The following is a 56929-nucleotide window of genomic DNA, read 5'->3' on the forward strand; positions in this document are numbered from 1 at the left end:
GGTGGTGCTCGCCGCCGTCGTCGAGGTGCCGGACGGCCTCGTAGGTCCCGTCCGGCCAGCGCGCGATCTCCGCGCGCATGTGCCGGGCCGAGGCGGCGAGCTGGATCCGCACGGCCTCCAGCACCGGCTCGACGCCGAACGCGTCGAGCATCGCGAGCAGCTCGCGCTCCCCGATCGAGGCCGCGCCGATCTGGCAGTGCAGGTCGCCCTCGACCGCGTCGCGCAGCCGCAGGTTCAAAAGGATCAGGTCCCAGACGTCGTCCTGCCGCTCGCCGCCCCGGTACAGCCGGACGGGCGGGATCCGCAGCGCGTCCTCGTAGCAGTCCCGGGCGCCGGGGTTGTAGCCGATCTCCCCGCCGCCGCCGACGTCGGCGTGGTGCCCCTTGGTCGCGGTCCAGAAGCGCAGGACGCCCCGGTGGAAGACGGGTTTGAGGACGGTGACGTCGGGCGGGTGGTTGTTGCCGTGGTAGGGGTCGTTGAGGACGAAGACGTCGCCCTCGCCGACGTCCCCGGCGAACTTGGCGAGCACGCCCTCGTAGGCGCTCGGGAGCGAACCGGCGAGCACGGGGATGAAGTCCTTGGTGGCGATCCAGGCGCCGTCCGCGTCGAAGATCCCGGTCACGAAGTCGCGGCTCTGGAACGCCGCCGACCGGCAGGACCGGAGCATCGCGTCGGCCATCCGCTCGGCGATCGCGTGCAGCCGGTTGCCGACCACCGAGGCCAGGATCGTCCCCGTCATCGGACCGCCTCCAGACGGGTCTCCCGCAGCGCGGCCAGCACCTCGGCCCGTTCGCGGTCGGCGGCGAACACGAGCGTGGTGCCGTTCGCGGTGACCTCGAACGCGAACCCGGGCGGGACCACGATGGTCGTGCCCGCTCCCGCCAGCAGCGCGGGACCCTCCTGGCGCTCGTCCACGGGCACCGACCGCACGCTCCGGACGGGCACCTCCCGGAACGCGCCGTCGAACCACGCGCGCCGCACGCCGTCCGGCTCCACCGGCCCGGACGGGGCGGGCGCGCTCCGGGGCGCGGCGGTGGGCGTGCGGGCTTCGAGCCGCAGGTTCACGACCTCCACCGGCACCTCCGGTTGCGCGAAGCCGTAGAGCCGGTCGTGCAGCCGGTGGAACCGCTCGACGAGCCCGGCGACCGCCGCCGCGCCGCCGCTCGGCACGGCCGGGAACGGCACCGTGATCTCGTGGACCTGGCCGATGTAGCGGACATCGGCGAGCCGGGTGAACTCCACGCTCGGGCCCGCGTCGGCGGCGCCCTCCAGCACGGCGAAGGCGGCGTCGACCTCGGCGGCGTCGACGCCCGTGGCGCGCGGGTCGCGGCCCCGGCCCAGCAGCGTGCGGACGTGGTAGCTGACGAGGTCGGCGCGGAGCATGCCCCGCGCGCACAGCACCGACGCGCCCGCCGGGACCACGACCAGCGCGATCCCGAGGTCGCGGGCCAGCTCCACCGCGTGCACCGGCCCCGCGCCGCCGGCCGCGACCAGGGCGAGCCGCCCCGGGTCGAGGCCGTGTCTGGCGGTCGCGAGCCGCAGGCTGTCGGCCATCTCGGCGTTGACCGCCCGGTGCACGCCCGCCGCCGTCTCGACCGTCCCGAGCCCGAGGTCGCGCCCGAGGGCCTCGACCGCGCTGGCCGCCAGGTCCGCCGACGGCACGAGGCCCTCGCCGAATCCGCCCGCCAGGTAGCCGAGGAGGAGGTCGGCGTCGGTGACCGTGGCGAGCCGTCCGCCGCGTCCGTAGCTCGCCGGGCCGGGGTCGGCCCCCGCGCTCTCGGGGCCGACGCGCAGCAGCCCCCCGGCGGTCGCCCGGGCGATCGACCCGCCGCCCGCGCCGATCGTGCCGATGTCGAGCATCGGCACCGAGACCGGATGACCCGCCGGTTCGGCGCGCGTCGTGATGCCGGTGACGCCGCCGGACGACAGGCTCACCTCGAAGCTCGTCCCGCCCATGTCGACCGCCATCGCCTCGGGCACGCCGAGTTCGGCGACGACGTCCGCGACGGCGGCGGGCGCGCCCGCCGGTCCCGACAGGAGCGTGTTCACCGCGCGCTCGGCGGCCCGCTCCAGGGGGACGACCCCGCCGTTGGACTGGACGATCAGCACCGGGCCCGGGTAGCCGAGGGCGGCCAGCCGGCCGGCGAGGCGGTCGAGGTGGTCGCGCAGCACCGGCCCGACATAGGCGTTGAGCACGGTCGTCGAGGTGCGTTCGAACAGCCGGACCTCGGGCGCCACCCGCGACGACACCGACAGGAACACGCCGGGCAGCTCCGCGGCGAGGATCTCCGCCGCGCGCCGCTCGTGCGCGTCGTTGAGGTAGGAGAACGCGAAGCAGACGGCGACCGAGGCGACCCCGGCCTCCCTGAAGCGGCGCGCGGCGCGGAGCACGCCGTCCTCGTCCAGCGGCGTCGTCACCTCGCCGGTGCGGTCGAGCCGCTCCCGCGCGGTCTCGATCAGACGGCGGGGCACGAGGGGCGGCGGTGGGGCGGAGCGCGAGTCGAACTGGTCGGCGCGGGCGCCCTGCCGCGCGAGCAGGACGTCGCGCAGCCCGTGCGTGGTCAGCAGGCCGGTCCGCGCGCCGGTGCCGGTGACCAGCGCGTTGGTCGTGATCGTGGTGCCGTGCACGATGACGCCGGTGCGGCCGAGCAGTGCGCGCAGCGGCAGCCCCGCCTTCGCCGCGAGCCCGCCGAGCCCGGTGACCAGGCCGTCCGCGGGCTCGGACGGGGTGGAGCCGGTCTTGTGGTCCAGCTCCATCCCGTCCGGGCCGAGCAGCGCCAGGTCGGTGAACGTGCCTCCGACGTCGACGGCGACGCGGTAGGGGCGGTCGGTCACGACAGCCAGACGTCCAGCAGCGCGGGCAGCCGCGCGTCGGCGTCCAGCGCGAAGCCGTGCACCTTCTTGCCCACCGCGACCACGGCGGTGTCCTCCACCAGCGGGGTGAACAGGCCCTCGGCGAGGACGCGGCGCTGGGCGTCGGCGACCAGCCTGCCCCGGGCCGCCTGGTCGGTGGTGGTCGCCTGCTTCTCCAGCAGCGGCTGCAGCGCCGCGTCCTGGACGTTGAAGAAGTTCGGGGGCGCGCTGGTGAACGTGCTGGCCAGGCCGACCCCGGCGTCCGGTCCCCCGGCGACGCCCGACAGGAACAGGTCCCACTTGTTCCGCGCCTTGAGCGCCTCCACCGACTGCGCGGCGGTCACCAGCTCGGGCTTCAGCTCGACGCCGATCTTCTTGTACCGGGCGGTGACGAGCTCGACGAGCGGCTGGTCCCAGGGGTTGCCGCGGTTGAGCCAGCCGAGCTTGAGCGTGAGGCGCCTGCCGTCCTTGGCCCGGATGCCGTCGCCGCCGGGCGCCCAGCCCGCCTTGTCGAGCAGCGCCGCCGCTGCCGCCTCGTCGGGCTTCAGCAGCGCGCTCTGGTCGGAGTGCCCGATCACCGCGCCGGTGACGACGCTGGTCGGCACGCCCCACTCGGAGGTGAGCAGCGTGTCGCGGATCTGCTTGGCGTCCACCGCCTTCACCAGCGCCTGCCGGACGGCCGGGTCCTTCAGCGGCGCCCGGTCGGCGCCGGTCACCACCAGGCCCTCGGCGAGCCGGGGCAGCCGCTGCGCGACGATCCCGAACCCGGCGGCGCGCACCGGCGCGATGTCGGAGGGGTTGAGCGCGCCCGCGAGCTGGACCTGGCCGGTCTTCAGCGCGCCGGTCCGCACGCTCGGCTCGGCGATGATCCGGTAGACGACCTTGTCGAGGTAGGCGTCGCCGTCGTGCCTCCGGGTCTTCGGCCCCCACTTGTAGCCGGCCCGCCTGGTGAGCACCACCTGGCTGTTGCGGACGTAGGAGCGGAGCACGAACGGGCCCGTCCCGATCACCTTGTCGAAGCGGTCCGCGATCGGCAGCGCCAGCGTCTTCGGCGCGAGGATGCCGAACCCGGGGTTGGTCACCCACAGCGGCCACGTCGGGTACGGCTTGGCGAACCGCTGCACGACCGTCCGCTCGTCGGGGGTGCTCGTCCCCTTGTAGCCGCCCTGGTCGAGCAGCGACAGCGGCGTCGACCCCACGGACGCGGCCCGGTTGGTGATGACGTCGTCGAAGTTGTCCTTGACGACCTTCGCGGTCAGCGGCGTGCCGTCGGAGAACGTCACCCCCTGCCGCAGCGTGAAGGTGAACTCGGTCGCGTCGGCGTTGGCCCGGAACGACTCGGCCAGCCAGGGCACCGGCTGCTTGGTCGCCGGGTCGAGCGCGAGCAGCGAGTCGACGATCGGCCGCGCGACCTCGCGGACCAGCGGCGTGACCGCGCGCGGGTAGATGCTGACGGGGTCGCCGCCGAGCGCGACGGTGAGGGTGCCGCCCGACTTGGGCGGGCCCGCCGCCCCCGAGCCCCCGGCCGACGTCCCGCCGCCGCAGGCGGCCAGCAGCAGCGCGGCGGCCGCCGCCGTGACGGATATCTTTACTTTTCCGACCGATATTGTTCGGAACACGGTTCGGGCTCGCTCTCCTTGTGGTGGTGGCTGTGTCTCGTGGTGGCCGGCGCCGGTTTCAGCGGCGGCCGGGGATCGCGTCGAGCAGCTCCCGCGTGTAGGCGTGCCGGGCCCCCGCGAAGATCTGCTCGGTGGGGCCGGACTCGACCAGCCGGCCCCGGCTCAGCACGCCCACCTCGTCCGCGATGTGCCGGACCACCGCCAGGTCGTGCGAGATGAACAGGTAGCTCACGCCCAGTTCGGCCTGGAGCGCGGCGAGCAGGTCGAGGATCTGCGCCTGCACGGAGACGTCGAGGGCGGACACGGGCTCGTCGCACACGAGCAGCTCGGGGTTGAGCACGAGCGCCCGCGCGATCGCGACCCGCTGCCGCTGCCCGCCCGACAGCTCGGCCGGCCGGCGGCGCAGCACCGAGGAGGGCAGCGCGACCAGGTCGACCAGCTCCGCCGCGCGGCGGCGGCGCTGCGCCCGCGAGCCCAGCCCGAAGGACGCGAGCGGGTCGGTGACGATCCGCTCGATCGGCCGCCGGGGGTCCAGCGAGGCGAACGGGTTCTGGTGGACGATCTGCATCCGGCGCCGCAGCAGGCGCTGCGCGCCGCCGCGCGAGCCGGTGATGTCCTCCCCGCCGAGGAACACGCGCCCGGCGGTGGGGTCGGCCAGCCGGAGGATCAGCCGCGCGGTGGTCGACTTCCCCGACCCCGACTCCCCGACCAGCCCGTACGTCCTGCCCCGGGGGATCGCGAAGCTCACGTCGTCCACGGCCCGTACGGTGCCGGACGAGCGGGGCGCCCGGAACTCCTTGACGAGCCCCTCCACGCGCAGGACCGGCCCGTCCGCCACGACGTCGGGGACGGCGTCCGGGAGGGCGTCGGGCTTCACCGCGAACGGGTCGCCGGGCGCGCCGCCCGGGACGGCGGTGAGCCGCACGCGGCGCGGACGCGGCGTCCGCGCGAGCCCGGGCGCCGCCTCGATCAGCGACCGCGTGTAGGGGTCGCGGGGGTCCGACAGCACCTCCCCGGGCGTGCCGCGCTCCACGATCGCGCCCGACCGCATCACCAGGACGCGGTCGGCGCGCTCGGCCGCGACGCCCAGGTCGTGGGTGATCAGCAGCAGGCCGGTGCCCGACTCGCGGACCAGCCCGCCGATGTGGTCCAGGACGCGGCGCTGCACGGTGACGTCGAGCGCGCTCGTCGGCTCGTCGGCCACGATGAGCCGGGGCCGCGCCGCGATCGCGATCGCGATGAGGACCCGCTGGCGCATCCCGCCCGACAGCTCCGAGGGGTAGCGGCGCGCCTGGGCCTCCGGGTCGGGGAGGCCCGCGTCGGCGAGCAGGCCGAGGGCGCGCGTCCGGGCGGCGCCGCGGTCGGCGTCCCCCGCCAGCCGCACCGCCTCGGCGACCTGCGCGCCGACCCGCTGGACGGGGTTGAGCGACGTGCCGGGGTCCTGCGGGATGAGTGCGATCTCCCGTCCGCGCAGCTCGCGCCACCCGCGCTCGGGCAGCGCGGTCAGGTCCCGCCCGTCGAAGGCGATGCGCCCGCCGGTGACCCCGGCCGCGCGCGGGAGCAGGCCGAGCAGGGCGTAGGCGGTGGTGGACTTGCCCGAGCCGGACTCGCCGACGATCGCGACCGTCTCGCCCTCCCCCACCGTGAAGCTCGCCGACTCCACCGCGCGGACGACCGAGCGCCGCGTGCGGTAGCGGACCACCAGGTCCTCGACCTCCAGGAGACGCGGGTTCGTCACCGGCCCGTCCCTTCGTCCTCGAACGCGCGCGACACCCGGTTGGCGGCCAGCACGGTCAGCGCGACGACCGTGCCCGGCAGGATCGACAGCCACCACGCGCCGCCGAGGAAGTCGCGCCCGGAGGAGACCAGCGACCCCCATTCGGGTGTGGGCGGCTGGGCGCCGAAGCCGAGGAAGCTCAGCGTGGTCACGCCGAGGACCGCCTCGCCGAACAGCAGCAGGGTCAGCGCCCACACCGGGCCCATCGAGTTCGGCAGCACGTGGCGCAGCAGGACGCGGGTCCGCCGCGCGCCGCCGGTCCGCGCCGCCTCCACGAACCCGCTCGCCGACACGCGCAGCACCTCGGCGCGCGTCACCCGCGCCGTGCTGGCGATCGCGGCCACGCCGATGGCGAGGCCGACGTCGGCGGTGTCGCCCTTGCCGAGCACCGCGACCAGCATCAGCGCGAGCAGCAGCCCGGGGATCGACAGCAGCACGTCCACCAGCCGCATGATGACCAGGTCGGCGATGCCGCGCAGGAACCCGGCGAGCAGCCCGAGCAGCGCGCCCGCGCCCAGCCCGACCGCCGTCGCCAGCGCCGCCGCCGGCAGCGTCCGGCCCGTCCCGTGGACGGTCTCGTCGAACAGGTCGCGGCCGAGGCGGTCGGTGCCGAACGGGTGGCCGAGCGAGGGGGCCTGGAGGCGCGCGCCGGTGTCGACCTCCAGCGGGTCGCCCGGCGCGAACAGCGACGGCTCGACCGCCGCGACGACGACCAGGCCCACCCAGATGACGGACAGGACCAGCCAGGGATTGCGCAGGAGCCCGCGCAGCAGGTGCCGCGCGTGTCCCGGGCGGTCCGCCGGCTCCGGTTCCGGGACGTGCTCGCCGGTCGTGAGGGCGAGGTCGGTGGCGGGCATCCGGCTCACCCCCGTCCCGCGAACGTGAACAGCGCGAGGCGCCCGGACGGGCCGCGCCCCGGCGCGCGGCGCGCCGCCGCCAGCCGCGGATCGAGCACCTGGTAGAGCAGGTCGACGGCGAGGTTGACGGTGACGAACACCAGCGCGCCCAGCAGCACCACGCCCTGCACGACGGGCAGGTCCTCCGCCGACACCGCGCCCTGCGTGATCTGCCCGAGCCCGTTCCGCGAGAAAACCACCTCGACCACGATCGCGCCGGTGAGCAGCCCGCCCACCAGCAGCCCGGCGATGGTCAGCGTGGGCAGCGCGGCGTTGCGCAGCACGTGCCGGACGTTCACCCGCAGCGGCCCGGCGCCCTTGGCGCGGGCGACGTCCACGTAGTCCTTGCCCAGCTCGTCGGCCATGCTCCGGGCGAGGACCTGCCCGATCAGCGCGGCGGGCTGGACGGCGATGGTGGCGGCGGGGAGCACGAGGCCGCGCCAGCCGCCCTCCCCGATGGCGGGGAACACGTTCCAGGTGAAGGAGAGCCACTGCAACAGCAGCAGGCCCACGACGAACGGCGGGATCGCGACGCCCAGCGGCGGCAGCCCGAGCAGCGTCCGCCGCAGCCGCCGCGAGCCGGTCGCGTTGGCGAGGACCGCGAGGCCGGTCCCGAGGAGGGCCCCGAGCGCGAGCCCCGCGCCGGCCACCGCGAGCGTCGGCGGCAGCGCGTCCCCGATCAGCGAGCGCACCGGCTCGCCGGACTGGACCGACCGTCCGAGGTCGCCGTGCAGCGCGCCACCGAGCCCGGTCAGGTACCGCTCCGTCAGCGGGCGGTCGAGACCCATCTCATGCCGGAGCTGGTCGACCTGCTCCTCCGTGACCCCGCTGGTGGTGCCCGCGGCGATCGCGGCCGGGTCGCTCGGCAGCGCGTACAGGACGGTGAACGAGAGCGTGTACGCGGCCCAGAGCACGAAGACGCCCTGGAGCACCCGTCCGGCCAGAAAACGCGCCATCGATATGAAAAACCTCCCCCCGCCGGACAATCCGGCGAATTCCCCCGAACCCGCGATTCGATCCATGCAAAGGCTGCCGTGAACGGCACGGCGGAAACCCCTTTCGCGCCCCCCTATGCCACCCCTGAATCGGCGGGCTCGGCCCGGGCGGCGAACGCGTGGACGCCGGGACCGACCTCGGCGCGCGTCCCGTCCGGGAGGACGACCTCGGCCGTCGTGCCGGGCGGAACCGTCACCTCCAGCGAGAACCGGCCGCCCTCGATCCGCCACGCGGACCCGATCCGCCCATAGGGGCTGTCCTGCTTCACCTCGGCCCAGGTCAGGCCGCCGCCCGGACGCGGCGCGACCGTGAACCGCCGGTAGGCGGGCACGTCCTCGTCGAGCCGGACGCCGCCGACGTCGCCGTGCAGGAACTCGACCACGCTCGCGCGCGTGGGCATGTTCAGCGCCAGGTTCGTGCGGCCGTCGGGCGTGATGCCGTCCCAGACCTCCCAGAACGTGGTGCCGCCGTTGTCGATCACCGACATCCAGGACCGCGAGCCCCGCCGCAGCAGCAGCTCGTAGGCGAGGTCGAGGTGGCCGTTCGCGGCGAGGACCGGCAGCAGCAGGTGCGTGGTGGGCAGCCCGGTGCCGGGCCGGGTCCCGGCGGCGTGGATCAGCTCCACCAGCCGCGCGGTCGTCCGCGCCCGCAGGTCCGCCGGGACGAGCCCGTACGCCAGCGCGCGCAGGTGCGTGGCCTGGGTGTCGCAGGTCAGCGCCCCGTCCGGGGTGATGAACTCGGCCTGCCAGGCGGCGCGGACGCTCTCCGCGAGCAGCCCGTAGCGCTCGGCGTCGTCCGGGCGGCCGAGGATTCCGGCGATCCGCGACAGCAGCCGGGCCGACCGATGGAAGTAGGCCGTCGCGAACGCCGCGTGGTCGCGGGCCCGCATCTCCTCCACCACGGCGGCGGTGAACGACTCCAGGTCGGTGATCCGGGCGATCCGCTGCCGGGTCAGCGTCACCGGCGGTTTCGGCGGCCCCGGTTCGAGGTGCTCGCCGAAGTGGTAGCCGGTGTCCCAGAGGAACTCCTCGTGCGGCGCGGGTTCGGGGCGCGCGGCGCGCCGCACGGGGTGCCGCTCGTCCCGCGCGACCCGGGCCACGCGGTCGACCCACGCGGTCATCGAGGCGTACTGCCGCGCGAGCAGCCCGTCGTCGCCGTAGGCCCGCCAGGTCTCCCAGGGCACCGACACGGCCGCGTCGCCGAAGCCCGCCTGCCCGTGCGGGATCGCGAACCGCGCCGTCAGGCTGCCGGGGCCGAGGGGGTCGGGGGCGTAGTTGCGCACGGTGCCGTCCGGCCACTGGTCGGCGGCGAGGTCGGCCAGCCACTTCGCGCTCAGCCCGGACACGTCGTGCACGAGGCGGGCGCCCCGGATGTTCCACCCGAAGTCGGTCCACCCCGCCAGTTCCCTGGTGATCTCGGCCATCGGGATGTCGCACGCCTGGTTGCGGTAGGTCCAGCAGGCGATGTCGTGGAGCCGCTCGACCCGCGCGTCGCTGCACCGGAACCAGCCGGTGCGGGGCAGGTCGGAGCTGACCGCGACCGCGGCGACGCCGCCCGGCGCGATCCGTCCCGGGTGGCCGTCGACGCGCAGGTAGCGGAAGCCGTGCCGGGTGTGCCGGGGCTCGAACGCCGGGCCCCCGGGCCCGGCGGAGACCACCAGGTCGCTCTGGACGCCGCGCGGCGGCTCGTACCAGCGCAGGGTGGCCTGGCCGCTCGACGTGTCGACGTCCCCGCCGTCCGGGGTGAGGGCCTCGGCGTGGGTCAGCCCGAGCAGCGTGCCGCGCGGGCCGAGGTCGGACAGCCGCACCCAGCCGCCCACGTTCTGGCCGAAGTCGACGATGTGCACGCCCCGCGCCGGACGGGTGACCGACACCGGGGCCAGCTCCTGGAGCCGCCGCACGGGCGGCGCGGGCGAGGAGATGAGCCGGGCCGCCGGGCGCTCGCGGAGCACGACCGGCGACCAGGGATCCCCCACGAGGCCGTTCTGGGGGGCGTGGGGGATCGTCCCGCCATGGGAGACCGGGCCGGGGGTGTGCCATCCGGCGGGTTCGTCGCGCAGGTCGGCGGCGACGCCGTCGAAGAAGTCGGCCGCCTTGACGGCCCCGACCGCCGACCGCCACCCCGGATTCGTCCCGGTCACCGTCGTCGTCCCGTCCTCGTGGTCGAGGTGGAGCTGGACGACGAGCGCGGTCCGGTCGCCGAACCCGTCGGGCAGGCGGTGGTAGGACGTCCGGCCCCGGAACCAGCCGTCGCTGAGGACCGCGCCGAGCACGTTGCCGCCCGTCCGGACCAGCCCGGTGACGTCGTAGGTCTGGACGTGGAGGTGGCTGCGGTAGGCGGTGAACCCCGGTGCCAGCTCGGCGTCCCCGACCCGCTCGCCGTTGAGGAACAGCTCGTACAGGCCGTGCGCCGTGGCGTACGCCCGCGCCCGGACGACCCCGCCGGGGGCGGTGAACCCGCCGCGCAGGTGGTAGGCGGGACGGAAGCCCGGCGGCGGCACCTCGCCCTCCGCGGGCCCGATCCAGTGCGCCGTCCAGTCGTCCGGGTCGAGCAGGCCCATCTCCCAGTGGACGGGCTCCGACCAGGCGCTGACACCGGCGCCGGTGCGGACCCGCACGGCGCAGCGCACGGCCGCCCGCGACACGAGCGGCGGGCCGCCGTAGGGGACGAACAGGCTCCTGTCGGACGCGACCCATCCGGTGTCCCACGGCTGGTCGCCCATATGGCCGGCGATCCGGTAGGCCCGCTGCCGCGCGGCTCCTTCCGGCAGCCGCCAGCTCAGCCGGGGGGACGGCTCGGTCAGCCCCAACAGCGCGGGCCGATGTTCGACCCGCAGATCGGTCGGCGCGGACACACCCCACCCCAGTTCGCCCATTCCGGATCCCATGTGCCCACAGCAAAACACGCGACAGGGTGGTAACAGCAATGTTCCTACTTCCCGCCCCACGCCGTTCCGCATACGTTTGGCGACGTTGGAAAGGCACGCACGAATGGAAATGCGGCGGTAGCAATCGTGAAGTTCTTCGGAGTGGCCCCGATCCGCTATCTGGATTCGGCGGGGGCCGACGAGCCGTCGGCGACGCGGGCGAGCTTCGAGCTCACGGTGGCGACCGCGCTGCGGATGGAGGAGCTCGGCTTCGACGGCTTCGGGGTCGGCGAGCGCCACCACTGGCCGTTCCTGTCCAGCGCGCCGCCGGTCGTGCTCGCGCACGTCGCGGCGCTCACCAGCAGGATCCGGCTGTTCACCGGCGTCACCGTGCTGTCGATGCTCGACCCCGTCCGCGTCGCCGAGGACTACGCGACGCTCGACCAGCTCTCCGGCGGCAGGGTGGAGCTGATCGTGGGCAAGGGCGCCGGGCCGGGCGGCGAGCTGTTCGGCCTGCGGCCCGAGGAGCAGCGCCCGGCGCTCGCGGACAACTTCCGGCTGCTGCACGAGCTGTGGACGAGCGACAGCGTCACCTGGCCGGCGGGGCGGCGGCCGCGCCTCGACGACGTCCACCTCCTGCCCCGGCCGCTGAACGGGCGCCCCCGGATCTGGCACGGCAGCTCCTCCTCGGCGGAGTCGCTGGCGCTGGCCGCCGAGTACGGCGACCCCGTGGTGTTCTCCAACGCGGGCCTGTCCAGCGAGAGCGCGCGGCCGCTGGTCGAGTACTACCGCGCCGAGTGGGCGCGGCGCGGCCGTCCCGCCGACCGGCTCTTCACCGGCGCGGGGACGCCCGGGTTCCTCGTCGCCAAGACCTCCCAGGCGGCGCTCGCCGCCTACCGCCCCGCCTTCGAGCGCCTCGCCGCGATGCAGCGGAGCATCGGCGGGCGGCCGCCCTACGCGAGCGTGGAGGACTTCGTCGCGCGCTCGCCGGCGCTCGTCGGCAGCCCGGAGCAGGTCATCGACAAGGTGCACCGGCAGCACGAGATCTTCGGCCACTCGCTCGCCGTGTTCAGCGTCGACCCCGACGGGCTGCCGCTGGACGACCACTGGACGTCCCTCGAACTGTTCGCCACCGAGGTGGCGCCGACGCTGCGCGCCTCGCTCCCCGACCCGCCGCCCTGACCCGCGCGGGACAGGTTGCCGGTGCGGACGATCACGTGTAAGGCTGAGACGTCCGCACCGGGAGGGGAGTTCGATGGCAGCACGATCTCGGCTACCCGACGACGTCGAGCCCGACGCGTGCGCGGCCTTCCGCGACGCCCTCGACCGGGTCGGGAGCAAGTGGGGAATCGCGATCATCGCGGCGGCCGGCGACGGCCCGATCCGGTTCGCCGAACTGCACCGGTCGATCCCGGGCATCAGCCGCCGCATGCTGACGCTCACCCTGCGCACCCTCGAACGGGACGGGCTGATCACCCGCACCGTCCACCCGACCGTCCCGCCGCAGGTCGAGTACACCGCGACGGCGCTCGCCGAGGAGCTGTTCGCCTCCACCCGCGCGCTGTCGGCGTGGGCGGAGAACAACCACGCGAAGATCGCGGCGGCGCGCGCCGCCTACGACGACAACGAGGCCGCGCGGCACGACGACCGGCGCCCCGTCAGCGGCCCCAATCTCTACTGAACCGACCAGAAACAACGACAAAAGGGGCGGATCGTGACGGACGCGCGCGCACGGGGAACGGCGGCCTGGCACGGGCGCATCGAGCACGTGCGCGGCTCCGACCTCGGCTCCGACACCGTCCAGACCTCCGGGATGCGCCGGTACGAGGCGATCTCGGGCAAGAGCGTCGGCTCGGAGCGGCTCTGGATGGGCCGCACCCACGTCGGCCCGGCGACCAGCTCGGGCGACCACCACCACGGCGAGGCCGAGACCGCGATCTACATCGTCTCCGGCCACCCGGTGTTCGTCTTCGCCGACGGCGAGGACGAGGTCCGGGTGGAGACCGCGCCGGGCGACTACATCTTCGTCCCGCCCTACGTCCCGCACCGCGAGGAGAACCCCTCCCCCGACGAGGAGGCGGTCGTGGTCATCGCGCGCAGCACGCAGGAGGGCATCGTGGTCAACCTGCCGAGCCTGTGGGCGGACGTCGGGCGCCCCGCCGAGAGCTGAGTCACTAAGGGGGGCCTACAGGGGAGGAGATCCCGCGCCCCGCTGTTTTGATGGACCAGGTCCGCGCCGTGGCGCGTCCTGGAGGCGATGATGAGTGACTCCCAGGATTCGATCCTGGAACTGGTCCGCAAGTACCACCGCGAGAAGGAGGAGGCGCGGCGGTTCGTCCCCGGCGAGACGCTGGTGATGCCGTCCGGCGCCGACCTGAGCGAGGACGACCGCGTCGCGCTGGTCGAGGCCGCGCTCAACCTGCGCATCGCGTCCGGGCCGAGCGCGGTCGCGCTGGAGCGCGAGCTCGGGCGGACGCTGCGGCGCCGCAAGGTGCACCTGACGAACTCGGGGTCGTCGGCGAACCTGCTGGCGCTGACCGCGCTCACCCAGCCGGAGATCGGCGACGACCGGCTCAGGCCGGGCGATGAGATCGTGACGGTCGCGGCGGGCTTCCCGACGACGGTCAACCCGATCCTGCAGAACCAGATGACGCCGGTCTTCGTGGACGTGGAGCTCGGCACCTACAACACCACCGCCGACCGCGTCGCCGAGGCGATCGGCCCGCGCACCCGCGGCATCATGATCGCGCACGCGCTGGGCAACCCGTTCCCGGTGGCCGAGGTCGCCGAGCTGGCCGCCGAGCGCGGGCTGTTCTTCGTCGAGGACAACTGCGACGGTGTCGGCGCAAGCTACCAGGGGCGGCTGACCGGGACGTTCGGCCACTTCAGCACCGTGAGCTTCTACCCCGCCCACCACCTGACGATGGGCGAGGGCGGCTGCGTCACCACCGACCGGCCGCGGCTCGCGCGGATCGTCGAGTCGCTGCGCGACTGGGGACGCGACTGCTGGTGCGAGCCCGGCGACTGCGACACCTGCGGCAAGCGCTACACCCAGCGGTTCGGCGAGCTGCCCTACGGCTACGACCACAAGTACACGTTCTCGCACGTGGGCTACAACCTGAAGACCACCGACCTCCAGGCGGCGCTCGGGCTCTCGCAGCTCCAGCGGCTGCCGGAGTTCGGCGCGGCCCGCCGCCGCAACTGGGCGCGGCTGCGCGAGGGCCTGGACGGGCTGCCCGGCCTGCTCCTGCCCGTCCCGACGCCGGGCAGCGACCCGAGCTGGTTCGGGTTCGTGATCACGGTCACCGCCGACGCGCCGTTCGACCGGGACGAGATCGTGAACCACCTGGAGGACCGCCGGATCGGCACCCGGATGCTGTTCGCGGGCAACCTCACCCGCCAGCCCGCCTACCAGGGCAGGCCGTACCGGGTCTCGGGGAAGCTCGACAACAGCGACGCCATCACCGAGCGCACGTTCTGGATCGGCGTCTTCCCGGGCCTGACCGAGGAGATGGTCGACTACATGATCACCACGATCCGGGACTTCGTCACGAGCCGCCGGTAGCCCGGGTTCGGCGGCACTCCCGCGTCCGGAGGAACTCCTCCCTGGCACGGGCGACCTCGCCGGTGATGAGGCCGCAGCAGTCACCGTCGATGTCCTCCTCGTGGACGTTCCCGGTCAGGGGCTCGGGGTGCCGCTCCCCGGCGAAACCGCGCAGGTCCGCGCTCCTGATCTCGGTGCGGCCGTCGACGGCGACCGTCGCGTCCGCGGTGATGAGGTCGAGGTGGACGTCGCACCAGTAGTCGACCACGTCGAGGCGCTGCCCGTGCATGCCGAGCCCGAGGTGCACGCCCGGGTGGCGCTCGTTGATGTGGGAGTTCAGCGGGATGAACGCGGTGGTGCCGACGTTGGTGCCGAAGCCCAGCTCCCCGATCCGGTCGGCGTTCTCGACCCGCAGGCAGCGCTCCAGCAGCCGCGCCACGAGCGGGTCGGCGCACGCGGCGCCGGTGACCCGGCCGTGCTCGATCTCGACCGTGACCGGGTGGTCGGCCAGCCGGACGTCGTGGCCGGTGTAGGAGGTCACGTTGAACGCGCCGTCGGCGACGAGGACGCCGTTGACGTCCGCCGGGTAGGTGCTGACCTCCCCCGGCGGCAGGACGAGGAACGCCCCCGCCCGCCACACGCCCCGGTTGCTGATCCACCGGTACCGCTCGGAGTCGACGGCGATCTCCAGGTCGGTGCCCCCGCCGGAGGTGACCCGCAGGCGGGAGGCGGGCATCATCCGGTTCAGCAGCGCGCCGTTCAGCGCCGACAGCAGCTCCGGCGTCACGCCCATCGAGTGGCGGAAGAACTCCGCCGAGGCGTTGATGACCCGGTAGGTCGCCCAGCGGTCCTCGGGGTAGGGGGCGAGGGCCCGGCGCAGCTGGAGCACGTGCGACATCGAGTCGCGCTCCATCGTCAGCAGCACGATCCGCGGATGCGGGGACGCGGGGTCGGGGAGCGCCGCGCGCAGCCGGGGCTCCACGGTGTCGTCGCGGCCCGCGCTCATCCCGAGCAGCGCCGGCCTGACGCCGCGGACGGCCAGCTCGGCGGCGACCCACGCGGCGGGGTCCCGCGCGTCCGCCGTGTACAGGAGGACGACCCGGTCGTCGGGCCGGATCCGGATGTAGTGGTCGAGCAGGGTGGACACGCCGTCCCACACGGCGGCGTCGGGCGTCCCGGCCGTCATCGTCATCACCTCCGGCAGGCGGGGGCCCCGGGTGCCGCCCGGCCGGCGGCACCCGGGGTGGGCGCAACGCCCGCGGTCGGCCGACCCCCGTCGGCCGCTCCGGTCAGCCGATGCCCCAGTCGCGCTCGTGCGGGGCGTCGATGTCGTCGCGGACGACGTCCACGCGGATGCCCTCGGTCGTGGCCAGGTTCTCCGTGCTCATCTCCGCCAGCGCGGCGCGCAGCGCCTCCTCACGGGCGCTCTCGCGCCCCGCTTCCTCGGGTCTCTTCACGGTCATGCCGCACCTCATCTCTCCGGACACTTCCACTGATCACAGGACGCTCTTTCCGGCGGGCCACCGGCGCACCCGGCAGGGCAGCCACCAGGCCGCGCCGTCGAGGAAGTGGACGAGCCGCATCGTCCTCAGGTCGCGCAGGACCGGGGGCGGGAGCGCCGCGGACGGGCAGCCCTCCAGCAGGCTCTCGACCGCCGCGCGATGCGCCGGGCCGTCGATGGTGATCTTGCGCAGGACGCCCGAACGCCGGTCGCGCACCTGGAGGAATCCGGGTCCGCGGCGGTAGACGCACTTGAAGAAGTGGTAGCCGTCCCGCCAGTCGCGGCGGGCCTCCTCGTCGCCGACGACCTCGCCGGGCGGGTAGAGGTGGCTCAGGTCCCGCCACCGGCCGTCGCCCAGGCGCACCCGCCAGTCGACGGCGATCCCGTATGCGGTCAGCTCCCTTACCAGTACGAGGCTGGGGACGGCGTCGGTCGCGCCCGAAAGGTCCACGGTGTCCTTCAGCGCGACGCGGCGCACGCCGTCCTCGAAGAGGGCTCGGCTCGCCTCGGCGGCGGGGCCGGAGACGGCGGCGGTCCCGGCGCACACCCCCGGCCGGTCGAGTTCCTCGTAGTCGCGCCACAGCGTCATCGTGACCGGGACCATCACGGCGCTCCGACCAGGTCGGCCGGGTCGGCGGCGCGCCGGCGCACCCGCCGCCGGCCCTGGCCCGCCGCGTCGGCGGCGGTCAGGACGACCTGGCCGCCGTCGGCGAAAATCAGCCCGAGGCCGCGCCAGCGCGCGAGCAGGTCCGCGACGCCGTCCACGGTGACGGCCGGGTCCACCGCGGCGAGCTTCCCGGCCAGCGCCGCCGGGCGGTGCGGCCGGTCGAGCAGGCGCAGGGCGGCCATCTCCACGGGATCCTCGACCCGCAGCGCCGTCCAGCCGAAGGCCGGGCGCCGGTTCACCAGGTCGATGTGGTCGCCGAGGTCGCACATGGTCAGCCGGCTCTCGGGATAGGCCGCCTGCCATTCGGCGGCCGCGTCGGCGACGCGTCCGGCGACCGCCGCCCCGATTCCGCGCGGCGGCGCCTCGAAGAGGTAGGCGAGGTCGAACAGCTCCGCTTCGGGCAGGTCGTAGATCATCGAGTACTGGGGATGGGGCCGCAGTTCCGCGAAGCCCAACTCGGGCCGGTCGAAGTACGGGCTGAACCGCTCGATCGCGAGCCTGCCGACGATGCCCGGCGGCGGCAGGTGGTGCAGCGCGGGGAACTGCTCGACGACCGACGTGTAGTCGCCGGCGTCCTCGCCCGGGAAGCCGTAGAGGTAGTTCCACTCCACCCAGACGCCGGCCGATTCGGCGTCGCGCATCATCCGGACGTTCTGGCAGCCGGTCACGCCCTTGTCCATGATGCCGAGGACGCGGCCGCTGAGGCTCTCGATGCCCGCCTGGACCCGCACGACGCCCGCGTCCGCCAGCGCCCGCACCTGCTGCCGCCGCAGGTTGGACTTGACCTCGTAGAACATGCGGAAGTCGTAGCCCTCGGCGGCGAGCGCGGGCAGCATCGACGTCAGATAGCCCATGTCGAGGATGTTGTCGACCATGTACACGTCGAGCACCTGGTGCCGCCGGGCCAGGGCGAGCATCTCGTCCAGGAACCGTTCCGGGGGCTTGCTGCGGAATTCCATGAACGACCCGTTCAGACCGCAGAAGCCGCAATGGTGCTTCTCGCCCCACCAGCAGCCGCGCGAGCTTTCCAGGACGAGCCGCGGATCGGCCCACAACCGCGCGACGGACGTGGCGTACCGCCGGAAGTAGTCGCCGTAGTCCGGGGCGACGATCTCACTCGGCGCCAGCGGCCGCGCGCTCATGGCGTTGGCGATCGAGGCTCCGCTCCCGTCCCGCCAGACGAGGCCGGGAATCGCCGCGAAGTCGCGGGCCCCCGCCACGGCGGTGAGGAATCGCGGAAAGGCGACCTCGCCCTCGCCGCGCAGGACGAAGTCCACGAACGGGAAGTTGCGGTGCAGCGCGGCGCCCTGCGGCCCGTCGCAGCTCGCCCCGCCGAGGATCGTCACGGTCTCCGGCCGGAGCCGCTTGACCTGCCTGGCCGCCGCGAGCGCGGCGACGTTCTGCTGGAAGGTGGAGGTGAAGCCGACCACGTCGGGCGCGGACGCGGCGACGCGTCCGGCGAGCTCGGCGACGAACGCGGGCGCCAGCTCGTGCAGCCGGTGGCACAGGGCCAGGTCGGCCTTCTCCCCGCTCGTCCGCTCGTCGAACTCGCGCCGCCGCCAGTCCGGATCGTCGTAGAGCGCCGAGGAGAAGACCCAGTCGCCGTTCCCCTCGGTGAAGGACCGCTGGGCGAAGAAGTCGTAGTCGTCCATCGCCATGTCGAGGCGGTCGTGGACCCAGTCGACGAAGTCGATGTTGGCGTACAGCACCTCGACCTCGGCCTCGGGGATCCGTTCCGCCACGGCGCGTTTGAGGATGCCCAGGGCCAGCGAGGGAACGTCGGTGGAGCCCCACGGCATGTTGACGAGAACTACCCGCATCGCGCTCCCCTCGGGGGTGCGGCCACGATCCCGGCGTCACGCCCATGGTCCGCCGGGCCGCCGGGACCGGCAAGGCCGCGTCCGTAGGTGGACACGCCCGATACGGAGAGTCGCGGGACCCCTCTGGCGTTACGGGCTGAGGGCCAGGTAGGCGTGGGCACGGAACGTGCCCGCCGACCGGTCGTCGGGCGAGACCCGGATGCGATCCCACCGGATGGCGCGCTCATCGGGATCGCGGGGAAGATGCCGGACGAGCAGCCGCCCGATCCCGGTGAACAGCCCGTCCATGGCCGCCTCGGCGAGGAGGTGGTTGACGTTGACGAGGTAGTCCTCGACCGGCAGGTCCGCCACCGGGACCTCCAGCCGCGCGACCCCGCCGCCTTCGCCGACCGGGATCTCCTCCTCGGTCGGGCCGGTGACGCCGAGGGGCCCGTGGAAGGGCCTGAGCAGTCGCCGCAGACCCTCCCGGTCCGCCATCGGGGCGGGGGCGTACCAGCCGATGGAACCGTCGTCGGAAAGGTGGTCGCAGGGGTGGCGTCCGGCGAGGTTGCGGGGGTCGCCCGCGAGGAAGATCGTCCTGCTGTAGCTGCCGTACCAGGCGGCGCGCCGGTCCGGCGGCAGCCCGGCGGCGAAGGCGACCGCCGAACCGAGGAACTCGCGCGGGGTGAACCCGCGCAGGACGGCGACGGCGGCGGTGCGCGGCAGGTGGCCGCGCACCGCGCGCGACGCGAGGCGGACGCGTTCCAGCCGGGCGTCCCATTCCGCGCCGAGCGCGTCCCGCGGCGGCCCGCTCATCGCGTCCCGGCGGCGGTGAGCCGCGCGATCTCGGCGGCGACGTCCCCCGGCGGGCGGGCGCCGACCTGGATCCGGTGGATCGTCACCGACCCGAACGCGGGGAGCGCCCGCTCGTACCCGTCGCGGAGCCGGGTGAGCCGGTCGGGGCGCTCGTGCTGCTCGGCGCGGCGGTCGCGGGCGCCGATCCGGTCGGCGGCGGTCGCGACGTCGACGTCGAGCAGCACGGCGATGTCCGGCAGGCCGATCCCGAACCGGTCCCGGAACTCGGCGATCTGCTCGGCCGCCGGGCGGTCCGGCAGCGCGACCAGCTCACCGGCGAGCGTGTCCAGCCGCGGCGCGGGCCGCCCGGAGCGCCGTCCGAGCGCCTCGCACCAGGCGGTCGCGGCCTCGACCGACGCGGCGGGCAGCGCGGCCAGCCCCTCCCGGACGGCGTCCGCGCGGCCGGGCCCGGCGAGGCGGACGATCGCGCTCCGGTACAGCGGCAGGTAGGCGAGCGCGTCGATGACGGGGTGGCGCTCGCTGATGACGACGTCCGCCCCCAGCTCGCGGACGAAGAACCGCTCGCTGACCCCGTAGGTGCACATCTGGAGGTAGAGGACGGCCAGCTTCAGCTCCGGGCTGTGGAGCCGGTCGGCCTCCTTGGACAGGACGTCGAGGTGCCGCGACAGCTCGTGCAGCGGCGCGTCGGGGTTCTCGTGGGGGCGCACGCACGACAGGACGGCGTGCCGCCCGCCGATGGGCGACCGCTCCGCGAGGCACCGGGCGACCGTGCTCTTGCCCGAGCCGTCGATCCCGAGGATCGCCAGCCGCAGCGGACCGGGACGGTCAGCCGGCACGGCCCGCCTCCTCCACGGCGTCCTCGATCTCGATCAGCCGCAGCGCCGTGGGGACGACGTGCCGCAGGAACGGCAGCTCGCGGTGGGTGTGCACCATCAGGTACATCTGGAGCCGCGTGAGGGCGAAGTCCCACAGGGCGAGGCGGTACCCGTCCCGCCAGGCGGCCGGGTCGATCCCGGCCCCGACCGCCTCCCGGTGGAGGTCGAGGTAGGCGGTCACGTCCGCCTCGGACGCCTCCGGCGAGAGCACGAACGCGAGCAGTTCGGCGAGGTCGCGCTGCGGGACGTGGAGCGTCGCCAGCTCCCAGTCGTAGGCGACCAGGCTCAGGTCGGCGGCGCGCAGCGCGATGTTGCGCGGGTTGAAGTCGTTGTGGACGAGCGTGCGCGGCATCGCCTCCATCCGGCGCCACCAGTCCGGCAGCCCGTCGAGGACGTCCTCCAGCCGCCGCGCGGCGCAGGCGTCCAGCAGGTCCGGGTGCTCGGCCGCGCTGTGCTCCAGGTGCGCCGACCACAGCTCGCGCATGGCCGTCATGCTCTCGGCCGTCCGGGCGGCGCCGAGCCAGCCGCGCACCTCCTCCTCGCGCCCGAGCCAGGCGGCGTGGACGGACGCGATGCCCCGGAGGGCGGCGGCGATGTGCCGCGGCCGCCACGCCTCCGGCTCGTCGACGGTGTCCTTGAGGATCACGCCCGTGCCGAGCCGCTCCATCACGATCACGTGGGCCTCGCGCGCCGGGTCCTCGAAGACGCCGTAGGTCTCGGGCAGGACGGCGCGCAGCGCGGGATCGGCCGACCGGTAGACGGCGGGCTCCCGGGTGTGCACGCCGCCGAACCCGGTCGCGTCGCGCCAGCGCGGGTAGACCTCGGCGAGGCGGCCGCCGCACAGCGAGGCCAGCTTCGCCGCCTCGATGGCCACCTCCTGGTCGAGCGGCTTCACCTTGACGACCAGGTCCGTCTGCTTGGGGTCGTCGCCGTCCCGCCGGACCCAGGTGACGCGGAGCGGGAACACCCCCGTCGTCTTGCGCCGCTCCCCGCGCGAGGTCAGCTCGGTGATGAGGCTCGACCGGGGGGCGTCCTCGATCGGGGCGACGGCGGTGACGTCCAGCCCGGGGGCGTCGAGCGACGCGGCGAGCATCGGCCGCAGCAGCGCCGGGCCGAGGTCCTCGGGACGCAGCCAGTTCACCCGCCGCCCGCGGCCGAGCCGCTCGTGCGCGTCGGCGAACTGGCCGCTGGTGATCGCCGCCATCGTCGAGAGGTTGAGCGCGAGCGCGAACCCGCAGGTGATCTCCGCGAAGCGCGCGGCGCCGCCCTCGCCGGTGCAGCCGAGCGCCTCCAGGCAGTCGCGCTGCGGCGCGAGGCCCGTGCCGCCGCCGACCGCGCCGGTGACCAGGCTCGGCAGGACGAGCGTCGCCCGCAGCTCGCCGCCGGAGACGTCGACCGAGAACAGCCCGGCGCCGGACTCGTGGACGCAGGCGATGTCCTGGCCGGTCGCGACGAACAGCGCCGCGATCACGTTGGCGGCGTCGATGTCGTGCCCGGCCATGCCCGCCTGCTGCGCGGCGACCACGCTGATCCGGTAGAGCCGGTCGATGGCGCCCGGGGTGGTCTTGAGGACGCGGCGGACCGTCGCCTCGTCCAGCACGCACTCGGCCACGACACGGGTGCCGCGTCCGGCGATCATGTTCAGCCGGGTGAACTTCTTGTCGCCGCTCAGGTTCGCCTCGATCGCCGACCACACCGGCACGGGCACCGACCCGGCGGCCAGTTGGTCGTGGATCCACCGGCAGGCCCGCCAGGTCGCGACCGTCGTCATGTTCTGCCCGGCGGCCTCGGCCGTCTCGTACACGAACCGCAGGTGGACGGACCGGCCGAGCTGCACCGGGTCCAGCTCGACCAGCCGCGAGTGCGTGGACACCGCCGCGATCTGCCGGTCGAGCGCGTCCTTGCGGCCGACGACCCAGCGGGCGAACTCCGCCGCCTCGCCGAGGCCCGCGAACTCGAACACCGGCGCCCGGGTCATCCGCTGCGAGATGACCCGGCTCGCCACCCCGCCCGCCAGCGTGATCGCCTTCGCGCCGCGCGACACCGAGGCGACCATGGCGCCCTCGGTGGTGGCGAGCGGCGCCGTGACCAGGCCGCGCGCCCGCTGCCCGTCGAACAGCAGCGGCCCGGCGAGGCCGATCGGGATCTCGATGCCGCCGACGAAGTTCTCCACGTTCCCGGTCAGCGAGCGGGGGTCGATCGTCGAGGTCTCCAGCGAGCCGAGCGCGGCGCCCGTCGCCGCCCGCAGCCACTCCAGCCGGGCCCGCCGCGCCTCCTCGGTGTACTCGCCGCGCCCGGGGAGGGCGGGGTACTCGACGGCGCCGGGTTCGATGGTCTCAGTCACGGGTCGTGCTCCCCTCGTCCTGGGTGCCCGGGGCGGCGGTCACCCGCGCCCAGACCTCGGGGTCGTCCTGGAACACCCGGTCCTTCACGCGCGGCGGCCGCTCCCCCGCCTGGACGCGGCGCCGCCACTCCCGCCAGAACCCCTCGGGGTCCACCGCCCTGACCAGCGGCGGCGCGAGGGCCTCGGCGTCGCGGGCGGCGGCGTAGGCGGGCGACTCCACGCGCAGGGCCCGGTCGAGGGCCGCGCCGAACGCCGCCGCGCCGGGCCCGGCCGGCGGCTCACGGAAGGCGACCGCGACCTCGTGCCGAGGATGCTCGGCGTCGGCCCTGCACAGGACGTTGCGGACGCCCAGTCCCGTCGCCTCGGCCGCCGCCGCCAGCGCGCGGAGCATCTGCGACTCGCGCAGCCGCTCCCCCGCGACCGAGAGCAGCCCCTTGCGGCACGCGTACTCCACGACCGGGGTCGCCTCGACGAACCCGGTCACCTTCACGATGTCGCGGACCGCGCATCGGTAGAGCCCGCCGAGATGGGAGAGGATCACGTGGTACTCGCGCCCCTCCTCCAACTCGTGCGCCGACAGCGTCGGGCCGCGCGGGTCGATCTCCTCCTCGGCCGGGACGAACTCGTAGAAGCAGCTCGTCACGACCAGGGGGCCGCCCGCCGGACGGTCGTCCACCGGGACGGCGAGCGGCCCCTCCGACGACCCGATCGGCGCGGGGAGCACCCGGACCTTCGGGCCGTAGTCGTCGAGGAGGCCGGGGAGGTAGAGCCGGGAGAGATAGGTGTTCCAGGTCAGGAGGAGCTCCAGCCGGGGCCAGAGGTCCACCGGGCGGGGCCCGCCGCCGCGCCGGGCGGCGCGCTCCAGCTCGTCGGCCCGCGCCGGGTTCGGCTCCCGGAACGGGGAGCCGCCGAGCGTCCCGTCCCTGATCTCCGCGACCATCCGGGCCCACCAGTGCCGCAGCTGCCGGGGCAGCGCGGCGGCGATGGCGGGGTTCACCGCGATGACGCCGAGGACGTCGTGCTCGGCGGCGATCCTGAGCCGGAGGTAGGTGCGCTCCCACGGCCCGGAGTCGTCGAACTCCGCGGGCAGCTCGCTCCACGGCGCGCGGTTCCCGAGGCCGACGGCGAGTTCCTCGCCGACCTTTCCGTAGTCGAGCTGGCTGGGGCCGAGATGGGGGCGGCCCCCACCCGCCCGTCCCGTCTTGGAATGGGGGTCCTGCCAGAGGTTGAGGATGGCGTCGTCGCGGTCGAGAAGGCCGGGATGCAGATCGACCAGCCGGGAGAACCCGGCGAAGTAGAACGGCAGGAAACTGCGCCGGAGGAAGCCGGTGGTCACCGGGATCATCTTCTCCGCCCCGGTCGTGCCGCTGCTGGAGAAGAACGCGATCGGCTCCTCGGCCGTCAGGACCTGCCCCTCCCCCGCGTTCACCCTTTCCAGCCAGGGCTCGAATCCCTCGTGGCCGCGAATGGGCACCGCTTTCCGATACCCGTCGGCGCCGGTATCGGGGGTCAGGCCGTGCTCCCGTCCGAAGGCGGTGGCGGAGTTCGCCGTGAGGATCTCTTCGAGCACCCTTTCCTGCGCCGCTCGCGGATCGGCCAGGGATTCGCGCAGGGTGCGGTACTCCTGGCGGACCCGGCGCCGATAGGCGTCGGTGGTCGCGGCGCGGCCGCGGTCAGTGGACATCGACGTTCCCCATTCTCCTCGGGTGGGTCACAGGTAGACCGCCTCCAGCAGCGCCCGGGACGCCGCGGGGGGCCGACCTGCGAAGAGGCCGTCGGTGAGCCGGTAGGGGTCGGCCCATCCCGACGGCCGGGTGGAGGCGAGTAGCCGCGACGCCGGGTCCGGGGCACCGCGCTCGTCCGCCTCGCGCACCATTCGCTCGGCGCGCAGCAGGGCCCGGCGCAGCAGGTCGGGCCGGAACGGCTCGCCCGACGTCCGCTTCAGCATCGCGATGAAGTACAGCCGCATTCCGAGGCGGTACGCGGCGGGGCCGAACTCCCCGAGGCACAGTTCCGAGAGCCGCCCGATGGTGACCTCATCCCACCCTCCGTACCGGCTCGACCGGAGGGCGCCGCCGATGGGAACGCGCCCCAGCGGGAGTTTCGACGGGCGCGCTCCCAGCGTGCTCGCGATCCGCCCGAGAAGGGCGTAGTCGTGCGCGAGATCCTCGTCGTAGACGAAGAGGACCTGGCGGCCGCGGCTGATCCTGGGCAGCAGGTCCCGCAGGATGACCAGCAGGTAATTGGCGTGGCCGTCGGCGCCGACGACCTTGCGGAGCGGCATTCCCCAGCGGGTGCCGTCCAGGTATACCGGGCCGCCGTAGCGCCGGTGATCCAGGCACAGACGGTGGCGGACGAGCCGTTCGACGGCCTCCTCCGTGGACAGCGTCAGCGGCCGGTCCACCAGAAGTCCGGGATCGCGGACGCCGAGCAGATCGAGATGCCGTTTCCAGGCGAGCGACATCGCCCGCGTGGCCGGATGGACCCATCCCTCGTGCTCGACCCTGTCGATGTAGTGGCGCAGTTCGTCCAGCGGCCGGGCGTCGCCCGACGAATGGAAGCGGACGTAGAGCCGTCCCAGGTCGTCAGGCGGGACGGAGCCGAAGTCGACCGCGCCGTGGCGGCGGTCGAGATGGTCCCAGAACTGGATCGTCTGCCCGGTCAGGTTCGGCGTGCGCGGGCTCCAGTGGTATTCCGGCTCCGCGAACAGCCGGGTGGCCCGGAACAGCACGTCCACCCACAGGAATCCCTTGACGTGCGTCGGCAGCAACGGCTTCGTGGCGGTTATCGTGACCGGTAGGAGCAGCGGAGGTTCCGTCGATTCCGCCGAAGCCTTCCCACGCCCCATTAGGGGGCTGTCGGCCGTCGGCACCCGAACACGGCGACGCCGCGCACAACGCGAAAACCAGTCCCCACGGATCCCCCTAGACCCCCGTGCCCGCGCGGTGCGCTCACGGCGCGGGCCACCGCGACGCGGGCGCCCGTCCAGCGGCGGCCCGCGATCTCGATGATCATAAACTACGTTTTGTCAGGTATCGACGGCCGAAGGGGGTAAGACGGCCGAACCTGGACGCGCCACTTCAGGACGAGCGACCTCATTCCAGGACAAGTCACCTTAAATCAGGTGACTCCGCTCAGGAAGGTCGCCCCTGATATAGGGGCCACTCCCGTATCGCCATTTCCGAACACAGAACGTCACCGCATATCCACGCCAGGTGCCAGCGGATTCTGCTTTCCATGCCCGGGAGTCGGCAGCGCCTTTCAGGCGGGCCAAGCCTTCCGCGGCGCGTGGCAGCCGCACCCGACGGCGGCGGCCGGGAGCGCGCCCGCCGGTTCCTTCGCCGCGCGCTCGACGTCCGCCAGCATGCGGCGGCGCTCGTCGGCGGTGATCAGCCGCCCACCGGCGAGAACGGCGTGGATGCGCGTGGTGTTGGCGATGTCGGCGAGCGGATCGGCGTCCAGGACGACGAGGTCGGCGAGCTTGCCCGCGTGGACCGAGCCGAGCGAGTCCTGCACCCCCAGGAACCGGGCCGGGCCGAGCGTGGCCGCGCCGATCGCCTCCAGCGGCGTCAGCCCCGCCCGGACGAGCAGCGCCAGTTCCTCGTGGAGGCTGAACCCGGGGTAGGCGTAGATGAACCCGGCCTCGCTGCCCGCCAGCACCTCGACGCCCGCGTCCCGCATCGCGCCCACGAAGCGCAGCCTGCGGTCGAACAACTCGTGCTGCTGCGCGATCTCCTCCGGGCCGCGCCCCGGCAGGTAGATGTTCTCGACCGCCCACCGCCACCACTCCCGGTCCTCGGCGGGGATGTACCGCAGCCGCTCGTCGGTCATCGACAGCTTCTCGGGGCGGTCCACGATCAGGTGCATCGAGAGGGTCGGCGTGGTCCAGGTGCGGTGGCGCCGCAGGCGGGCGAACACCTCGGCGGCCCGGTCGGGACTGTAGGCGCCGGACGCGAGCCACTCCACCTCGTGGAACCGGCGGAACCACCCGGCGTACCCGCCCGGCTCGATCTCGATGCCGTCCAGCATCCGGCGCACCTCCCGGTCGCGGCCGGACGTGGCGCACCACAGCGTGTGGACGTGCTCGATGCTGCGCTGCCCGGCGCGGGCGGCCAGCGGAACCGGCACGCCGTCGGGGCAGTGCCCGGCGAAGCCGATCCGCTGCCGCCGCGCCTCGTCGGCGAGGGCGAGGTAGGCGTCCCGAGGCACCCGGGAGTACACCTTCACGAAGTCGGCGCCCTCGGCCCTCACCCGCCGCACCGCGCGCCGGGCCTCGGCCGCGTCGGAGACCAGGATGGCCCCGCCCGGGTCGTCCGGAGTCAACAGCAGCGACGGGGAGCCGTCGATGATCTCGCTAGCGATCGTCCAGCGCGGGCCGAGGAGCCGACCGCGCCCGATCGCGTCCCGCCAGCCGGAGACGACCGCGGAAGCGGCCATCTCCCGCACCGAGGTGACGCCGTTGGCGAGGTAGAGCGGCGGCGAGATCCGCTCGGTCCCGATGCTGTGCGCGTGCATCTCCGCCAGCCCCGGGATCAGGTACCTGCCGGCGAGCGGCACCACCGTCGTCCCCGGCGGAACGGGAACCTCGTCGCGCCGTCCCACCGCCGTGATCCGGTCCCCCGCGATCAGCACGGTCATGCCCGGACGCGGCCGGGACCGGGTCGCGTCGATCACGGTGACCCCGGTCAGCGCCAGCGACGGCCTCCGCGCGGCACCGGCGGACCCGGCACCGGCGAGCAGTGCCGCACCGGAGGCCGCGCCCCCGGCCAGGACGTGGCGCCGGGAGATGTGTTTCGTCATGGCAGAGCCCCCTCCGAAGACCGGCGGCCCTCCACGGAGCCGCCAGGCCCGCAACGTAACTTTGTCTAAGACAAATTTCAAGGTGTTTGTCTTAGACGCTGATATTATCGGGCCCATGGGAAACCGCGAGAAGCTGCTGAAGGCCGCCCGGACCTGCCTGTACGAGAAGGGCTACCGCCGCACGACCGCCCGCGACCTCACGACGGCGGCGGGGACGAGCCTCGCCGCGATCGGCTACCACTTCGGGTCGACCGAGGCGCTGCTCAACGCCGCTCTGCACGAGGCGGTCGAGGAGTGGGGCGACCGGCTCGGCACGGCCCTCGCGGCCGAGGTCGATCCCGCCGCGGAGCCCGCGGAGCGCTTCGCGGCGATCTGGTCGCGGATCATCGACTCCTTCGGCGCGGACCGCCCGCTCTGGGCGGCGCAGGCCGAACTGCTCGTCCAGGCCCAGCACGTCCCCGAACTGCGCGAACCGCTCACCGCGAGCATGGCGGAGGGCCGCCGCGGGCTGGCCGAGGTCTTCCAGCCGCCCGGAGGAGGCGAGCGGGAGGCGCGGCTGGTCGGCTCCCTCGTCCAGGCCCTGCTGACCGGCCTGATGACACGCTGGCTGATCGACCCCGAGGAAGCACTCACCGGGACCGAACTCACCGAGGCCCTCCACCTCCTGACCTCGAACCTCGCCTAGCCCCCCACGCGAACACCCGCCCCAGCGCGAGCCTCGCCCAAGTACGGCTCTGACAAGCCCGACACAGCCGGCCCCAACATGGCCAGCGCGCCTGCGTCAGAGCGGGCCCTGCCAGGCACGCCCGGACCGGCCCACGCGAGTCCCAGCCGGCGCGAGCACTCGGTAGCGCGGACCTGGCCGACCCGAACGCGGCCAACGCGGCCCCGTCAGCGCCCGCCCGGCCAGGGCGCGCTGCCAGCGCGCCTGGTCCGGTCCGCGCGGGCGGCGGCCAGCGCGGACCTGCCAAGCGGCGGACCCGGTCAGCCCCAGCATGGCCAGCCCGAACGCGGCCAGCGCGGACACCCCAGAGCCCGCCCGGCTAGCGCGCCCGGCCCGGTCCGCGCGGGTCCCGGCCAGCGCCGACCGGGCAAGCGGCCGGCCCGGCCAGCGCCAGCATGGCCAGCCCGAACGCGGCCAGCGCGGACACCCCAGAGCCCGCCCGGCTAGCGCGCCCGGCCCGGCCCGCGTGGGTCCCGGCCAGCGCAGGCCCGGCAAGCGCGGGCCTCTGTGGGGCGAGTCTGGCCAGCCCGAACGTGGGCAGCGCGGGCCCAGAGCCCGGCTGGCCAGGGCCGCGCCGGTCTGCGTGCGGGGGGCGGCCGTTGCGGGTTCGGGAAGCGCGCCCACGCGGTTGGGGCTCGTCCGGCGGGGGCGGGTAGTGGGCCCGTCGAGTGGGGGGCCCGTACGCGTGGAACTGCTCTAGTGCGGGTTCGGGGTGGCGCTGCGGGTGAGGTCGTGGATCGCCTCGCTCATCGTGACCGGGTCGACCTCGCCGAGCGGCACCGCCTTCAGGGGCATGGTGGCCGGGGCGGGGCCCGCCCACAGGGCCTCGATCTCCTGCTCCTCTCCCTCCCCGTACATGTAGTAGCCGAGGCCGGGGGTCAGGTTCGCCACGACGTAGAGTCCGGCGGGGTCGCGGCGGGCGAGCCAGCGCCCCACGAACTCGCCGTCGGCGTTCACCGACTCCCAGCGTCCCTCGGAATGCCCCTTGGCCTTGCCGTAGGGCAGCACGAGCCCCTCCACCCGCGCGAGCCGGTGCGCGGCGGCCTCGCCGCCGGTGAGCCGGTGGACGGGCCGTCCGAGCTGCTCGAACGGCTGAAGGATCTCGTAGTCGGCGAACAGCTCCGCCCAGGTGTCCAGGTCATCGCCCAGCAGGAGCGGGTGGGCGACGGCGACGCGGGCGCCGGGCGCCAGCGTGCACGGGTCGTCGTCGACGTCGGCGTAGGTGTGGTCTTCGGCGACGCGGAAGGCGGTGCCCCCATCGGTGATCCACACCAGCCGTCGGACGATGTGCCCCAGCAGCGGATGGCCGACCAGCAGGGCGCGGAACTCCTCCTGCGTCCAGCTCCGCCGGGTGACCATGGCGCGTTCGAGGCGCCTGATCTCCTGGACGGCGATCGTGCGCACGTCCTTCTTGAGGCCGGTGAACAGGGCGTGCGCGGCGGGGGCGAGGGCCGGGTCGTCCTTCGGGCCGGGCTTGGGGGCGCTCTTGCGGACCTTGCCGTTCGACTCCACGACCAGCGGGGCGAGCTGCTGGTCGAAGGTCACGGTGAACCGGCGCGGGCCGTAGTCGAGGACGAGGGTGCCCTGGGCGTCGAGTCCGAAGTCGGGGACGGCGCGGTCGGCCAGGGCGTCCAGCGACATGCTCCGCGCGGCCGCGATCTCCTCGATCTTCTGGGCGGCCCGCTTCTTCACGCCCTTGTACTTGCCGTGCCGGGTCAGCTCGAACAGGTGGGTGACGGCGACGTCGGACCCGATCGCGGCGATGGCGTCCATCGCGGCGTTGGCCCGGGCGGTGGCGCTCTCCCCGGGCCAGACCCTGATGAGCGGGCTGAGCCGCCGCACGGTCGTGTCGTCGCCGATCAGGCCGAGCTGCGCCAGCGCCCAGTTGTGCCGGGACGGCGCGCCGAGCGCGTACCAGCGTTCGAACACCGCCCATGAGAACTCGGCCAGCGAGTGCCGGTCGCAGAACTCGCGCACGTCCGCGACGTCGGGGGACTTCGCCGCGAGCAGGCCCAGCAGGCGCATGGTCGCGTTCACGGGCAGCGCCCGGTCGCCGCCGCGCGTGAGGATGCGCGGGAGCAGCTCGGGATCGGCCCAGTCGACCTTCGCGCTGCGCCCCGGCCTACCCGCGAGCACGCTCGGAAGACCCGGCAGGTCGCGCCCGTCCGGGACGGCCGCGCGGGGCAGCAGCGCCCGGGCCGGCCCGGCGGGGAGCGCCTCGGCCACGTCCGGCCTGGTGTACAGCAGCTCGCGCACCACACCGGCCGCTCGGAGGCCCCGGGTCGTCCCCTCCTCGACCAGCGGCGCCAGCGCCCAGACCGCGAGCGCCGGGAACCGCTCGGCCGCCTCCCACAGGGCGGCGGAGACGCCCGGCTCCCCCATCTGGTCGAGCAGGACGGGGAAGACGCCCTGGTCGGGGATCCGCGGCAGCGCCTTCAGCAGGACCTCGCGCCGGTCGTCGTCGCGGTGGCCGCCGCGGAAGATCCTGGCGAGCAGCGGAAGGGCGGCCGCGCCCAGCCCGTCGAGCAGCGTCCCGACCACGGCGGGCGTCGCCCACACGTGCTCGACCCGCCGCACCTGTGCGGCGCTGGACAGCGAGAGCGCCACGTGATCGTGGTCGAGGAACGGGCCGGAGGGATCGTCGAGCGACTCGTCCATCCAGGCCGTCTCGGTCGGGACGAGGTAGGAGGCGACGCGGCGCCGCATGGGATCGCCCCGGTGCGCCGCGAGCCGCGCGACGACCTCCCGGTACTCCTCTTCGGGCGCCGCCGCGACCAGGGTGCGGAGCCGCTTGGCGACGGCGTCCGCGTTGAACCAGCGCCCCGAGAAAAAGTGGTCCTCGGCGGTCGGCCGCCGGATCTCGCCGCGCCACCCCCTGGGCCCCTCGCCGCTGTAGGCGTACACCCGGATGACGCCGTCGGCGTCGGGGACCGACGGGCGCGGTACCGGGCCGAGTTCGATGGCGGACGCCTCCGTCATCGCGCAGGCGGCGAAGGCAAGGCCGTGGTCGGTCACCCAGCGGGCCAGGATGTCGGGGGCGGCCTCGCTCTCGCCGGAGAACCCCGCGCCCTCGACGTATCTCACCACGATCGCCGCGACCGCCGCCGCGCCCACCGGGTCGGGGTCGCCGCCCAGGTAGGCCCGGACGGCCTTGCCCAGCTCGGGCGGGGTGCGTTCGTGCTCCGCCATGTCCTGCGCGATCGGCCGCGCCGCGCGCTCCCGCGCACGGGCCCTGCTCACGGCCTCCTCGTCCAGCACCACCTTCGGCCCGGCGACGCCGCCGCGCCTCGGATGGACGTGCTCACGCCACTCGACCGGGATCTCCACCGTCTCGACCATGGCCCCGGACGCTAACGGCCCCCACCGACATTCCCCGTCACCCCAGGTAGTCGGCGGTCACGGGTCAGAGGAGGCCGGCGGTCTCCAGGGTCGCGCGGAGGGCGGGGGCGCCGGTGAAGAGGTGGGTTCCGATGCCGAGGGCGTCGGCGGCCGCGGTGTTGGCCTTGTTGTCGTCGATGAACAGGGCCTCGTGCGGCGCGAGGCCGAAGCGGTCGAGGGCATAGCGGAAGATCTCCGGGTCGGGCTTGGAGAGCCTGACCTCGCCGGAGACGACGGCGTCCCGGAACAGCTTCAGCTCGGGGTGCTCGCGCACGGCGATCGGGTAGGTCTCGGCGGACCAGTTGGTGATCGCGACCATCGGAACGCCCGCCTGGTGCAGCTCGGCCATGATGTCGGCCACTCCGGGGATGGGGTCGCCCAGCATCTCGTCCCACCGCTCCCAATAGGCCATGATCAGGTCGCGCTGGCCAGGGTGGCGCGCGGCGAGTTCCTCGATGGCCTCGATGAACGAGCGGCCGCGGTCCTGCTGGGCGTTCCACGCGCCGGAGCAGACCTCGGTGAGGAAGCGCTCCATCTCCGCCTCGTCCGGGATGAGCCGCCGGTACAGGTAGCGGGGGTCCCAGTCGATGATCACGCCGCCGATGTCGAAGACGACCGTGGTGGGGGACGAGGGTGAGGGCATCAGGCGTGGTTCCTCTCGGGGTCGGCTCAGACCAGTATGACGGTGACGCCCGCGGCCTCGATCTTCTCCAGCTCGCTGGACGGCGCGCTGTCGTCGGTGACGATCGCGTCGAGTTCGGTGACGGAGCAGACGTGGCCGAGGCCGGTGCGGCTGAACTTCGAGCCGTCGCACACGGCGATCTTGCGCTGGGCGGCGGCGAGGGCGGTCTGCTTGATGGGCACCTCGGCGAGGTCGGGCGCGGTCAGCCCGTGCCGGGCCGACAGCCCGCACACCGCGAGGATCGCGGTGTCGACGCGCAGGGCGCGCAGCGCGTTCTCGGTGAGGTAGCCCGCGAGCGACAGCGTGCCCGGCAGCATCTGGCCGCCGGGGACGAGCAGCCGGACGTCGGGAGCGCCGCTCAGGGCGTTCACCGAGTGCAGGTCGAGGGGGATCGCGGTGATCCGCCGGTGCGCGAGCGCGTGCGCGACGTGCAGGGCGGTCGTGCCGCTGTCGAGGATCACCGACTCGCCGTCGGCCACCAGCTCGTTGATCTTGGCGCCGATGCGCCGCTTGACGTCGGCGGCCTCGTGCTCGCGGACGGCGAACGGCGGCGCCTCGCCGCGCAGCAGGAGGCTCACGGCGCCGCCCCGGACCCGGCGCAGGACGCCCTGCTCGGCGAGCTGGTCGAGGTCGCGGCGGATGGTCATCTCCGAGCAGCCGGTGCGCGCGGCGAGTTCGGCGACCGTCACCCGCTCGGTCGTGCGCAACTGTTCGATGATGTCGAGGTGTCGGTTCGAGCCTTCCATATGTGCTATCTCACGTGATACGTGTTAGTAAGTCAAGCTCTCGATCGTGCGTCGCGACAGAGGAGCCCCATGGACTGGATCGTCTTCGACTACGCGGGCGTGATCAGCCGCCCCCCGCCCGCGGACGCCGGGACCCGGCTCGTCGAGGCCGTCGGCGTCGAGCCCGCGCTCTTCTGGCCCGCCTACTGGCAGAACCGCCGCGCCTACGACCTCGGCGCGGTGGACGCCGCCGCGTACTGGCGGGACGTCCACGACCAGCTCGGGCTGCCCTTCGAGGACGCCTTCCGCGAGCGGTTGGTGGCCCTGGACCTCGGCATCTGGCTCGACCTCGACCCCGGCACGCTGGAGATCGTCGATGGGCTGGCCGCCGGGGGCGCGCGGCTGGCGCTGCTGTCCAACGCGGTGGTGGAGATGGCGCGGCTGATCGAGGGGCAGAGCTGGTCGGGCGTGTTCCGGCACCGGCTGTTCAGCGCCGACCTGCATCTGACCAAGCCCGGCGCGGAGATCTACCACCGGACGTGTGAGGTGCTCGGCGCGCAGCCCGGCGACGTGCTGTTCATCGACGACCGCCAGGAGAACGTGGACGCGGCGCGGGCCGTGGGCATGAAGGCGCTCCTGTTCACCGGCGCCGCCCGCCTCCGCGCGGACCTGGAGGCCCTCCTTCCCGGCGCGCTCGGACGATCGGCGACGGTCCGATGAGCGCGGCGGCGTCCGTCCCCGCCGGAACGGGCACGGCGACGGGCTTCACCCGGGCGGCCGCGGTGGGCATGTGCGTGTCGTTCGTGGCGATCGGCGCGCTCCAGGCCATGTACGGCCCGGCGGTCCCGGCCATCAGGGACCGGTTCGACATCTCCTCGGGCGCGGTCGGGCTCGCGCTGTCGGTGCACTTCGTCGGCGCGCTGGCGGGCGTGCTGTTCACGCCGAGGCTGCGCCAGGTCGGCAACCGGATGTTCCTGGTGATCGCGCTGGCGACGATGACCGCGGGCTGCCTCGGCTTCGCGGCGGCGCCGGTGTGGCCCGCCGCGCTGGCGGCGGCGTTCGTCGCCGGGGTCGGCTTCGGGTGGATCGACGTCGGCGTGAACGAGTTGTTCATCGAGTACTACCGGTCGAGCGGCACCGGGATGCTGAACCTGCTGCACGGCAACTTCGGCGTCGGCGCCGTCCTGGCTCCCCTGCTGGTCGGGGCGCTGCCCGGCCGGTTCTACATGTGGGCGTTCGTGGTGTGCGCGGTGCTGTCGCTCGCCGTCCTGGCCTCGGTGCGGGGGGTGCACGGCACGCCCCCGCGCGGCACGCGCGAGGACGTGCGCTGGTCGGCGGTGGGCCGCCTCACCGGCCTGTTCATGATCTTCTTCGTGCTGCACGTGGGGGTCGAGTCGGGCGTCGGCGGCTGGGAGACCACGCACCTGGAGAGCCTCGACTGGGGCGACCGGTCGGCCGCGATGGCGACGTCCACGTTCTGGCTCGCGATGACCGGCGTCCGGTTCGCGATCAGCCCGGTCGCGCGGCACTTCAGCGCGCAGCGGATCCTGCTGGCGAGCCTCGTGGTGATGGTGGCCGGGCTGCTGCTGGCCCACTGGGGCCCGGTGGCGGCGGCCGGGTACTTCGTCACCGGCCTCGGCGTCGGGCCGCTGTTCCCGACCGGCCTGGTCTGGCTGACCGAGAAGCTGCCGGGCATCCGCGGCGTCACGTCCTACGTCATCGCGGTGTCGATGCTGGGCGGGGTGCTGCCGAGCCTGGTGGGCGGCTCGGCCGGACGGTGGGGCGCCGACGTGATCCCCACCGCGCTCGCCGTGCTCGCCGTCGGCAGCCTGCTGGTGGCGCTCGCCATCAGGGCGCTGCCCGCGCTGCGCCCCGAGCGGCAGGAGCCCGCGCCGGGGCACGCGGCCGACGCCGCCCAGGGAACCGGCCCCGGATGAGGCTGGACCGGACACGACCATGCGCATCGCGACGATCGATCCGACGGGCCCGCTGCCCAAGTACATGCAGCTCCGCTCGATCCTCATCCAGGTGATCGAGGACGGCGGGCTCGCCGCGGGCGCCCCGCTGCCCTCCGAGCGGGAGCTGTGCCGCACCTACCGGCTGTCGCGGATGACCGTGCGGCAGACACTGGAGCTGCTGGTGGCCGAGGGGCGGCTGCGGCGCCGCCCCGGCAAGGGCACGTTCGTGGCGTCCTCCCCCGAGCGGACGCCGGAGCCGGCCCCCGCGCGCCCGCTCTGCCTCGCCGACGGGCTGCGGACCAGCGGGCTGCGGCTGGGCTTCGCCGACCTCGGCGAGCGGACGGTGGACGCGGGCGCCCGGCTCGCGCACGCGCTCGCGACCGAGCCGGGGACCGCCGTCCACCTGCTGACCCGGCTCGTGCTCGCCGACGGCGAGCCGGTCGCGGTCGAGCGGAGCTGCGTGCTCGCCGCGCTGGTGCCCGGCCTGGCCACCCGCGGCCGCGCCGAGTCGCCGCTGCCGCGACTGCTGGCGGGGGCGTTCGGGCTGGTGTTCGACCCGGCCGAGCAGACGATCGGCGCGGTGCCCGCCGGGGCCGCCGACGCGCGGCGGCTGCGGATCCGGTCCGGGAGCCCGGCGCTGCTGCTGCGCGAGCGCGGGACGCGCCAGGGCGTGCGGGGCGCCGTGACCACGATGCTGGTCCGGGCGGACCGCTTCTGCGTGCGGCCGGCCCGGCGGCCGGGCGAGCCGGTCGTCCTCGTCCCCGGGGTCGAGCCGCTCCCGCCCGAGATCGAGACGGAGGGGCCGGTGGACGGCGCGGCGGTCACCTGGGGTTGGTGACCGCCGCGGGTCCCGGGGTCACTCGCCCCGCAGCTCCCAGCCGGACGGGGTGCGCCGCCCGGCGCCGTGGTCGCCGATCTTCAGCTCGGGTTCGCCCGCGCCGGGCGTGAGGAGCGTCGGCTCCCCGTGCTCGGCGGCGCCCGCGTGCACGAGGAAGCTCCGCAGCTCCCCTGCCTCGGCCACGAGCACGGCGGCGCCGCGCGCGGCCAGCCGCACCGTGACGCCCGCGCCGAGGACGTCGCCGACCTCCCGCGCCGTGTCGCACCGGCTGAACAGGTAGACGACGTCGGCGCCCGAGTCCGCGTCACGCCTGCGCAGGACGAGCACGCCGCCGCCCTCGACCACGGGCTCCGCCGCGTCCAGGGAACGCAGGGCGGCCAGCACCGCACCGGCCGAGGTGTCCAGGTCGCCCGAGGCGGGAACGGCGCGCGTGCCGCCGGGCGCGGCGGACAGCGCCTCGCCCAGCAGGCCGCAGGGCACGCCGCTCTCGTCCCGCTCCGGGACGGGACCGACGACGACGCAGCGCCGCCCGCCGCGCACCAGCTCGGCGAGGTTCCGCTGCACCGCCCGGCTCATCGCGCGGCCGCCGACGACCAGCAGGGGGCCGGTGCCGCCGGGGGCGGCGTCCGCCAAGTCCGCCAAGTCCGCCACGTCCGCCACGTCCACCTCGACGCCGCGCTCCAGCATCCAGCGCACCGACGCCGCGACCGCCGCGCTCGCCGGGGCGGCGTCCGGCCCGCCGGGCCAGGCCGTCTCGACGACGGCCTCCGCGTCCACGACCAGCCGCGCGCCCGGCCCCGGGCGGGACCGCCGCAGCGCCCCGCCGGCCCACGCCGAGAAGGTGTCGAGCAGGCGCAGCGCCGAGGCGTTGGGGTTCAGCGCGCCCGACTCGTCGAGCGGCGCCCCCGGGCAGTAGGGCGGGGCGTAGAGGGCGACGTTCTCGCCCTCGGCCCGCAGGGCCTCCTCGTCCGGGGCGATCTCGGGGCCCCAGTGGCGGGTGGTGCAGGCCGTGTAGACGCTGACGACGCTGGACCCGAACGCCAGCCCGAGCATCGCGTTGTACAGCGGCACGCCGGGCGTCGCGTAGGACGCGTCGGTCCAGGTGAAGCCCCAGTTGTCCTCCAGCGTGTCGGTCCGGTGCAGCCGCATGCCGAGCCACAGCGAGGCCAGCGCCCCGTCGCAGGACGAGGGGTTGCCCGTCCAGCTCGTGCTGGTGGCGCCGACCCCGTCCGGCAGGGCGTGGACGGAGCGGGCCACCCACGCCTCCGGCTCCCGGAGCGGCCCCACCGCGCCGGGCAGCGGCAGGTTCAGCACGATGGGGACCGACGTCCCGAGCGCGTCGCGGTAGCCCTCCAGGACGCCGCGCACGCCCACCCCGCTCCACCGCGCCCACCGCTCGCGCAGGGACGGGTCGGTCGCGATGCCCGAACCGGTGAGGACGTCCGGGGAGGCGGGCTCGGCGGCCCAGGCGGCGTGGCGCCGCAGCGCCGCCTCGGAGAAGTCCTCGCCGTCCATCGGCCTGTTGATCTCGCCGTAGACCCCCTCGTTCCCGATCTGGAGGGCGGCGACGGGGCCGTCCGGCGCGGCGTGCGGCTCGACGACCCGCTCCCTGACCACGCGCAGCCATCCGGCCGCCTCGCGGGCGAACGCGTCGCCGTAGCCGGACGGGATCGGCAGGCGTTCCTCGGTGAGCGCCCGTCCGTCCGCCGTCCTGCGCGCGGGCAGCACGGTGACGCGGTCGGGCAGGCCGCCCAGCCGCACCTCGCCGTGGACGTAGGGGCCCGGCTTCAGCATCACCAGCAGCCCCTCCCGCGCGGCCAGCCGGATGAACCCGACCAGGTCGCGCTGCGGATGGCTCTCCCCATGGAAGTCGTACAGGAAGCCGCCGTCCGGGTCGTCCGGGTCGGGTCCGAGCTCGTGCAGCCGCCACGGCACGTACGCGGTGACGACGTCCGCGCCGAGGCTCCGCAGGGCGCGGAGGTTGCCGCCCCACGCCTCGGGCAGCGCGCGGTAGTAGGGGTACTCGGCCAGGATCGGGACGCGGCCGTCCGGGACCGGGAGCAGGTCGGCGAGGGGCGGGAGGGTGCTCACGCGGCCGCCTCCGCGCTCTGGATGACGACCTTGAGCGCGCTGTAGCCGGTGCCGCCCGCGGCCGCCAGCACCGCGAACGCGTCCTCGTGCCGCTCCAGCGGGAACCGGTGCGTGATCAGCCGCTCCAGCGGCAGGCCCGCCGCCATCTCGACGGCGCGCGGGAAGTGCGGGCCCCGGTAGTCGCCCGCGCCGACGATGCGGAGCTGCCGCTGGAGGATCTCCAGCGGACGGACGGTGGTCTCGGCCCTGCTGTCGTAGCCCATCGCCACCACGGTCCCGGTGTCGTCGGCCAGGTCGAGCGCGGTGCCGAGCTGGTTCCCGACGGTGTCGATGACGGTGGGGGCGCGGTCGGGGCGCTCGTCCGGGCCCGCGCCCACGACCGTGACGCCGGACGCGAAGAACCCGGTGAGCAGCTCGCTCGCCTGGCCGCGCCGGAAGTCGTCGCGCTCGATGAGCGTCACGCCGCTGCCGAGGTGCCGCGCGGCGACCGCGCAGACGAGGCCGACGGGCCCGGCGCCGACGACCGTGACCTGCCCGCCCGGGTCGAGGTCCGCCGCGTCCAGGTTGTTCAGCACGCACGCGAGCGGCTCGGTCAGCACGGCGCGGTCGTAGGAGACGCCGTCGGGGATCAGGTGCAGGAACCGGTCCTCCAGCACGATGTGGTCGGCGTAGGATCCGTCGCGGTCGATGCCGACCTCGTTGCCGGTCTTGTCGTGGCAGAAGTTCGTCTGCCCGCGCAGGCACCGCTCGCAGCGCCCGCAGTACAGCGTGGGGTTGACGATGACGCGGTCGCCGGGGGCGAGCGCGGTCACCTCGGGGCCGGTCTCGACGACCTCGCCCACCGCCTCGTGCCCCATGACGACACCGGGCTCGGCGGCGAACTTGCCGACCAGCACGCTGCGGTCGGTGCCGCAGACGCCGGTCTGGTGGACGCGGACGAGCACGTCCCGCGCCTCCTTCACCCGGGGGCGCTCGCGCTCGACCAGGGCGAGCCGCCGGTCGCCGGTCAGTGTCAGGGCCCGCATCACACGCCACCTTCCTTCGTGTCGCCGGGGGCGTCCAGGTCCCAGGCGACGGCTTCCAGGATCCGCTTGTGCAGGACGGGGTTCGAGGCCGCGACGCACGACCGCTGGTTGCGCGGCGACAGGTCGAACAGCAGCGTGTCGGCGAGGGAGCGGCCGTAGCCGTCGGTGATGACGACCCCCGCGCGCTCGGCCAGCAGGACCGCAGCGGCGATGTCGTAGGGGAACAGGTGCAGGATCCCGCCCCGGCCCGCCTTGCGGAACGCGGCCTCGGTGGCGGGGTGGTCGTGCAGCACCCGGTTGCCGATATCGACGTAGGCGTCGAGCTGCCCGGTGATGATCCGGGAGATGGAGAACGTGGAGCTGTTGAAGACGAACACCCCGCCGGTGTTGGCCGAGGCGTCCACGATGTGGGAGTAGGCGCGGGTCATCAGGTCCATCGGGTGCCCGTTGAACTCGATCGACCAGAACATGGTGGCGAGTTCCTCGTTGCGGCTGAGGTTCGGCAGGCCGCGCGGGTACCCCTCGCCGGAGACGCCGTCCTCGCCGGGCCCGGTGTACATCCAGTGGCCGCTCTTCAGCTCCAGCAGCAGCGCGTGGTCGACGTCGCCGAGGACGGGGCGCTCCCCCATCGGCGCGGCGGCCACCGACACGGTCGCCAGCTCCAGATCGGCCGACGCCGGGCGCGTGCCGTCGATCGGGTCCACCACGAGGACGTAGCGGGGGTCGGGGCCGGTCGCCTGGAGCCCCCGGTCCTCGGTGTAGACGGCGACGGGCTCGGTGGCGTTGGCCTGGAGGTAGTCCCAGACGACGCGCTCGGCGACCTCGTCGATGTCGAACTGGGCGTCGCCGCCCGGGGAGTCGCCGAGCACCCGTCTGACCTGCCCGACCTTGCGTCCCGCGTCCAGTTCGGCGCGGATGGCGCGGGCCATCCCGAGCATCAGGTCCTTCACGTCAGCTCCTTCTGGAACATGTCCTCAAGCCGGTCGCAGATCAGGTCGGCCTCGTCCATCGTCAGGGTCAGCGGCGGGCGGATCTTGAGCACGTTGCCGAAGCCGTAGCGGGAGGTGCGCAGGATCAGGCCGTGGTTCATCGCCACGCCCGCGAGGTGGTTGGTCAGCGCGACGTCCGGCTCGCCCGCCGCCGTCTCCAGCTCGAAGCCGATCATCAGCCCGACCCCGCGGACGTCGCCCACCTGCGGGAACCGCGTGCGCAGGTCGTTCAGCCGCTGCATGATGCGGTCGCCGACCGCGCGGACGTTCGCGAGGAACGCGGGCTGGCCGACGATGTCGAGCGTGACGTTCGCGGCGGCGGCCGCGAGCAGGTTCGCGCCGTAGGTGAAGGAGTGGTGGTGGCCGGGGAGCCCGGCCAGCCGCTCGCTCGTGAGGATCGCGGCGACCTGCGCGCCCGACCCGCCGAGGCCCTTGGCCAGCGTGATCGCGTCCGGCTCGACGCCGAAGTGCTCGGCGGCGAACATCCGGCCGGTGCGGCCCACCCCGGTCTGGATCTCGTCGAAGATCAGCATGATGCCGTGCTCGTCGCAGAACGCGCGCAGCGCTTCGAAGTACCCGTCGGGCGGGACGATGTTGCCGCCGTTGCCCGAGATCGGCTCGATCACGACGGCGGCGACGCGTCCGGTGCTGGCGAACTCGACGAAGTCCTCGATCCGCTCGACGCACAGCAGGCCGCAGGTCTCCCGACGCTGCTTGTAGAAGCAGCGGTGGCAGTACGGGTCGGGGACGTGGACGCCGCCCGGGTAGATGATGGGGAACGGCTCCTTGCGGAACGCGTTGCCCGACAGCGACGCCATCATCATCGACTGGCCGAGGTGGCTGCGGAACATCGTGATGACGTCGCGCTTGCCGGTGGCGACCTGCGCCATCTTGATGGCGCCCTCGTTGGCCTCCGACCCGCCCGACACCTTCAGGTGCACCTTGGTGAGGTTCTTCGGCGACACCGCCACCAGCCGGCCCACCAGCTCGTTGATCGGCTCCGACTGAAAACTGGAGGTGAGGTGGATGAGCCGGTCGGCCTGGTCCTTGATGGCCTGGATCACCGCCGGGTGGCCGTAGCCCAGGCTGAGGTTGAAGGTGGCGGCGGCGCAGTCGATGTAGGAGCGTCCCTCGGAGTCGTAGAGGAAGACGCCCTCGCCGCGCAGCATCCGCGTGTCGGCGACGGAGTAGTAGATGTGGTCCTTGATGGCCTGACTGACGTCGGGCTCGGTCACGACCGAGGTCATTGTGTGTTCATCCCTCTATGGTTGGCGAAACGCGCCACAGTGCGGGGTGGACGGTGTTTCCAGGGCGCCGGCGTTGTCGCGGGGTCGGTCAGCCGAGCACTTCGGCCGCGGCGGCGTTGAACTCCGCGGCGACGCGCTCGACGTCCTCCGGTGTGCTGAAGGGGCCCACGCCGTTCCCCGCGCCGAGGTAGCTGTCGGAGACGCCGGTGGAGAGCGCCACCGACCGCGCGAGCACGTCGTCGGTGCGCGGCAGCGCCCCCTTGGCGTAGTCGCGGCCGTCGCCGAGCGTGCCGGACGCGCGGAACGGGAACGGGCCGGGTTCGCCGCGTCCGAACGCGGCGAGGGCGGGCAGGCCGCCATAGTAGTGCTTGGGCGAGTCGATCAGCGGCTTGCAGCGGACCCGCTTGGCGACGGCGGCGGCGGACTCGGCGGAGTCGAACACGAACACGGCGAGCGTCCCGCACTCCCCCTCGGGGTCGTGCAGGAGGCGGCGGCGCATCCCGGGGCGCTCGGGGATCCGCGCCAGCAGGTCCCGCTTGACCGCGCGGGTCCGCTCCAGGACGGCGTCGAGCTTGCCGAGCTGGGCGAGCGCGACGGCCGCGTTCAGGTCGCTCAGCCGCAGGTTGAGCCCGAAGACCGGTTCGCCCTCGCCGGTCTCCTGGCGGTGCGGGAACCAGCCCTGGTCGTGGAAGGAGTGCGCCCGCTGGAACAGGCGCGGGTCGCGGGTCAGCAGGAACCCGCCGTCCAGGCCGGTGACGACCTTGAACGGGTTGAGCGAGAACGCGCCGGCGGCGCCGAGCGTGCCGAGCGGCTCGCCGCGGTAGGTGCCGCCGGTCGCCTGCGCGGTGTCCTCCAGCAGCGCGAGGCCGTGCTCGTCGGCGATCGCCCGCAGCGCGGTCATGTCGCTGGGCGCCCCGAGCATGTGCACCGGCATGATCGCGCGGGTGCGGGGGGTGATCCGCTCCCGCACGTCCGCCGGGTCGAGCGTGAGCGACTCGTCGATCTCGGCGAGCACCGGCGTGGCGCCGCCGCAGATGACCGCCCCGATGGAGGCGACGAACATGTAGCCGGGCACGATCACCTCGTCGCCGGGGCCGACACCGAGCCCGGCGAGGGCGACCAGCAGGGCGGAGGTCCCGCTGTTGACGGGGACGCAGTGCGGGACGCCGAACCGGGCCGCCGCCGCGTCCTCGAACCGCCGCACCATCGAGGTGGAGCCGGGGTTGTCGAAGTCGAGCCGGTGCTCGTGCCAGTGGGCGAGCACCTCCAGCACGTTGTCACGTTCCGCGTCGTCCATGAATGCGAAGCCAGGGCCAGGCACAGTCTCTCCTGAGGGTCGGAAGGAGGGTCAGAAGATCGTGGGGCAGTACGGCGCGGGGTCGTGCCGGAACGCCGCCGCGGCGGCGCCGAGGGCACCCGCGCGGCGCTCGGTGACCGCGCCGGCCGAGGCGAGCTGCCGCAGCGAGACGCCGCCGAGGTAGGCCGAGCCCAGCGCGCGGACGGAGACCGCCAGGTCGGCGGGGCCGTCGGTGGCGCGGCACTCGGCGCCGTCCGGGCCGCCGCTCAGCCGCCAGCGGCCCCGGTTCCACGGGCACAGCGGGTCCTCGACCTCCAGCACCAGGTCGACGTCGCGGGCGTAGGCGCGGGAGGCCAGCGCCCGGTCCACGTCCACGAGCCTGACGTGGAGCTGGTCGCGGACGGTCGGGACGGCCCTGCGGAAGTCGGCGAGCATCGCCAGCACGGGGTCGTCCACGGGCCTCGGCTCGGCGGTGACGGTCGCGGTGAGGTCGAGGTCGAGCAGCACCGCCCACAGCTCCGCGTACGCGGCGTCGTCGACGGCGTAGATCTCCTTGACGACGACGATGTTGCGGGGCGAGGAGTCCTCCCAGTGGGACAGGACGGTGTAGAGCGCATACCCGCGCGTCCCGGCGCCGTCCTCCGCGACGAGCGCCTGCAGCGGCGCCGCGCCGCCGCGGGCCCCGGGCGGGTCCATCAGCGCGCGGCGCGTCCAGGTCTCGTCGCGGCGCAGCATCCCGGGACGGCCCGCCACGTTCGCGTCGTAGCAGGGCGCCACCAGGCCGGTGATCAGCGCGGGCTCGGTCGCGCGCACCCGCAGCGCCGGGTCGCGGGGGCGGTCCGGCAGCAGGGCCCGCGCGCCGCGGGGGATCGTGAGCCGCGCGACCTGGCTGGCCATGCCGTACCCGAACCTGCCGTAGATCCCCGCCTCGGTCGAGTTCAGCGCGGCGACCGGCTCGGCGCCGGTCTCGTGGAGGGTCTCCAGCTGGTGGCGGAGCATGCGGCGCATGAGGCCGCGGCGCCGGTGGTCGGGCATGACGCTGACGTAGCCGACGCCCGCGACCGGGCGGGGCCCGCCCGGGACGGTCATCTCCAGCGAGTAGACGGTCGCGGTCGCGCAGACCCGCCCGCCGTGCCGGACGACCACCGCCCGGTCGAACTCGAAGATCTCCCGGTTCATCGCCTCGACCTCCGGCGGGTCGGGGAACCCGCCGTAGGCGCGGTGGATCGCGGCGGCCAGCTCGTCGAAGTCCGCCGGGTCCGGAGTGGCCAGCTCGTACAGGCCGGCCTCGGAACGTTCGTTGACCATGGTCATCGCGGCTCCCCCTCGTAGGTTCTCGGCTCAGGCCGGCGGAAGGACCGGCTCAGGAAGGCGTGCGGCTCGGCGCCGGACGCGGGCGCCCGGGTCAGCGGCCGTCCGCGCCGAGCACGAGGCCCGCCGCGTGCTCGGCGACGGCGTAGACCGTCGCCTGCGGGCCGCCGGTCGTGATCTCCGGCAGCACCGACGCGTCGGCGACCCGGACGTTCTCCAGCCCCCGCACCCGCAGGTCCGGCGCCACGACCGCCTCGTCGTCGGTGCCCATGCGGCAGGTCCCGACGAGGTGGAACTGCGTTCCGGCGGTGTCGCGCACGTGGTCGGCGGCGACCGCGCGCCCCGCCTTGAGCACCTCGGGCGGCGGGCCGTCCCAGAGGGCGCGCAGCGCCGGGCCGCCCGCGAGGTCGCCGATGACCGACAGCGCCTCGACCAGGTCGTCGCGGTCCGACCGGGCGGTCAGGTAGCCCGGGTCGGGCAGCGGACGGCCATCCGCGCCGAAGCCGAGCCGTCCCCGGCTCGCGGGCCGGGTGAGGCCCACCGCCAGCGAGAACGTGCGCCCGGCCGGGTCGGTGCTGGGGCCGAGCCAGAAGTGGAACCGGGTGCCCGCGCCGTCGCCGGTGAACAGCCCCGCCTCCCCGAGCCCCGACCGGGACGCGGACGGGTCGGGCTCCGCCGCCGTGAACGTGACCGACACCGCGATGTGGTCGTGGAGGTTCTCCCCCACCCCGGGCAGGTCCACCCGCGGCGACACCCCGAGGCCGCGCAACGCCGCGGCGGGACCGACGCCCGAGGCGCACAGGAGGTGCGGGCTGCCGACGGCGCCGGCGGCGAGCAGCACCTCGCCGGTGACCAGCGCGGTCTCGGCCGCGCCGTCCCTGGTGTACTCCACGGCGGTCGCGCGCCCGCCGTCGATGACCAGCCTGCGGACCTCGGCGCCGGTCAGCACGGTCAGGCCGGGCCGTCCGCGCGCGGGGGCGAGGTAGCCGTCGCGCGCGCTGCGGCGGCGGCCCGCCCGGCGGCTGACGGTGTAGTAGCCGGTGCCGGACGTCCCGTCCCGGTTGAAGTCGCCGGTCAGCGGGTGGCCCGCCTCCAGCGCCGCCTGGAGGAACGCGCGGCTCCACGGGTGCTCGCCGGTCAGCTTCGTCACGTCCAGGCCCGTGCCGGTGCCGTCGCGGTGCTCGGCGCGGGTGAAGGCGGGGCGCAGCTCGTCCGCCGACCAGCCGGGGACGTCCCACCGGTCGAGGTCGCTCCGGTCCGCGCGCAACCAGACCATCGCGTTCATCGCGGTGCTGCCGCCGAGCGCGCGACCCCGGGGCACCGGAATTTCGCGGCCCCCCAACCCGGGTTGCGGTGGGGACCGGAAAGCCCAGTCGAGTTCCGTCCCCTGGAGGCCGGCCCACCGGTCGGGGTCGGCGACGCGGGGGTCGGACGCGGCGCCCGGCCCGGCCTCCAGCAGCAGGACGCTCGCGCCCTCCCGCGCGCTGAGACGGCCCGCGAGCACGCAGCCCGCCGCGCCCCCTCCCACGATGACGAAGTCGAACGCTCGTGCAGTGCCCACGGCCCGTCCCCCCGGCGCATTCGTCTGTGATGTCCGCGATCGAGCCTCCACCACGGCGTCCGGACAGGCATCTGACAACCGGCCAGGCCCGGCTGTCAGTGAACGGTGGCGGCATCGTCCGCCCGTCCGTGCGGGGACCGAGCCGGATGTGGTCACATCCGCCGCCCGTCCGACACGGTCGCAGCGATGATCACTCGTCGTGTTCGGGACGCCACCACTCGTGGATTGTGTCGCCGCCGGACCGGGTGCATACTTGCCAGAGTTGACACCCCTTGCCAAAACGATCTCGACTCGCTTGTTTACTTGCGCAACAGATCTGGAAATATTTCCGCCGTCGCCGACAGGGGCGTTCCGTGCGGAGCATGAAGCCACTCCCACCTGGGCTCATGCAGAGCCGGCGGCCTATTCGGCCGGCCCTCGCCGGGGCGGCCGCCGAGCAGCTCCCTATATTTCAACGCGCGTTTGGCAAACAATTCCGGAGCGTGTGCGAGTGAAGAGCAAGTTCCCTTCGAACCAGTGGGACGACCGCCTGGACGGCGTGCACGCCGCCGTCGGAAGGGCGGACTCCCTCCTCGGCGCCCCCTCGTTACACGCTCCGCCGCTCGTGGGACGCGACGCCGAGCTGCGTTCCGTCGACCGGTTCCTCGACCGGACGGCCGCGCACGACCGCGGCGGCAGCGTCGTGATGGCGGGCGCGCCGGGCAGCGGCAAGACCCGGCTGCTGGAGGAGATCGGCAGGCGGGCGCAGCCCTTCTTCACCGTGCTGCGCTGCTCGGGGACCCCCGCCGAGCGGACGATCCCTTTCGCGGGCCTGCACCAGCTCCTCTTCCCGCTGCGCCACCACCTGGACCGCCTGCCTGGCACGCAGGTCGCCCTGCTCAACGGCGTCTTCGGCCTCTCCGAACCGCCCCGGGGGCGGCTGTCGGCGCCCTGCGCGGCGCTGGCCCTGCTCGTGCTCGCGGCCGAGCGGTCGCCGCTGCTGCTCCTGGTGGACGACGCCCACCGGCTGGACGAGGCGTCCCTGGACGCGCTCGCCTTCGTGTCGCGGCGGCTGCGGAACCTGCCGGTCGCGATGATGTTCGCCACGCGGGAGCACGAGCCCCGCTCCCCGCACCTGCACGGCCTCCCCGAGGCGCGGCTGGAACCGCTCTCCCCCACCGACACGCGCCTGCTCATCGCGAGGGTCACCGCCGCCGCACCCCGGAACGCCCCTGTCCCCTGCGGCGGGGTGCCGCCCCGCCCGCGCCCGCCCTTCCACGACCGCCCCTGGATCGACCGCATCGCGCAGGAGTCGGCGGGCAACCCGCTCATCGCCATCGAGCTGGCCGCCGCGCTCGGCGCGGGCGGGCGGGACGACGCGTCCGAGATACCGCCGAGCCCCCGGCTGCGCGCGACCTTCGGGGACCTGCTGTCCGAGCTGCCCGAGCCCACCCGCTGGCTGCTGCTGATCGCGGCGGCCAACGACAAGGACGACCTCGGCACGACGCTGTCGGCGGCCTCGACGCTCGGCCTCGGCACCGGCGAGCTGGCCCCGGCCGAGCGGTCGATGCTGGCGACGGTGGACGGCGACGAGCTGTCCTTCCAGCCGCCGTTCCTGCGCACCGTCGTCTACCGCAACGCCACCGTCGCCGAGCGGAAGACCGCGCACGGGGCGCTGGCCGAGGCGACCGCCGCCAGCCCGCACCGCCGGGTCCACCACCTCGCCTCCGCCGCGCACGAGCCCGACGAGGCGGTGGCCCAGCAGATCAGCGAGGGCGCGGGCCACGCCCGGCAGGTCGACGGGATGGTCTCCGCGCTGCACGTGGTGGAACGTGCCGCCACGCTGAGTCGCGACCCGGCGACCCGGTCCCGCTTCCTCATCGACGCCGCGAGCTGCGCGTGGCAGGCCGGTCTGCCGCTGCGCGCCCGCGCGCTGGAGCGGCAGATCGCCCACCCGGCCGGGGACCCGCGCCTGCTCGCCACCGCGCGGCTGCTGCGCGGCACCATCGCGCACGCCGAGGCGGCCGCCGGCACCGGCGCCGGGCACCGCGTCCTGCTCGCGAGCGCGCTGGAGACCGCGCGCGCCGAACCCGTGCTGTCCGCCCGCCTGCTGCTCACGGCGGCCCGCACCGCGCTGGACGCCGGGCATCGGGGGCATCTCGCCGAGATCGGCGGACGGCTGCTGGACCTCGCGCTGGACGCGGGGCATCCCGCCAAGCGGTTCGGCGCCGCGCTGCGCCGCATCGCCGACCGGGACCTGCGGCACGCGGGCGACGTCGACGCGATGGCGGCCGGGCTGCTGCGGCTGACCGCGACCGGCGAGCCGGTGGCCTGGCCGGCCATGCCGCCGCACGTCCCGACGATGGGCGCGGGGGCCCGCGACGCCTTCGCCCAGACGGTGCGGGAACTGCGGGCGCAGGGCGCCACCGGCACGCTGCCGCTCGCCGCCGTCCCGCTCATCGCGCTGGACCACCTCGCCGGGCGGTGGGACGAGGCCGCCGCCCTCGGCGCGGAGGTGCTGGCGCTCGCCGAGCAGACCGGCCAGCGGGCGATGACCGCCAGGGTCCGGGTCATGCTCGCCCTGGCGGCGGCCGCGCGGGACCCCGGCGGGTGCCGCGACCTGGTGGAGGGCGCGCTGCGCTCCTCCGCCTCGGGCCACGACCGCGCCGCCCACGCGATGGCGCACTGGGCGCTCGGACGGTCGGCCCTGAGCGCGCGCGACCCGTCCGCCGCCATCCCGCACTACGCGCGGATCACCTCGCCGGACGACGGCGCGCACCACTACCTGACCGCCTTCCTCGCCTGCCCCGACCTCGTCGAGTGCCACGTCATGGCCGGGCAGCTCACCGAGGCGCGGGCGCTGCTGGAGTCGGCCGAGGAGTGGCGCCTGGACGACTCCGCCCCCCACCTGCTCGGGCCGATGCTCCGCGCCCGCTCCCTGGTGGCGTCCCGGGCCGAGGAGGCCGAGCGGCTGCTGGACGAGGCGATCCTGCGCTCCCGCGAGTGCCCGTTCGAGCGGGGCCGCGCCGAACTCCAGCTCGGCAAGCTGCTGCGCAGGCAGCGGCGGATCAAGGACGCGCGGCGGCACCTGCACGCGGCGGTCGCCGCGTTCACCGCGCTGCGCGCCGAGCCCTGGCTCGACCAGGCGTCCGCGGAACTGCGCGCGGCGGGCTACGCGCGCCCCTCCACCGGCGAGGGCCTGCCGGGCGCCGCCACCCGCCTCACGCCGCAGGAGCTGCGGATCGCCCGGTTCGCCAGCGAGGGGCTGACCAACCCCGAGATCGCGCTGCGCCTGTCGATCAGCTCCAGCACCGTCCGGTACCACCTGTCCAAGATCTTCCAGAAGCTCGACATCACCTCGCGGCGGCAGCTGCTCCGTTCGAACCTGGTCCTTGTGGAGTGATCCCCGCGGCCCGTCCCGGCCGCGCGGGCACGCCGTAGACCATCGCGTGGACGGCCTCCTCCAGCGTCAGACCGTCGGCGTCGTCCACGCGCTCGACGCAGCCCCGGAGGAGGGCCAGCAGCGCGGTGCCCGCGAGGGAGCGTTCGCCCTTCCGGTCGATCACCTCGGCGCGCGGGTCGGCCAGGTCCCGCAGGGCCACGCCCTCCATGACGGCGGTGACGAGGTCGACGAAGTCCCCGATCGAGACGCCGCGGCGCAGCCGCAACCTCCGCGATTCGAGCAGGTCGCCGCAGATGTCCTTCCACGGATCCAGGACCTCGCGGTAGTTCTCGGCCATCGCCTTCTGGATCACCGGGTCGTTCTCGGCCGCCGCCGTGGCGAAGATCTCCATCCGGAAGCGCGGCCGGTCGACCAGCGTCAGAAGGTTCCAGTACCCGAGCCGGTGGATCGCGTCCACGAAGTGCGCGCCGTCCTGGAGGTCGTCGAGGATGTCGACGGCGTCGGCGGCGTCGCAGTGGGTGGGGTGGTAGGCCCACAGGCCGAACCGCAGCAGGTCGGCGATGAAGTCCGAATGGCTGGCCCAGGTGGAGCGCAGCGTCGAGACGCTCCCCACCCGGGGGAACGGGGCGGGGTTGCGGGCGACCTCGGCGGCCACGGTCCGCTGCGACAGGAAGGCGAGCAGCGGGCGCTGGAGGGACGAGTCGTCCTCGGGGTCGGCCAGCGTGCGCACCGCGCCGGGCCCGAGGTGGTTCTCGATCAGCCGCACGCCCGCCGCGAGGTAGGCGGCGGTGACCGGGTCGTTGGCCAGCCGGGCGCGGCTGGCCGGGGTCCGCCGGTCCAGCCGCCGTAAGACCTCCGACAGGTCCTGGTCGTAGGGATAGGGCAGCTGCTGCTTCAGGGCGGGTCGGCGATCCTCCATCGCCCCATCGTGTGCCGCACGCCGCCGCCTGTACAGGTGCGCGGGTGCGCGGTATCGCGCACCCGCGCGCTCCCGGCCGCGCCCTCGCGCCCGGGGCGCGGACACCGGGCCTCCGCGCGGGTTAGAAACGAAGGGCGGGGGCAGCGGCCGCGCCGATCGGTCGGACGGTCGGCACGGCCGCTGCGGCACGTCCGCGACATACCGGACGAACTATCCACGCGACCATTCCGCGCCCTCCGCATTCGCCGCCGCACCGTCTTGCCGGCAATCCAGAGTGATCACGGACGCGGTGGAGAGATACGAATGCGCAATGAATAACAAGGTGCCGGGCCTCTTCCATTTTCCGCGGCCCGCGGGCGACCCTTGTGCGGTCGGAGACCGAGGGGCTAAGGAGAGAGCCGCACATGCGCGAGGCGCTTTCGCACGAGAACGGCTGGTACGTGGACGACCGCTGCACGAACTGCGATGTCGCGCGCCAGTTGGCGCCCGATCTGATCGGGGAGGTGAACGGCCGTTCGGAAGTGCTCCGCCAGCCGCGCGACGAGGCCGAGCGGCGCCTGCTGGAGATGACCGCGCACGCCTGCCACACGCGTTCGATCCGCCCGCCGTCCGGGGCGCTGGACGCGGCGCTGGACCCCTTCCCCCTCAGGCTGGACGACGGCGTCCACTTCTGCGGCCACAACTCCCAGCGGACCGCCGCCGCCAACGCCTACCTGCTGCGCCGCCCCGACGGCACCGTGCTGATGGTCGACACCCCGCGCTGGAGCCGGTCGCTCGCCGCGCGCTGGCAGGAGCTCGGGACCGTCACCGACATCCTCCTCACCCACCGGGACCACGCCGCCCACGGCCGGACCTACGCCGACCACTACGGCGCACGGCTGTGGATCCACGAGGGCGACCTGGACGCGGCGCCGGACGCCGACCGCGTCCTGCGGGGCCTCGACCCGGTCGAGATCGTCCCGGGCGTCGTCGCCCATCCGCTGCCCGGCCACACCCGGGGAAGCGTCCTGTACCTCGCCGACGAGCGCCACTGCTTCAGCGGCGACAGCTTCTACTGGTCGCGCACCACCGGCGACATCGAGGTCGCCGAGCACGTCACGTGGTACTCCATCGAGGTGCTGGCCGCGTCGCTGTCCCGCACGGTCGGCCGGCTCCGCTTCGAATGGCTGCTGCCCGGCCACGGCGACCGCAGGCGGCTGCCCGCCGAGGAGATGGCGCGGCGGATGAAGGACCTCGCCGAGCGCACCGGGAGACTCCGTCCCACCCCGGTCGACTTCTCGGCCCACCGCTGGTGACGTCCGGTCCGGGCCCCGCCCGGCGGGGCGCTACGCCGCGCAGAACTCGTTCCCCTCGGGGTCGCGCATGAGCCACCAGTGCCCGGCGGGCCCCTGGTCGATCTCGCGGACCCGGACCGCCCCCAGCCCCTCCAGCCGGGCCACCAGGTCGTCGAGCCCGCCGGGCGGGCTGTGGACGTCGATGTGCAGCCTGTTCTTGCCGGACTTCCCCTCGGGCACGTCCTGGAAGAGCAGCCGCCTGCCCCGGCCGACGCCGCTCACCTCGTCGTAGGGGTCGTCGGGATGGCGGATCGCCGCGTAGCCGCGGAAGGTCCTGCGGCCGCGGTGCTCGGTGACCGCGTCCTCGGTGATCTGCCCGGCGGCGAGCAACCGCTCGATGAGCGCGCCGGGATCCTCCACCTCGTACTCCAGGGCCGCGGCCCAGAAGTCGGCGAGGACGGGCGCGTCCGCGCTGTCGATGACCAGCTTCCACGTCAGTGCCATATGTTCCCCGCTTTCTGGAAGCGATCACCTTACCCGCTTCCGACCTGGGGATTCCCTTCGCCATCCGGCTGGTCGTCCGCTGGACGCAGGAGCCGGGCCGTTCGTCGCGGTGCGGGGGCGGGCGAGGAGTCGGCGCGCGCCGGAGAGGGCATCGCCAAGGCCGAGCCTCAGGCTCGCCGGCGATCCCGTCCATTCGGGTCGCCGACGGATTCGGTTCGTTCGAGGGAACTTCAATGAAACATCAGCACAGAGTCGCGGCGATCGTTCTGGCGGGGGTGGTCGGCGCCGGAGGCGCCGCGGTGTCGCCCGCGCTCGCGGACCCGGGCCACCGCCCGGACGCGCAGGCACCGGCGGCGCCCGCCGTCGCCGCCTATCCCAGGGGGAAGGTCATCTCCCACGGCCGGCTGGCGGTCAGGGCCAAGCCCACCACCAAGTCCAAGCGCCTGCGCTGGCTGCAGCCGGGCCAGGTCATCAGCATCAAATGTTGGGTGAAGGGGCAGGCCGTCCACGGCGACAGCAAGTGGTACCGGCTGCCGACGACGAAGCGGGAATACGTCTCGGCGCACTACATCAAAATCATCAAGGGGAAAGTGAAGCACTGCTAGCGGCGCGCCCTCCACGGCGCTTGTAGGCGCCGGGAAACCGATCGCTCCGGCCACCGGTCGCCGACCACCCTGCACGATGTTCCACACCCGCTCTCCCGGATTCCCCGCTCGCGGCATCGCGATCGGGAACGCGCCGGGCGGGTGGTGGCGGCCGGTGGCGTTTTTCGACCTCATGCCGTATCCGGGAGCGGCTCCTCGTTCCCGCGCGCGGCCGATCCGAACATCCGGCCCCGACTCGACATGGTCCCAGGTGAACGCGCCGGGATGCGCGGTCTCGAACTCGCGCCGCAGCGCCACGGGGTCGTGGTCGCTCACCAGCGTGAACCCCTCGCCAGCCGCGCGTACCGGGCGAAGATCCGCGAATGGCGCAGCGCGCGCGGGATCTCGCGGACGTCGATCACGTCCGGACGCTCCAGCCCGCCGCCGTCCAGCAGCGTCTCCAGGTCGGCGGCCAGCGTGCCGACGGCGGCACCGGGCCACCGGGCGCCTCTCCGCGCTGCTCGCCGACCTGGACTTCGCGCCCGAACCCGGCCGCGACGCGATCCGGCTGCGGCATTGCCCGTTCCTGGAGTGGGCCGAGGAGTACGGCCCGCTCGTCTGCGACGTCCACCTCGGCCTGATGCGCGGCGCGCTGGGGGAGCTCGGCGCGCCGGTCAGGGCCGGGCGGCTCGAACCGTTCGCCGAGCCGGACGTCTGCGTCGCGCGGCTGGACCGCGCCACCCCCGAGAGAGGCGAGGCACGACCGTGAACCAGGCCGCGGGCGCCACGGCGGGCGCGCTGACCTTCCTGTGCTCGGGATGGTGCTGGGCATCTCGTTCCTGGAGGCACCGCTGAAGTTCCGCGCGCCGGGCGTGACGATCCCGGTCGGGCTGGGCATCGGCCGCGTCGTCTTCTGCGCGCTGAACCTCGCCGAGATCGCGCTGGCCGCCGCCGCCGTGCTGCTCGCGGTGCGGATCGGCGCCGTCCGCCCGCGGCTCACCAGGCGGTCGGACCGTGTCCTCGCGGGCGAGACCGATCTCCCCGGTCGCGCGGCCACCTTTACTACATCGGGTTGGAGGCCGCGAAGGTCGTTCTGCTCGTCGTGCTGGGAATTACGGTCCTGGCCGCATGACGTTTCCGGGACAGCCAGGAATCAGGCGCCCCGGAAACGCCTCCGTCATCGCCGGACGAAGGGGCTCAGAAGGCGCCCAGCCGGAACTTCTCCCATGCGCCGATCTCGCTCGCCCGCGCGCGGAGCATCGCGTACTCGCGGCCGCGGTAGCCGAGCTCGGCCGACACGAACTTGCCGTTGGCCTGTGACTTCAGCGCGTACAGGTTCTGTGCCTCGTTGTAGTACAGGTCGAACTTCTCCCAAGCGTCGGCGACGTCCGCCCGCGCGCGCAGCATCCCGTAGGCATTGCCGCTATAGCCGAGCTCGGCCGACACGTATTTGCCGTTGCCCTCCGACTTGACCGTCCAGGTCGTGTCGGTCCCGCTGAGGGCGAACCTCTCCCACGCGTCGGCGACGCCCGCCCGCGCGCGCAGCATCCCGTAGTCGCGGCCACCGTAGCCGAGCTCGGCCGACGCGTATTTGCCGTTGGCCTCGGACAGGAGGGTGCAACAGCCGTTGATTCCCTTGCCGAAAGGCGAATTCGCCGCGGTCACCAATCTGAAGCGGTCCGTGGTGGCGGCGGACGCGCCGGCGGGCGTGACGGAGCCCAGCAGCGCAAGGGCGGCGACCATGAGCAAGGCCCTGATCATCAGGCGACGCATGAAGATCCTCCTCGTCGGTGATCCCCGGCGTTTCCGGGCGGCACCGCCCCGAATGCTCAGTGATCAAGGTAGGGGCGCGCAATAGGCGGTTTCAGCGATCAGCACGCGTAGTGTCCACTTGTGGACCGGCGCGCCTTGTATCACCCAGCACGGCGAGACGGAGCCGCCATTCCCGTGACCGGATGCGGTCCTTTGGGAACGGTCCCTTTCTATTTCGCGCTGAATTCGCACCGTCGGCATCACTCCGAGGGCCAGTTCCGCAGAGCGCCGTCGAGGGCGTCGAGCGTCCTGGCCCAGGACGCGTCCACGTCGCGCGGGCTGTGCCTGAACCCGCCGGCGGTCTCCAGGCTCACGTAGCCGTGGAACGTGCTGTGCAGCATCCGTACCGCGTCGGTCTCGGCGGGCTCCGGCAGGCCGTAGCCGCGCAGGATCGCCCGGGTCATCTCCGAGTGCCGGCCCGCCGCGCTCCGCTCCGCCGTCTCGCGGTCCATCCACACCTGCATGGCGGCGTACCTGCCGGGATGCCGCTTGGCGTAGTCGCGGTAGGCGCTCGCGAAGGCCACGAGCGCGTCCCTGCCCGCGCGTCCGGCCACCGCGTCCGCGACCCGGTCGGCGAGTTCGGCGAGGCTCAGCACCGCGACGCGGGTCCGCAGGTCGCGCGCGTTCCTGAGGTGCGAGTACAGGCTCGCCTCCCGGACCCCGAACCGGCGCGCCAGCGCGGCGACGGTCACGGCCTCGACACCGGCCTCGTCGGCGAGCTCCGCCGCCGCCCTGGTCAGCCGCTCGGCCGTCAACCCCGCGCGTGCCATGAGCCCACCCTTCCTAAGAGGTTAAGGAATTTGCCTAACCATATTAGGAAGACTAGCCTCGCCGCACATGAGACCGCTCACCGAGCACGACGTCCGCACGTCGTTCGTGAACTGCTCCAAGGGCGAGGCCGGACGGCTGCACCTGCCCAGGGACTTCACCGACCTGCCCTGGGACGACCTGGACTTCCTCGGGTGGCGGGACCCCGCCGCGCCCGAGCGCGCCTACCTGGTCGCCGAGCGCGGCGGCCGCCTCGTCGGCGTCGCGCTGCGCGGCTCGTCCGGCGCCAAGCGCGGGTTCACCGCGCGCAGCATGTGCTCGTTGTGCCTGACCACGCGCACCAGCGGCGGCGTCGCGCTGATGACGGCGCGCCGCACCGGCGAGGCGGGCCGCCAGGGCGACTCGGTCGGCCACTACCTGTGCGGCGACCTCGACTGCTCGTTGTACGTGCGGGGCCGCAAGCATTCGGTCGCGGGGGGCGACCTCGACGAGACCCTCACCGTGGACGAGAAGGTCGCCCGCGTCCGCGCCAACCTGGAGGCGTTCCTGACCAAGGTCACCCGGTGACCCCGGGACGGACAGCGACCGTCCCGGGGCGTCCCCTCGCTCTAGTGCGAGATCGGGTCCAGCGAGGTGATCACCGCGTCCCAGGGGCAGAAGTACCCGGCGCCCCAGTTCGGCCCGTCCACATAGGACGGCCGACCGTCACAGACCTCCGTGGTCGCGTCGGCGAAACCGAAGTTGTTCGGGTCGATGGACCACTGGTAGGGCGAGTTGACGTCCACCACGCCCCAGTTGATCTTTCCGTTCGGAATGCTGGGCCCGGAGCCGCCGTTGAGCAGCGCCTCGGCCTGGTCGATGTCGTCCTGGTCGACCAGGCGGACCTTGTAGCTCTCGCCGCTCACATTGAAGGTCGCCACGTACTGGGTGTCCTCCGGCGCCGCCCCGGTGTCCGCGATGGCGGACGTGGCGGACCCCAGCAGCAGCCCCAGGGCGACCGCGCCGCCGGCGAAGAACGTTTTCGGAGTCATGGTCTTCCTCCTCCTTCGATGACCGTGCCTCGACGCTAGAAGTCAGGGGCCGCGCGAACGATCCAGCCAACGCGCCGATCCGCAGTACAGGAGGCTGTACCTGGAGGCGCCGCCCCGCGCGAACGTCCAGCGCGACACGGCCAGGAGGCCCCCGGTCAGTGCCCGTCGGCCCTCTCGGCCTCATCGCTGCGCTGGGCGAGTTCCAGTGCCCGCGTCGGCATTCCGGCGCTGCGCATCACGTACCAGAAGGGCGCCACGGTCGCCGGGCCGGAGCCGGAGACTTCAGCGATCACCCGTCCGGCGTACCTCTCCGCCTCCTCATGCGCCGCGATCCCCTTCAACGCGTTGAGGACGACGGCCACGTCACCGGCATCGCGGGCCGGGGCATAGGCGGCGGCACGCTCCGCGAGAACGCTCGCCTGCTCGGTCATCCCGGCATGCGACATCGCCTCCAGAAGACGGGCCACATCGGTGACCTCCGTGACGGGCATACCCTCGGCGACGCGTTCGACGAGCGCCTCAGCGTGCTTCCGCATCCCCTCGTCGCGCATAGCGTCCAGAAGGCAGATCACGTCGGTGGCGCGCTGGAGGGAGGTGGCCGCCACCACGCGCCCCGCCAGCGTCTTGGACTGCCGCGCCATTCCCGACCGCCGCATCAGGACCAGGAGCCGGGCCACACTCGTGGTGTCGTGAACCGGACCGTGGGCGGCCGCGCGCGCGGCGAACCGCGAGGCCGCCCCCTCCACTCCGGCATCAAGCATCAAGCTCAACAGGCGCACCGTGGTGGCGGCGTCCACGATGGCGGTGTGTCCGGTGATGCGTCCGGAGAGCAGCACCGTGGGTCTGTCCATGCCTCCGATCCGCAGTGCCTCCAGGAGTTCCACCATGGCGCCGGGGTCGCGGACGGGCGTGTTGACGACCACGCGTGCGGCGAGCACCGTCGCCTGCTCCATCGCGCCCACCCTGTACATCTCTTCCAGGAGTCGGGCCATGGTCACGGCCCCGCTGACAGGAAGGTGCACGGCCGCCTGTTCGGCGAGGGCCATCGCCTGCTCCACGGCGCCCGCCTTCCGCATCGCCTCCAGGAGGCGGATCACGCTCGTGGCGTCATCGAACGAGGCATGGGCGACGATGCGCCTGGAGAGTTCTTCCGCCGGCCGATCCGCGCCCGCCTTCTCCATCACTTCAAGCAGCCGGATCACGTTCGTGGTCGAACGAGCGGAGGTGAAGAGGACCGGAACCTCCACCGCGGCGCGCCCGATGAGCGCCAACGTGTGCTCCTCCGTCGCCGCCGCCCTGCGCACGGCGTCCAACAGGCGAATCACATCGTGGATGCTCCGGAGAGGGGTGACGGCGGCGGACCGCCCCGCGAGCGTTCGCGCCTGCTCCTGCCCGCCCACACCGAGCATCGCGTCCAGCAGCCGGATCACGTCGGATGGGTAGTAGACGGGGGTGGTCGACCGCCGCACGCCCCGC

Annotated in this window: 48 protein-coding genes (2 of these 48 only partly in view); 13 read left to right on the plus strand and 35 right to left on the minus strand. The window is 74.0% G+C overall.

From position 1 onward, the window contains the following. The 7 genes from GNZ18_RS20955 to GNZ18_RS20985 form a co-directional block, all read right to left on the minus strand. On the minus strand, positions 1-739 hold the 5' end (the start) of the coding sequence (locus GNZ18_RS20955; RefSeq protein ID WP_156218232.1) for a hydantoinase B/oxoprolinase family protein. 1013 nt of this gene lie to the left of the window's left edge; 739 of the gene's 1752 nt are visible here — the first part of the coding sequence; the start codon lies at positions 737-739; the stop codon falls past the left edge of the window. Then, the gene (locus GNZ18_RS20960; protein WP_216651390.1) at positions 736-2835 is read right to left on the minus strand and encodes a hydantoinase/oxoprolinase family protein; all 2100 of its coding nucleotides are present in this window, start codon (positions 2833-2835) and stop codon (positions 736-738) included. Before GNZ18_RS20960 ends, GNZ18_RS20955 begins: the two co-directional genes overlap by 4 nt. Next, positions 2832-4472 carry an ABC transporter substrate-binding protein gene (locus tag GNZ18_RS20965; protein ID WP_214618008.1) on the minus strand — a complete coding sequence of 547 codons (1641 nt, stop codon included), beginning with the start codon at positions 4470-4472 and terminating at the stop codon, positions 2832-2834. The genes GNZ18_RS20960 and GNZ18_RS20965 overlap by 4 nt, the downstream gene beginning before the upstream one ends. A 58-nt stretch (positions 4473-4530) precedes the next feature. After that, a complete protein-coding gene (locus tag GNZ18_RS20970; protein WP_312874650.1) occupies positions 4531-6210 on the minus strand; it encodes a dipeptide ABC transporter ATP-binding protein in 1680 nt (559 codons plus the stop codon). Beyond that, the gene (locus GNZ18_RS20975) at positions 6207-7106 is read right to left on the minus strand and encodes an ABC transporter permease (RefSeq protein ID WP_156218233.1); all 900 of its coding nucleotides are present in this window, start codon (positions 7104-7106) and stop codon (positions 6207-6209) included. Before GNZ18_RS20975 ends, GNZ18_RS20970 begins: the two co-directional genes overlap by 4 nt. A gap of 5 nt (positions 7107-7111) precedes the next feature. Next, the gene (locus GNZ18_RS20980; protein ID WP_156218234.1) at positions 7112-8101 is read right to left on the minus strand and encodes an ABC transporter permease; all 990 of its coding nucleotides are present in this window, start codon (positions 8099-8101) and stop codon (positions 7112-7114) included. 113 nt (positions 8102-8214) lie between these two features. Next, positions 8215-11016, minus strand: coding sequence for a family 78 glycoside hydrolase catalytic domain (locus GNZ18_RS20985; protein ID WP_156218235.1), 2802 nt, complete (start codon positions 11014-11016; stop codon positions 8215-8217). Positions 11017-11154: 138 nt separating this feature from the next. On the opposite strand from GNZ18_RS20985, the gene GNZ18_RS20990 reads away from it, so the two are divergent. The 4 genes from GNZ18_RS20990 to rfbH all read left to right on the plus strand — a co-directional run bounded on the left by GNZ18_RS20990 (position 11155) and on the right by rfbH (position 14572). Beyond that, positions 11155-12189 carry an LLM class flavin-dependent oxidoreductase gene (locus GNZ18_RS20990; protein ID WP_214618003.1) on the plus strand — a complete coding sequence of 345 codons (1035 nt, stop codon included), beginning with the start codon at positions 11155-11157 and terminating at the stop codon, positions 12187-12189. A 73-nt stretch (positions 12190-12262) separates the two neighbouring features. Next, positions 12263-12688, plus strand: a complete 426-nt coding sequence (locus tag GNZ18_RS20995; RefSeq protein ID WP_156218236.1) for a winged helix-turn-helix transcriptional regulator — start codon at positions 12263-12265, stop codon at positions 12686-12688. 33 nt (positions 12689-12721) lie between these two features. Continuing rightward, positions 12722-13177: a cupin domain-containing protein gene (locus tag GNZ18_RS21000; RefSeq protein WP_308166063.1), complete on the plus strand. Its 456-nt coding sequence runs from the start codon at positions 12722-12724 to the stop codon at positions 13175-13177. Positions 13178-13267: 90 nt separating this feature from the next. Continuing rightward, entirely contained in the window at positions 13268-14572 is a 1305-nt protein-coding gene (gene rfbH / locus GNZ18_RS21005) for a lipopolysaccharide biosynthesis protein RfbH (protein WP_216651391.1), read from the plus strand. On the opposite strand, the gene GNZ18_RS21010 is transcribed toward rfbH, so the two are convergent. The 10 genes from GNZ18_RS21010 to GNZ18_RS21055 form a co-directional block, all read right to left on the minus strand. Then, positions 14556-15737, minus strand: coding sequence for a CgnE/CgnB domain-containing protein (locus GNZ18_RS21010; protein ID WP_156218238.1), 1182 nt, complete (start codon positions 15735-15737; stop codon positions 14556-14558). The two genes, rfbH and GNZ18_RS21010, sit on opposite strands and share 17 nt — an antisense overlap. Before the next feature lie 103 nt (positions 15738-15840). Continuing rightward, the gene (locus GNZ18_RS21015) at positions 15841-16014 is read right to left on the minus strand and encodes a hypothetical protein (RefSeq protein ID WP_156218239.1); all 174 of its coding nucleotides are present in this window, start codon (positions 16012-16014) and stop codon (positions 15841-15843) included. A 33-nt stretch (positions 16015-16047) separates the two neighbouring features. Continuing rightward, the gene (locus GNZ18_RS21020) at positions 16048-16656 is read right to left on the minus strand and encodes a DUF5825 family protein (protein ID WP_156218240.1); all 609 of its coding nucleotides are present in this window, start codon (positions 16654-16656) and stop codon (positions 16048-16050) included. Continuing rightward, the gene (locus GNZ18_RS21025; protein WP_156218241.1) at positions 16656-18539 is read right to left on the minus strand and encodes a RiPP maturation radical SAM C-methyltransferase; all 1884 of its coding nucleotides are present in this window, start codon (positions 18537-18539) and stop codon (positions 16656-16658) included. Before GNZ18_RS21025 ends, GNZ18_RS21020 begins: the two co-directional genes overlap by 1 nt. A gap of 129 nt (positions 18540-18668) precedes the next feature. Next, a complete protein-coding gene (locus tag GNZ18_RS21030) occupies positions 18669-19334 on the minus strand; it encodes a DUF6182 family protein (protein ID WP_156218242.1) in 666 nt (221 codons plus the stop codon). Further along, complete coding sequence (locus tag GNZ18_RS21035; RefSeq protein WP_156218243.1) at positions 19331-20170, minus strand: hypothetical protein; 840 nt, start codon at positions 20168-20170, stop codon at positions 19331-19333. Before GNZ18_RS21035 ends, GNZ18_RS21030 begins: the two co-directional genes overlap by 4 nt. Then, positions 20160-22553: a hydroxymethylglutaryl-coenzyme A reductase family protein gene (locus GNZ18_RS21040; protein ID WP_156218244.1), complete on the minus strand. Its 2394-nt coding sequence runs from the start codon at positions 22551-22553 to the stop codon at positions 20160-20162. Before GNZ18_RS21040 ends, GNZ18_RS21035 begins: the two co-directional genes overlap by 11 nt. Then, the gene (locus tag GNZ18_RS21045) at positions 22546-24237 is read right to left on the minus strand and encodes a GH3 family acyl-acid amido synthetase (protein WP_156218245.1); all 1692 of its coding nucleotides are present in this window, start codon (positions 24235-24237) and stop codon (positions 22546-22548) included. Before GNZ18_RS21045 ends, GNZ18_RS21040 begins: the two co-directional genes overlap by 8 nt. A 27-nt stretch (positions 24238-24264) precedes the next feature. Then, a complete protein-coding gene (locus GNZ18_RS21050) occupies positions 24265-25323 on the minus strand; it encodes a hypothetical protein (RefSeq protein WP_156218246.1) in 1059 nt (352 codons plus the stop codon). A gap of 491 nt (positions 25324-25814) precedes the next feature. Beyond that, positions 25815-27353 (minus strand): amidohydrolase family protein, encoded by a 1539-nt coding sequence (locus GNZ18_RS21055; RefSeq protein WP_156218247.1) that lies wholly within the window; start codon positions 27351-27353, stop codon positions 25815-25817. Between the two features lie 115 nt (positions 27354-27468). On the opposite strand from GNZ18_RS21055, the gene GNZ18_RS21060 reads away from it, so the two are divergent. After that, a complete protein-coding gene (locus GNZ18_RS21060) occupies positions 27469-28038 on the plus strand; it encodes a TetR/AcrR family transcriptional regulator (protein ID WP_156218248.1) in 570 nt (189 codons plus the stop codon). Between the two features lie 735 nt (positions 28039-28773). On the opposite strand, the gene GNZ18_RS21065 is transcribed toward GNZ18_RS21060, so the two are convergent. The 3 genes from GNZ18_RS21065 to GNZ18_RS21075 all read right to left on the minus strand — a co-directional run bounded on the left by GNZ18_RS21065 (position 28774) and on the right by GNZ18_RS21075 (position 32883). Beyond that, the gene (locus tag GNZ18_RS21065; protein ID WP_156218249.1) at positions 28774-31416 is read right to left on the minus strand and encodes a DUF4132 domain-containing protein; all 2643 of its coding nucleotides are present in this window, start codon (positions 31414-31416) and stop codon (positions 28774-28776) included. A 64-nt stretch (positions 31417-31480) separates the two neighbouring features. Then, positions 31481-32098, minus strand: a complete 618-nt coding sequence (locus GNZ18_RS21070) for an HAD family hydrolase (protein WP_156218250.1) — start codon at positions 32096-32098, stop codon at positions 31481-31483. A gap of 26 nt (positions 32099-32124) precedes the next feature. Next, positions 32125-32883, minus strand: a complete 759-nt coding sequence (locus GNZ18_RS21075) for a DeoR/GlpR family DNA-binding transcription regulator (protein WP_156218251.1) — start codon at positions 32881-32883, stop codon at positions 32125-32127. 69 nt (positions 32884-32952) lie between these two features. On the opposite strand from GNZ18_RS21075, the gene GNZ18_RS21080 reads away from it, so the two are divergent. Genes GNZ18_RS21080 through GNZ18_RS21090 form a run of 3 tightly spaced genes read left to right on the plus strand, consistent with a single transcriptional unit; the run spans position 32953 to position 35658 of the window. Continuing rightward, the gene (locus GNZ18_RS21080) at positions 32953-33582 is read left to right on the plus strand and encodes an HAD family hydrolase (protein WP_156218252.1); all 630 of its coding nucleotides are present in this window, start codon (positions 32953-32955) and stop codon (positions 33580-33582) included. Next, positions 33579-34799, plus strand: coding sequence for an MFS transporter (locus GNZ18_RS21085; RefSeq protein ID WP_156218253.1), 1221 nt, complete (start codon positions 33579-33581; stop codon positions 34797-34799). The genes GNZ18_RS21080 and GNZ18_RS21085 overlap by 4 nt, the downstream gene beginning before the upstream one ends. A 19-nt stretch (positions 34800-34818) precedes the next feature. After that, a complete protein-coding gene (locus tag GNZ18_RS21090; RefSeq protein ID WP_156218254.1) occupies positions 34819-35658 on the plus strand; it encodes a GntR family transcriptional regulator in 840 nt (279 codons plus the stop codon). 18 nt (positions 35659-35676) lie between these two features. Here the strand turns inward: GNZ18_RS21090 and GNZ18_RS21095 are convergent, their stop codons facing one another. From GNZ18_RS21095 to GNZ18_RS21125, 7 genes are all read right to left on the minus strand, one after another. Continuing rightward, positions 35677-37749: a DUF4350 domain-containing protein gene (locus GNZ18_RS21095; protein ID WP_156218255.1), complete on the minus strand. Its 2073-nt coding sequence runs from the start codon at positions 37747-37749 to the stop codon at positions 35677-35679. Then, positions 37746-38774: a zinc-dependent alcohol dehydrogenase gene (locus GNZ18_RS21100; RefSeq protein WP_156218256.1), complete on the minus strand. Its 1029-nt coding sequence runs from the start codon at positions 38772-38774 to the stop codon at positions 37746-37748. The genes GNZ18_RS21095 and GNZ18_RS21100 overlap by 4 nt, the downstream gene beginning before the upstream one ends. Next, positions 38774-39724, minus strand: a complete 951-nt coding sequence (locus tag GNZ18_RS21105; RefSeq protein WP_216651392.1) for an inositol monophosphatase family protein — start codon at positions 39722-39724, stop codon at positions 38774-38776. The genes GNZ18_RS21100 and GNZ18_RS21105 overlap by 1 nt, the downstream gene beginning before the upstream one ends. Then, complete coding sequence (locus GNZ18_RS21110; RefSeq protein WP_214617986.1) at positions 39721-41010, minus strand: aspartate aminotransferase family protein; 1290 nt, start codon at positions 41008-41010, stop codon at positions 39721-39723. Before GNZ18_RS21110 ends, GNZ18_RS21105 begins: the two co-directional genes overlap by 4 nt. Before the next feature lie 88 nt (positions 41011-41098). Further along, positions 41099-42307, minus strand: a complete 1209-nt coding sequence (locus GNZ18_RS21115) for a DegT/DnrJ/EryC1/StrS aminotransferase family protein (protein WP_156218257.1) — start codon at positions 42305-42307, stop codon at positions 41099-41101. 51 nt (positions 42308-42358) lie between these two features. Beyond that, positions 42359-43621: a GNAT family N-acetyltransferase gene (locus GNZ18_RS21120; RefSeq protein ID WP_156218258.1), complete on the minus strand. Its 1263-nt coding sequence runs from the start codon at positions 43619-43621 to the stop codon at positions 42359-42361. A 91-nt stretch (positions 43622-43712) separates the two neighbouring features. Beyond that, positions 43713-45179 carry a GMC family oxidoreductase gene (locus GNZ18_RS21125; protein ID WP_173390843.1) on the minus strand — a complete coding sequence of 489 codons (1467 nt, stop codon included), beginning with the start codon at positions 45177-45179 and terminating at the stop codon, positions 43713-43715. Positions 45180-45669: 490 nt separating this feature from the next. On the opposite strand from GNZ18_RS21125, the gene GNZ18_RS21130 reads away from it, so the two are divergent. Continuing rightward, positions 45670-48561, plus strand: coding sequence for a helix-turn-helix transcriptional regulator (locus GNZ18_RS21130; RefSeq protein ID WP_173390844.1), 2892 nt, complete (start codon positions 45670-45672; stop codon positions 48559-48561). On the opposite strand, the gene GNZ18_RS21135 is transcribed toward GNZ18_RS21130, so the two are convergent. Beyond that, the gene (locus tag GNZ18_RS21135) at positions 48512-49480 is read right to left on the minus strand and encodes a hypothetical protein (RefSeq protein WP_156218261.1); all 969 of its coding nucleotides are present in this window, start codon (positions 49478-49480) and stop codon (positions 48512-48514) included. The genes GNZ18_RS21130 and GNZ18_RS21135 overlap by 50 nt on opposite strands. A gap of 404 nt (positions 49481-49884) precedes the next feature. Here GNZ18_RS21135 and GNZ18_RS21140 point away from each other — a divergent pair, with 404 nt between their 5' ends. After that, entirely contained in the window at positions 49885-50775 is an 891-nt protein-coding gene (locus GNZ18_RS21140; protein WP_156218262.1) for a 4Fe-4S domain-containing protein, read from the plus strand. 30 nt (positions 50776-50805) lie between these two features. Here GNZ18_RS21140 and GNZ18_RS21145 read toward each other — a convergent pair whose 3' ends face one another. Next, a complete protein-coding gene (locus tag GNZ18_RS21145; protein WP_156218263.1) occupies positions 50806-51258 on the minus strand; it encodes a VOC family protein in 453 nt (150 codons plus the stop codon). A gap of 233 nt (positions 51259-51491) precedes the next feature. Here GNZ18_RS21145 and GNZ18_RS21150 point away from each other — a divergent pair, with 233 nt between their 5' ends. Continuing rightward, the gene (locus tag GNZ18_RS21150) at positions 51492-51863 is read left to right on the plus strand and encodes an SH3 domain-containing protein (protein ID WP_156218264.1); all 372 of its coding nucleotides are present in this window, start codon (positions 51492-51494) and stop codon (positions 51861-51863) included. 397 nt (positions 51864-52260) lie between these two features. Here the strand turns inward: GNZ18_RS21150 and GNZ18_RS42345 are convergent, their stop codons facing one another. After that, positions 52261-52419, minus strand: a complete 159-nt coding sequence (locus tag GNZ18_RS42345; protein ID WP_156218265.1) for a hypothetical protein — start codon at positions 52417-52419, stop codon at positions 52261-52263. A 63-nt stretch (positions 52420-52482) separates the two neighbouring features. Between GNZ18_RS42345 and GNZ18_RS43215 the strand changes: the two genes are divergently transcribed. Continuing rightward, complete coding sequence (locus GNZ18_RS43215) at positions 52483-52611, plus strand: hypothetical protein (RefSeq protein WP_281378061.1); 129 nt, start codon at positions 52483-52485, stop codon at positions 52609-52611. A 428-nt stretch (positions 52612-53039) separates the two neighbouring features. Here the strand turns inward: GNZ18_RS43215 and GNZ18_RS21170 are convergent, their stop codons facing one another. Together GNZ18_RS21170 and GNZ18_RS21175 are read right to left on the minus strand one after the other, a co-directional pair. Further along, positions 53040-53615 carry a fascin domain-containing protein gene (locus GNZ18_RS21170; RefSeq protein WP_156218266.1) on the minus strand — a complete coding sequence of 192 codons (576 nt, stop codon included), beginning with the start codon at positions 53613-53615 and terminating at the stop codon, positions 53040-53042. Between the two features lie 239 nt (positions 53616-53854). Next, the gene (locus tag GNZ18_RS21175) at positions 53855-54424 is read right to left on the minus strand and encodes a TetR/AcrR family transcriptional regulator (RefSeq protein ID WP_156218267.1); all 570 of its coding nucleotides are present in this window, start codon (positions 54422-54424) and stop codon (positions 53855-53857) included. 67 nt (positions 54425-54491) lie between these two features. Here GNZ18_RS21175 and GNZ18_RS21180 point away from each other — a divergent pair, with 67 nt between their 5' ends. Beyond that, complete coding sequence (locus GNZ18_RS21180) at positions 54492-54989, plus strand: FBP domain-containing protein (protein WP_156218268.1); 498 nt, start codon at positions 54492-54494, stop codon at positions 54987-54989. Between the two features lie 41 nt (positions 54990-55030). Here GNZ18_RS21180 and GNZ18_RS21185 read toward each other — a convergent pair whose 3' ends face one another. The 3 genes from GNZ18_RS21185 to GNZ18_RS21195 form a co-directional block, all read right to left on the minus strand. Next, positions 55031-55453, minus strand: coding sequence for a BP74-related protein (locus GNZ18_RS21185; protein ID WP_156218269.1), 423 nt, complete (start codon positions 55451-55453; stop codon positions 55031-55033). Between the two features lie 155 nt (positions 55454-55608). Next, entirely contained in the window at positions 55609-56724 is a 1116-nt protein-coding gene (locus GNZ18_RS21190) for a hypothetical protein (protein ID WP_156218270.1), read from the minus strand. Continuing rightward, positions 56639-56929: the 3' portion of a hypothetical protein gene (locus GNZ18_RS21195; protein ID WP_156218271.1), read on the minus strand. Its footprint extends 876 nt past the window's final position; only the last 291 of its 1167 coding nucleotides appear in the window; the start codon falls outside the window, past its right edge — the gene reads right to left on this strand; its stop codon occupies positions 56639-56641. The genes GNZ18_RS21190 and GNZ18_RS21195 overlap by 86 nt, the downstream gene beginning before the upstream one ends.

Origin of the sequence: Actinomadura litoris (assembly GCF_009733595.1) — a bacterium.
GTDB lineage: Bacteria > Actinomycetota > Actinomycetes > Streptosporangiales > Streptosporangiaceae > Spirillospora > Spirillospora litoris.

Bases quoted from the DNA above. Each gene is read 5' to 3' on its own strand.
- GNZ18_RS21100 (WP_156218256.1), bottom strand. From the start codon at position 38,774: ATGCGGGCCCTGACACTGACCGGCGACCGGCGGCTCGCCCTGGTCGAG.
- GNZ18_RS21170 (WP_156218266.1), bottom strand. From the start codon at position 53,615: ATGCGTCGCCTGATGATCAGGGCCTTGCTCATGGTCGCCGCCCTTGCG.
- GNZ18_RS20985 (WP_156218235.1), bottom strand. From the start codon at position 11,016: ATGGGCGAACTGGGGTGGGGTGTGTCCGCGCCGACCGATCTGCGGGTC.
- GNZ18_RS21180 (WP_156218268.1), top strand. From the start codon at position 54,492: ATGAGACCGCTCACCGAGCACGACGTCCGCACGTCGTTCGTGAACTGC.
- GNZ18_RS21145 (WP_156218263.1), bottom strand. From the start codon at position 51,258: ATGGCACTGACGTGGAAGCTGGTCATCGACAGCGCGGACGCGCCCGTC.
- GNZ18_RS21140 (WP_156218262.1), top strand. From the start codon at position 49,885: ATGCGCGAGGCGCTTTCGCACGAGAACGGCTGGTACGTGGACGACCGC.
- GNZ18_RS21135 (WP_156218261.1), bottom strand. From the start codon at position 49,480: ATGGAGGATCGCCGACCCGCCCTGAAGCAGCAGCTGCCCTATCCCTAC.
- GNZ18_RS21085 (WP_156218253.1), top strand. From the start codon at position 33,579: ATGAGCGCGGCGGCGTCCGTCCCCGCCGGAACGGGCACGGCGACGGGC.
- GNZ18_RS42345 (WP_156218265.1), bottom strand. From the start codon at position 52,419: ATGCCGCAGCCGGATCGCGTCGCGGCCGGGTTCGGGCGCGAAGTCCAG.
- GNZ18_RS21055 (WP_156218247.1), bottom strand. From the start codon at position 27,353: ATGACGAAACACATCTCCCGGCGCCACGTCCTGGCCGGGGGCGCGGCC.
- GNZ18_RS21150 (WP_156218264.1), top strand. From the start codon at position 51,492: ATGAAACATCAGCACAGAGTCGCGGCGATCGTTCTGGCGGGGGTGGTC.
- GNZ18_RS21090 (WP_156218254.1), top strand. From the start codon at position 34,819: ATGCGCATCGCGACGATCGATCCGACGGGCCCGCTGCCCAAGTACATG.
- GNZ18_RS21070 (WP_156218250.1), bottom strand. From the start codon at position 32,098: ATGCCCTCACCCTCGTCCCCCACCACGGTCGTCTTCGACATCGGCGGC.
- GNZ18_RS21185 (WP_156218269.1), bottom strand. From the start codon at position 55,453: ATGACTCCGAAAACGTTCTTCGCCGGCGGCGCGGTCGCCCTGGGGCTG.
- GNZ18_RS21025 (WP_156218241.1), bottom strand. From the start codon at position 18,539: ATGCGGGTAGTTCTCGTCAACATGCCGTGGGGCTCCACCGACGTTCCC.
- GNZ18_RS21010 (WP_156218238.1), bottom strand. From the start codon at position 15,737: ATGACGGCCGGGACGCCCGACGCCGCCGTGTGGGACGGCGTGTCCACC.
- GNZ18_RS21110 (WP_214617986.1), bottom strand. From the start codon at position 41,010: ATGACCTCGGTCGTGACCGAGCCCGACGTCAGTCAGGCCATCAAGGAC.
- GNZ18_RS21045 (WP_156218245.1), bottom strand. From the start codon at position 24,237: ATGTCCACTGACCGCGGCCGCGCCGCGACCACCGACGCCTATCGGCGC.
- GNZ18_RS21080 (WP_156218252.1), top strand. From the start codon at position 32,953: ATGGACTGGATCGTCTTCGACTACGCGGGCGTGATCAGCCGCCCCCCG.
- GNZ18_RS21065 (WP_156218249.1), bottom strand. From the start codon at position 31,416: ATGGTCGAGACGGTGGAGATCCCGGTCGAGTGGCGTGAGCACGTCCAT.
- GNZ18_RS43215 (WP_281378061.1), top strand. From the start codon at position 52,483: ATGCGCGGCGCGCTGGGGGAGCTCGGCGCGCCGGTCAGGGCCGGGCGG.
- GNZ18_RS21060 (WP_156218248.1), top strand. From the start codon at position 27,469: ATGGGAAACCGCGAGAAGCTGCTGAAGGCCGCCCGGACCTGCCTGTAC.
- GNZ18_RS20980 (WP_156218234.1), bottom strand. From the start codon at position 8,101: ATGGCGCGTTTTCTGGCCGGACGGGTGCTCCAGGGCGTCTTCGTGCTC.
- GNZ18_RS21015 (WP_156218239.1), bottom strand. From the start codon at position 16,014: ATGACCGTGAAGAGACCCGAGGAAGCGGGGCGCGAGAGCGCCCGTGAG.
- GNZ18_RS21020 (WP_156218240.1), bottom strand. From the start codon at position 16,656: ATGGTCCCGGTCACGATGACGCTGTGGCGCGACTACGAGGAACTCGAC.
- GNZ18_RS21120 (WP_156218258.1), bottom strand. From the start codon at position 43,621: ATGACCATGGTCAACGAACGTTCCGAGGCCGGCCTGTACGAGCTGGCC.
- GNZ18_RS21115 (WP_156218257.1), bottom strand. From the start codon at position 42,307: ATGGACGACGCGGAACGTGACAACGTGCTGGAGGTGCTCGCCCACTGG.
- GNZ18_RS20995 (WP_156218236.1), top strand. From the start codon at position 12,263: ATGGCAGCACGATCTCGGCTACCCGACGACGTCGAGCCCGACGCGTGC.
- rfbH (WP_216651391.1), top strand. From the start codon at position 13,268: ATGAGTGACTCCCAGGATTCGATCCTGGAACTGGTCCGCAAGTACCAC.
- GNZ18_RS21175 (WP_156218267.1), bottom strand. From the start codon at position 54,424: ATGGCACGCGCGGGGTTGACGGCCGAGCGGCTGACCAGGGCGGCGGCG.
- GNZ18_RS21075 (WP_156218251.1), bottom strand. From the start codon at position 32,883: ATGGAAGGCTCGAACCGACACCTCGACATCATCGAACAGTTGCGCACG.
- GNZ18_RS21030 (WP_156218242.1), bottom strand. From the start codon at position 19,334: ATGAGCGGGCCGCCGCGGGACGCGCTCGGCGCGGAATGGGACGCCCGG.
- GNZ18_RS20975 (WP_156218233.1), bottom strand. From the start codon at position 7,106: ATGCCCGCCACCGACCTCGCCCTCACGACCGGCGAGCACGTCCCGGAA.